This window comes from Acinetobacter sp. WC-323 (genome assembly GCF_000314615.1).
Lineage (GTDB): Bacteria > Pseudomonadota > Gammaproteobacteria > Pseudomonadales > Moraxellaceae > Acinetobacter > Acinetobacter courvalinii.
This window is the reverse complement of sequence record NZ_AMZS01000048.1, coordinates 1-46,556: the sequence shown is the minus strand read 5'-3', so window position 1 is coordinate 46,556 and position 46,556 is coordinate 1. Positions and strand designations below refer to the sequence as shown.

Here is a 46,556-nt window from a genome sequence, read left to right as displayed (position 1 = left end):
AGCAACAATCAAAAGTATGGCTGCCGAATTGGCTAAAGGTCTAAAAACACCAGAAGACTTAAACCAAATGACAGCAGTCTTTAAAAAATTCATGATTGAAACTGCACTCAATACTGAACTTTCAGACCATCTCGGTTATGAAAAGCATCAGCCCAAGAAAGGCTCAAATAGCCGTAATGGGTTTAGTTCTAAAACCATTACAACTCAAGATGGACAACTGGCTTTAGATATTCCCCGTGATCGAGAAGGTTCATTTGAGCCACAAATTATCAAAAAGCACCAAACACGCATCACCAGTATGGATGACCAAATCCTCTCACTGTATGCAAAAGGAATGACTAATAGGGAAATTGTAGCCTTCTTCAAAGAAATGTACGATGCCGATGTGTCAGCATCTCTCATCAGCAAAGTTACCGATGCTGTGATTGAGCAAGTGACTGAGTGGCAAAATAGAGCCTTAGATAGCCTTTATCCTGTTGTCTATCTTGACTGTATTGTTGTCAAAGTCCGTCAGCACTCCAATGTGATTAACAAGTCCGTATACCTTGCTTTAGGCATCAATATGGATGGGCAAAAAGAATTACTGGGTATGTGGATTGCTCAGACAGAAGGTGCCAAATTCTGGCTGTCAGTCATGACAGAGCTAAAAAATCGAGGAGTACAGGACATTCTTGTTGCCTGTGTAGATGGATTAAAAGGCTTTCCTGACGCGATAGCCTCTGTTTACCCTCATACTGATATTCAACTGTGTATTGTGCATGTTGTACGCAATAGCCTGAGATTTGTAAGCTGGAAAGACTACAAGGCTGTTACGTCGGGTCTGAAAGCGATTTATCAGGCAAGTACAGAGGAAAATGCTTTAAAGTCCCTAGACATCTTCTGTGATCAATGGAATCACCAGTATCCCAAAATTGGAGAATCCTGGCGGGCCAATTGGGAAAATATCCGAACGATCTTTAGCTATCCAGCCGAAATACGTCATGCTATTTATACAACAAATGCGATTGAGTCGTTGAATAGCGTAATACGCCATTCAACGAAGAAAAGGAAAATCTTTTCATCTGATGACTCAGTAAAGAAGGTCATTTACTTAGCAACATCAAATGCTGCGAAGAAATGGACGATGCCAATTCAAAATTGGCGTTTAGCAATGAATTGGTTTACGATTCAGTTCGATGATCGATTAAAAGATCATTTATAAAAAATGGAACTTACACAAAATAATTTACAGGCTCGGAAATTGCTGTAGGTATTCAGGATGCTGTTTAAGCAATGATTTACTGTCTAGGCTGATTGAGTCTTGTGATTTCTTCCATGTGACTGAACCACCTGTAAATACCGCTCGCTCTGCTTCTTTCATCATCATTTGTAGTTGATGTTTCAGTTCATCAAAATACTGCTGGTGTTGTTCAACTTTATGTCGCTCCTCTAGTAACTGATTAAACAAATAATTAGCTTGTTCATTTTGGGTCAGGTCTTCTACTGTTAATGGAATCTGTTCAGGATAAAGTTGTTGCAAGGCTTTAGCTGCTGAATCCGAAGCATCTACACTGGGTGGAATACCTGTTTCGACACATTGCCAGAAATGACGTTCCGCATTAATGATGTGCTGAATCACAGTTTCATTACGAGTCACTTTATAGATTTTGGTTTCATGCCCACAGATCAAGGCACAAATATGCGCTGCCTGTTTACCTGTCACTGCCAATTGATGCTGTACCTGACACAGCACATATAAAGGCACGCCATCTCGCCATAGTTTTGCGCCATATTCCCCCACGGTTTTACATTCCAAAATTTGCACTTCTTCATTACCGACTACAGCATAATCCAAGTTCGCCAACATAAACTGTTTGTCTTCATCAGGGTGTTGCAATACTGCATTAACTCGACGGACTTTATGATTGGTGTGCATGCTGTAGTATTCAGCCACCAAAGGTTCTAGCTTTTTTCCCCAGTACAAGGGTGCGTAACCTGCACTTTCATCCTCGATGTTTTGTTGCATCCGCCCTGTCTTGATCATCCACAGTTCCAGCATCGACATATAGGGATTCAGTCCACAGGCCGTTGCTGCATCACTGCTGCCAATACCCTGTTTTCTGACTTCTAACCATTGTTGATAGTTCATCTGTTTGGTGTTGGCAAGTCTTTTTGCTGTAAGGGCTTTGGTCTTTCGTGGTTGCGTATTCGGTCGATCTCGTTTGGTTCGGGTTCCCACCTCAATCTGCTGAATGGATTGATTTAGATTCGGTAAATAGGGTTGTAGTGGTGGGTTATTTAGCGTGTTTTGAATTTGAGTATGACTATTCATTGCAATTATTCCTGTATCGATAAAATCGTAAAAGCTGAATTTTGGGCATAAAAAAGCCGCATGAGGGTGCGGCTAAAGGTGTTGCTGTGCTTGTACGGTGTTACTGTATGCTTAGGCTAATGGAGCTGGCTTAATTGAAACTGAATTTAGGCAATCATTCTCAATGCCTGTTCCAGACCACGCTGTTTAATGGCAGCCCCTGCACCAAACCATGCTGAATCGAGTCGATGATCGGTACTCATCGCTCGACGTTCATGGTCACAGAACTCGGTGATGCTGCACAATAATCCATAAGCGGTATCCTTGGCTGAACTCAGTTCTGCACCACGTCCATGTCCGTTAAACATGGTCATGACTTTCGACATGGCACGTCCATTTGGCTCGGTTTTATTGTCCGCTTTGGTTGGGGTGTTGATGCCTTGGTTTGGCATAGCAGCATTTCGATAGAACTGAATGATGCTTTCATCTTGTTCAGCCATAGTTAGGTTGGTATTGTTAAACACCGCATCAAAGAAGGCTGCTGCTTCCTGCTGAGTTACCTTACGCTGGCTCAGTTGTTTCATTTCATACATGTGTTCATCCCATGCACGGACTGAAATACCCAACTGTTGTTTAACTTTCTCAGCATCGAAACGAGTGCTGTGTGGGACTTTAACCACACCTGCACTGGTATTTTGTCCTTTGAGAGCAATTGCCAAAGTATTGTTACATACCACCCGGATACTGGTGAACTGTGCAGTGGTTGCTAGAGTGCCATCACAAGCCGTCGCTAGTAGAATATAGCCATTACTCACATCCTTACCCTTGAGTGCTGAAGTCTGTCCAGTCTTGGCTAATGCCCAGAATTTCTTGCCACCTTTCAGTACCCCTGCGGTTTCCAGTTCAAAGCCTGATTGCTCCGTCAGGTCTTTGTAGAAGTGTAGGATTTCCATCGGTTGGACTTCTTGAAAGCGTTGGCTGACCACGGATAAAGGTGCATGCGTATCTGAACGGTAAAGCACTCGTTGTTCTTCAAAAGGCATGATGATGCTTTGTCCACGTTCATTCTGTGCCATGTAATTGACATCCGAGGATTCTATCCGCCAGTCCATGCCTGCTTGTTGTGCCCAAACCTCGATGGGTTGGTTTGGTGTGAGTTCATTGCCTAACCCATGCCAAGGGGTTTGTCCAGTGAATGCCATAGTTTCAACTAAATGTGCCATAAGAATAATTCCTGTATCGATTTTGAATGGGTAAAAGGGTTCGATTTAAATTTTGCTAAATACTTAATTGCGTAAATTCGGGCTAAAGCTGCGGTCACAGTTGTTGCAGTAATACTGTTTGCGATAAGTTGGGTGAAGCGGTTGTTGCTGTTCATCTTCAGTGATCAACATCCAGATACCGCCAATCAGTACCCCAACGATTGCACCTGCAATTGGAGGAATATTCAGGCTTTTGGAAACACTCACTCCTAATGTGGCAAGTGCCATCGGTGACATCACACTATTGGAAATGGGGTTATTGGTTGAGGTACTGGGTAAATGTTGGGTTGATTCAAGCAGTACCGTCTCTCGGGACTGGCAATAAGGACATGGCAAACTCATTGTGGTATTTCCTGTAAATGAATAAAAAAACCTGCTGGGGAAGCAGGCAAAATGATTGCAATGTAGCTGAAGCATGTATTGGTGCTATCTCAAATGGAGAAACACTGTTCTCAATTAGATGCTATGTATTTGTATTTTTTTAGAATGCGTTTTTTTTCATCAGTTTTAGGCAATTTTTGAATGATGATTAAACAGATCAATTGACCTGTTTTTTAGCAGCGATTATGATGCAAGGGCTGACCTACATTGTCAGTCGGTTTTGACAGACCGCTCATCTAGCGCATCGGAGTTTATTCATCTGAGTATTCTTTGTATGTGTAAAAACCTTCTCGTCCCCCTTTGCGGTAGAACGGGAGGGGGACGCGTTCGCGCGTGCTGGTTCTAGATGTCCAGTCTGTCAACCCCTTTTCGTTCTGCCACCATAATCAATTGACAGTGATTCGGTAGAACTTCTAATTCATCTAGGAGTCAACCATGACGCAATTTACTGTGCTTTATTATTCCCCTGCACTTTCTCTGCCTCTCAGGCATTTTATTCCAATTCATTTATCACACGCTTTCACTGTGTCCTGATTGACTCAAGGCATCAATTAACTGCTGCATCCATTTTGGTCAGTGGTGTTTTGTGCTGGATAAAAATCATGAAATTCATCGCACAGCTTATTTTGGTTGTCCTTATTGTGCTCAGTAACAGCATCGCTAGAGCCTATGACAGCCAAGCAAAATGTATTTGAAATTACAGGCAATTTCATAATTCATTTTTAAAAACTTAAAAAATATTGGATGGGGAAAATAATAGGATGAAATACATTTCAATTGCGCTGCTCACCAGCCTTGCGTTGGTCGGCTGCTCAAAACCACAACAAGATGATGTAGAGAATAAAGAACTATCTCAAAAGATTGAAAACATGTCATTGAATGATGCTGTCCCTGCACAGGCTGTTTCTTCTCCTTTGATTATCGCTCGCAATAAAATTACACCTCCGCTAACAAAGACTGGAGAAGACTTTCAGGAACTCATCAAAGATGAGGGGTATTTTTCCTTTTATCCACCGTATAAAACCATCTATGGATTGCAGATGTTTGCTGAAAATGACGATGTTGCAGATTATTGTGCAAACTGCGTGTATTTCCAGTCCATTCTCAATGATTTAAGAAATGTGCTGGCTTTAAAAAACAATCAAGTTTTAGTGATCGGACATACTGATCAACAGTTTCCTGCATTCACTTTTGCTTTAGGTGATGACTATTCTTTGCGTGCAGCGCATGATACGGCAATCAATTATATAAGATCGACAATGCAGGTGACTCCACCACAAAAAGATCAATTTGAGAGTACAGAACAATATCAACAACGTATTCAGACACTTCAAAATGAGTTGGATACTAAAAATGCCCATCTAAATTATGACTTGAAGCTTTTAGAACTCAGTTTAAATGCTACGTCTGGTCAAAGTCTGTTTATGCCAAGCAGCTATACACCGAATGATCGACCAAATGGTCCGATTGATAATTTTGTTTATTACGATGCTGATTCGAAACAATTACATTTTGAGAATATGAATTTCGCATCTGATCTTATTGTGAATTTCACAGCCCCATCCACGCCAGAGTTAGCACAAAATATTATTACGGCTGGTGGACAGAAGTATGTCGGTTACATTTTTAACTTCAATAATCATAAATTGGAATTAGAGAGCTTAGTCATTTATCAGGCCAACAACACTCAAGCTGATTCTGCGAATGAACCGATTGCCATCCTTGAACCGAGCACCATGTCCTTTCAACGCAAACATTTCAACGGCATAGAAAATGCTCGATTAAAGCAATTTGATGTGACACTGAAAAAGCCAATTCCTTTTGATTTTAGCTTGGAAAACTACACGCCGATCGAAAAGGTATTTAAAAAGATCGATGAGTAATTCCCACTTTTATAAAAAGTAAAAAATTGATTGACCAAACAATTAAATACACAGAGTTGGGCTTTCACCCAACCCTGTAGATCACAATATTCGATTAAATATAGGCATGTGTAATGAATTTTATTCCATCGATTGTTTTATCCAGTGTGTTGCTACTGACTTTAACTGCGTGTAATTCAGGTAACGATGCACCAAAACCAAAGGATACCCCAACTCAAACAAGTGAGCATAGCACTGCTGATGCGACTGAAACTCCGCCTCAATCTGAAGATGATTTTCCAGCCGTTGATAAATCCTTTCTGGAAGATGAGTCATATAATGCTGAGGAAGGGACTGAACCCACTGTACAAGAACAATTTGAAGTCCGTGTCCGTCGTGAAGAATCACAATACTCCATGACAGGCTATACCGATTTGTTAAACATCATGTCCTTGAACGATGCGCCAACCACCATCACAGGGGTTTTAATCAACCGTGGTAATTGCAGAAGCAAAGGCACTTACGATTACCAAAATATGCGCTATGGCTCAGTGGCAAAAGTCTACTTGGGCTGTTCCGCTGAATATGTCCGTGAAGTGACCATCACCACCAACAGTGGTTTGACCTATACCTATAATTTTTAGAGATTTAATCACAGCGATTTATACAAGCATAAAAAAGGCGTTCTAATCAGAGCGCCTTATATTTGAAAAGTTTACTTAGCAGGGATATTCCCTGTATAGCTTTGCCATAAATAGGAAATATGCTGACTCATATACCGATAAAGTTTGAGGGGGCCATTTAGAAACTCAAGCTGTTTACTCCAGTAGCTACGCATATCACTGTCCGCAAAGTAACAGTGTTTTTCCCAAACCAAATAAGGTGATCCTTGCACAAGCTCATGTCCCTTGTGTAAACAAGCCCCTCTCCATACCCGTAAGATAAAATCAGAATATTTACACTCATCACCAATCACATAAATGATGGCATGGACTGAATAAAATCCATTCAGTGATTTCACAATACGCCATTGCACATCATACAGCTTGCCAGCTAATTCTTCGGATTGATGTAATCTTTCCAGCCATTTACTAGCAAGTTTTGGTAATTTAACTTCGGCATCAAATTGTAAGGGAATAGTAAACATACAAGGTAAATCATAGATCATACAATTGATCTGCTTATGTTTGTCTAGACAACGTTTAAACAATGCCTTTTGGAATTTAATACTTTCATTAATTGGTTCAATAAATTTTGTATATTCCAGTGCAATCCGTCGTTTCAGAAACTTATGTTTAAATTGATCATGAATAAGCTCTGCATTCTCTACAAGGTAATTCATATTACCGTAATGAGAAAAGCCTACTGTATCAAAGATTGCAGCCCAATAAGGATTTAGTTGAAATCCATGTAATACCAAACGGTGATAATGCAGCCAAGGTAGAGAATTTAAAAATATACGATAATTCTTATCCAAACATTTGGGTGATCGTTTATCCATAACCGCTAGTTTCCCATTTTCAATTTGAGCTGCATTTTGAATACTCTGTCCTAAGAACAAATGAGTATTAACATCCAGCATGAATGGGATAATTGGTGTCTGCGGTATATAGTGTGCTTGAGGAGTCGCTGAATAATGAGTCATTTCATGCCTCCTTTTGACCAGTATTTTTAAGAGATTTACCCATTTTTATCGCAACATCCTTAGCAATATTTTTACCAAATACACGTATGAAGTAGGCTTTATCATTTCTAAGGTTTTGCTCATTCTCTTCATCCTGCTTAATCCTTTTATGCACAATGAATTGGTCTCTTTTGGTTATATAACGGATGGCTTTAATCAAATACTCGTATTTTTGTTTATCACTGCGATGTAAGGTGCCAATACCGACATCTTTGTATTTGCCATTGTGAGCATCAATATTGCAATTATAGTAAGTCCCCTCATCACCAATCACTCTTTTCCAGACCTCACCAATCTGTTGTGCTAACTTAATGTCCTGTGAGTGTTTACGACCATCGAGAAAGAAAAAACAGTGGTAGTGATAGCCCGTTTTTTCGGCAAATTCCAATTTCCATAGATAGCCCAATATACGTAAATTTGAAGTACGCTTTAAATAACGAAGGCATGTGATTAAATCTGCTTTGACTTGGGCAAGTTCAGGGTTTTGTGTTTTTCCATAACGAAAATCGACACGAGCAATGACAATTCTCGAATGTTTAGCCAGTATCGTATCTACACATTCTGTAGCGACCTTTTGCTGATATTGGGAACGTTCCCTTCGTTTTTTCTGTTGGTATTTGAATTCCTTTTCTTGAGTTAGCAAATACAAACGTTCAATGAATAGATTAATTAATTCTGCATAACAAATTGAAGTTATTGTTCCATCAGTATTTCTTAGCTGAATAATATCATTGGGGTAATGTAGATAAAAATCAGCATGAAAATAACCCTTTAGAATTTCGTTATACGCTTGCATAACAATCTTATGATGCTCACAATCATAATGCTCTAGAGGATCAAACCCTTGGATGAGTATTTGCTTTAATAATTCAATGAATTTTTTATCAATAGGCTCATACCATCCATGATACAGAGTGCCTTTGATCTTACGATAAGCCTGCACATAGTTGTGTTTTAAGATTTGTTTTACTAATTCAATTTCTGAGAATATTTTCTCAGCTTCAGGATTTGATCGAATTTCATATTGGTTATATTCAGTGTTGAAATCTAATAAGTAATCCAATGCCAATGAGCTTGAATGCTGATCGTCTGCTGCATTGAAGCATTCTTCATACATTGAATTGAGTAAAGACTGTTGCTCTTCCAATGGTGCTGTAATCTGAATGGGCTGATTAGATGAATCAGTATCAGTTATTTCAGTCTGCTGATTTAGAAAGTGTTCAGGTACTTGTGTTAAGTATTCATGTGCTAAAGCAGGTGTTTGATTATTACTCATAAGATAGGATGATTGATTCATAATAATGAACTTCTCTGTACGTAATTACACCTAACAATTTGTTAATTAAGTCAATTTATATAATAATTAATATTATTAGATATACTGATCATATAAGTAACACAAATGGTCAGGCGTAAAAATCACTGTAATCCCATGACCTCGAAATCAAGGAATTACAGTGTTATAAGGGTTAATAGGGTATGTGAGAGTTGTAAAGATATCTTGCTAATCTGGTTAGCTTTTTTTTGAATTGATCCAATCAATTATGTCCTGCTCTAACCAACCAACGGCTGATAGTCCCAATCTAATCGGACGAGGAAAAGACGAATCATATCTCTTGGATTTCGGGTTCATTTTGTCATACAGACTTGATTTACTTAAACAGACTAATTCTGTTACTCCTTTCATTCTAAGAATCTGATTTTTTTTGGTTTCTGAGGTTTGCATTGTTTACTCCGATTTAAACCTGATGTGGATGTCTTCGGATATAAATATGCTCTAGAATCCTCAGAAACATCAGCAAAACAAGATTCACAATTGTTAAGTAGCGTATTTAAATGAGTAATCCCGTCTTCGATCATGAAATTTACAGAATAGCTCACCCTGTAATGCAAAAATTAGTAAAGCAAGCTGTAAAAGCAAGAGAGTTTCAAGCAACTTTCCCAAATCTGTATAACGAGTTAATACGTATTAGGGATGTAATATTGAGGCAACTGGTCAACCTGCTAACTGAAAAATATAAAGAAAGAAAGTCACTACCTATTGAGCAAATCAAGATTGAAGTAGAGATAATTGTCTTTGGCAGACAGTTACTCAACCATGTAATGGGATATTGTCAAACAAGGCAATTAGTGGATGAAGATATATTTTTGTTAAACCATTTACTTCAACCAGATGAACTAACATCAATATTTGAAGAACTTTATTGCATATTTTGGGAAAACATCAAAAGTTATGAAGAATGGACACAATTCCCCAATTTTTCGACAAACCTCAAACGTATTTTGAACGAAAAGTATTTCTTACCTGACTTGTTACCATTCTGGGATATTAAATCTCTATTTTTGGATTATCTTAAAATTTATATTGAATATCATAATTTTAAGAATAGCAAAGATATAAAAGGCACAAATATAACTCAAGTCCCTTCATATCACGAAGTTAGGAATGCAATTAAAGGATTGAAAATTTATGGTACACCACTACAGAAGTCCACAAAATCATTTATTGGATGCTCTCCGTTAGATGCCAATTTGCCACCTTCAAAGTTCATAAATCTTCATCTAAATCTAGAAGAGGATGTTAGCAATCTGCCTGTGCTTTTAAGTAAATTTATACATGAATTTATGGCTACAAGATTAGATAATCAGAGAAATGGGACAGATGCCCAGCCTATTATTGACAATAAGGTTTCTGAAAAAATTCATAGCTTGAGCATCATTTTAGATGATTGTGCAAATTCACTTGAAGTACTCAAAAGAGCTGATGCAATTCTTACTGCGCTAATCAGCCTGATTTACTACGATAAAATTTTTGAAACAAAGATCAACAAGGGTAACATCCAGCAGTTTGAATCAGCGAATTATTCTAAATTTATGCTAAGTGAAATTCACGGCTCTGCAAACCAAACTATAATTGAGAATGCTATCAATCAAGATCGTCGCAACTCAATCAATCATACAGGCATGGATTATTTTTCCGATTTGTTCCAAACGCTTTATGAATTACTTGAAAATGATAAAGATATAAAAACCATAAAGCCTAAAAAAGCAACAATATTTATCACTTGTGGTATGAGGGACATACTTTATGAACATACATTTAGTAAAGCAAGTCTAAGTAAAGGTCTAAATGATATGGTGAAAAATTTATCACCAGAAAATTTATATGAGATCATCAATCTGTAAGGATGCAGACAACTTAACAGTCCGTATGATATACCAGTATCATCAAATTTATGGGTTTAACATCACTTACAAGCATCTAAAGAATATGGGTAGATTTATTTTTTTACAGTCTGCCCATAATTATGAATCGATAAAATCTCATAAACAGAATGTATAAGATCAAGAAAACTCATCCAAGATGAAAGTAAAGATAAGCAACAGTAAAAAACCAAATACAACAGACCATTCAAGCATAAGACCAAAGTGGATATTTGCAAAATTCCCCACCTTAAAATCAGTTTGGAATTCTACTAGAAATTTTCTTTCAACTAATATGATGTCCAAATAAGTAAAAAGATGTCTCTTTAGATATCACCTAATCCAATGTTTGATGAGGGGTAGGTTGAGGGGTAAAATCATAGATAAAAAACAAGCCCTTGTAAAAACAAGGGCTTATTTAAATATTTGGCGGAAGCGGTGAGATTCGAACTCACGGAGGACTCACACCCTCGTCGGTTTTCAAGACCGGTGCATTAAACCGCTCTGCCACGCTTCCATGTGCGTAAGAATACAAAGCTTGCCCTGTTTATACAAGAGAAATTTAACTGCAATGTATTCAAATGCATATTGTTTCATCAATTTCACAGTTTAGCGGCTAATTCAGCACCATCCCGGATCGCTCGCTTTGCATCAAGCTCCGCAGCAAGCTTAGCTCCGCCAATAATATGATAGTTTGCCAAAGTACTTTCACCTTCTTTAGGCATTAAATCCTTGACCGATTCTTGTCCGGCACAGACCACAATGGTATCTACGCGCAACAATTGATCGTGTCCATTATGTTCAACCCATAAGCCTTCATCAGTCACTGCTTTATACTGTATACCACGTAACATACGCACGGCATGTTTTTTCAGTTGCGCACGATGCACCCAACCCGAAGTTTTACCCAGACCGATTCCAAGTGGTGTCGTTTTACGTTGCAATAAATAAATCTGACGCACAGGAACGTCCACTTCTGGACGCTGCATGCCCCCTTCAGAAATATAATCCGGGTTTGGGTCAACCCCCCATTCACGTTGCCACTCTGCCAAAGGTTGCGGCTGAGGCTGATGAGGCGGCTTTAATAGAAACTCTGATACATCAAAGCCAATCCCGCCAGCACCGATTACCGCAACTTTATGTCCGACCTCAGCACCACGCAAAACCTCGGCATAAGACAAGACCTGCGGTGCAGTGCTGCCTTGTATTTTTAACGCACGTGGCACCACGCCCGTTGCTACCACAACCTCATCAAAGCCTTCTCGCTCTAATTGTTCGCGACTGATCCGCGTATTTAAACGCACATCGACACCGGTTTGCTTCAATTGCACTTTAAAATAACGGATGGTTTCATGGAACTCTTCTTTTCCAGGCACTACTTTGGCCAGATTAAACTGCCCACCAACATCATCATTGGCTTCAAATAAGGTCACGGCATGACCACGACTTGCAGCTACTGTTGCGGCAGACATTCCTGCAACACCACCACCGACCACGGCGATACGTTTTGGTTTTTTGGTTTTGATATAGACCAGTTCAGTTTCAAAACAGGCTTGCGGATTGACCAGACAAGTGACCCGTTGATTTTTAAAAGCATGGTCTAAACAGGCTTGGTTACAGGCAATACAGGTATTAATTTCATCAACACGATTGGTGGCTGTTTTATTGACCCAATATGGGTCTGCCAAAAATGGACGTGCCATCTGCACCATATCCGCCTTACCTGAAGCAATGATTTCTTCAGCAACATCCGGCATATTGATACGATTCGATGCAATCACCGGAACCGAGACATGCTGCTTCACGGCTGCGGTATAGTCGACAAATGCTGCACGCGGCACAGAGGTTACAATGGTTGGTACACGGGCTTCATGCCAGCCAATACCAGTATTTAACAGTGTAATCCCTGCTTTTTCCAATGCCTTGGCAACCACAATTACTTCTTGCATGGTATTGCCGTCATGCACCAGATCCAGCAATGATAAGCGGAATGCGATAATGAATTTTTCACCGACTTTGGCACGAATGGCTTTGACGATTTCGACAGGAAAACGCATACGGTTTTCAATATCGCCGCCCCAACGATCGGTACGTTTATTGACATGGCTACTCAGGAACTGATTAATTAAATAACCTTCTGAGCCCATGATTTCTACGCCATCATAGCCTGCTTTTTTGGCCAGACTGGCGCAACGTGCATAATCGTCAATGGTTGCCAAAATCTGTGAATCAGACATCTGACGCGGCTTAAACGGATTAATTGGCGCCTGGATAGGAGAAGAAGAAACAGAAAAAGGATGATAACCATAACGCCCGGAATGCAAAATCTGCATCAGAATCTTGGCCCCATGTTTATGTACCGCATGCGTGACCAGACGATGATGCGGAATATCTGCCAGACTATTCATGGTTCCGCCCGCTGGTAATAACCAGCCTTGACGGTTTGGAGAAATCCCCCCCGTGATAATTAAGCCAACACCACCCTTTGCACGCTCACCGAAATAAGCTGCAAGTTTAGGATAATTAAAAAAACGATCTTCTAAACCTGAATGCATTGAGCCCATTACGACACGGTTTTTAATGGTAGTAAAACCCAAATGTAATGGTTTTAAGATATTTGCATAGCTAGTCATGGTATTCCTTGTTTAATTTTGGCTTTGCAACTTGTTGCATAGTACTTTAATACTTTTTTATTGATTTGGGATGACTGTAAATCGAATTTTAATGGTTGAAAGTGTCAATTTAACGTGATGACTGGAAACTAATCTTCATTATCGACCTATAAAAAAGCAGTCATTTCACTGACTGCTTTTTTACGCCAACATTTAATAATGGTACATCGTTTAAGGCTGTTGATTGCATGAATAAGTCAAACAACTTTTTGTTTTTTTCACTTTGAGTGAACTCATCACAATCCCCAGACAAATAAAGACCGCACCGATTAAGATATTCAGGGTTAAAGGTTCATGCCAGATCAGCGAACCAAAAAATAGACTTAGAATTGGAATACACATGATTGAGATCGAAGCAACAAAAGTATCCACCTGACTCACGATCCAGTTCCATAATGCAAATGCAAATCCGGTTCCAACCACTGCAATATAAAATAAGGCAGATTCATTTAAAGGGTTGAGCCAAACCTGGACATCTACAGGTTCAAAAGCTAAAGCACCAGCAAAGATAATAGCTCCACCTAATAACAGTTGCCAAATGGTCAGCTTGATTTTGTCATACGTCGCAAAATTCTTTTTAATAAACACCGTTGATAAGGCCCAAAAGAAGCCAGAACCAATTAACAAGATTTGCCCGAGCAATGAGGTATTCATATGGATATGCTGCAGTTGTGGCCAAAGAATGGCAATCAGCCCCAATGTACCTAAAACCAGCCCTATACTCTTTTGGCTATTCAATCGTTCATTTAAGAAATAATGTGCCAGCACTCCAATAAAAATTGGCATGGTAAAGACCAGCACTGCCGATAAACCCGAATCCACAAATTGCATCGCAAAGGTTTGCGTTGCATAGAAACCTAGACAAATCAGCAAGCTTAAAATCATCAAGGGCTTCCACTCTGACGGTTTTGGCAGAATCGGTTTCTTCAACATTCGCTGTATGATCATTAAAGTTAGTGCAGCCAGAATCAAACGTGTAGAAATAAACAGGAATGGTGGAAAGACTTGCAAACTGTGTTTAACCAAGCCCCATAAAGAACCCCAGACCAGACATAACAACGCGATTGCGCTTACGACTCGAATATTCACGTGTTGTACTCAACCCTTGGAAAGTCATGTTAGTGTATAAAATAAATGACATCATGAATAATGCTATGTTTTAATAGATCCATCATTTTTTTTGATGCTGATTTAGCAGAATCTCCTTTTGAATTTTATCTTTCGGAATGGATGAGCTGGCACGATTGAGGAATTGCCGTGAATATTGATATTAATGATATCCGTTCTTTTGTCACTGTAGCCGAGCTGAAAAGTATTACGGCGGCGGCACATAAGCTCAATTATTTACAATCCAATATGACTGCAAAAATCAAGAAGATTGAAAATCATTACAAACGCCAGTTATTTATCCGTAGACCCAAAGGCGTTGAACTGACTGAATCAGGTATGAATTTGTATACCCAATACAAGAAGATGATGTTCACCTGGGAGGAAACCGAAAATAAAATCTATCAACAAGAAAGCGTACTGCGTTTCGGGACCAATACCAGTCTCGGTGGCATGCGTTTTTACCCGTCTTTTAGCAAATTATATGAGGCTTATCCTGACCTCTCGATTACCATGAAAACGGGTTCTACGGGCTATATTGAAGATGAAATTCTCGCCGGCAATCTGGATATGGCCTATGCGCTAGGTCATCCAAAACAGAAGACCCTGCAATATATTCAAAAGGCGGATGATCAACTGGTGATTATTGGTAAAAATATGATTAACTATGACAGTCTTGAAGAGTGTCTGAATCATCAAAATATCTTGCTGGCCTCTGAACAATGCTGCTATGCCACAACTCTGGATAGCATCTATAGCGACTATAATCTTAAAAAGGGTGAACTCACCCATATTTATGATCATGAAGCTTTAATTCACTTTACCCAGCTGGGCATGGGCATTTCCATGATTGCCAAGTCATTGATTGAGAAATATAAAATTCAATATTATCGGGAAACGCCTGAACAATATCGGGATATCGGTCTTTATCTGATCGCACGTCAGGACCATGTTTTTACCCCGATTGAAAAGCAGTTTATTGGCCTAAATGATGCGCTTTAATTAAGGCACTTTTTTATAAAAAGCGTTTTTTTAGCCTCTTGATGTATTTTTCACGTGAGACTTTTTAAAGTTCACGATCTATTAATGCCATATTATTCGTGCTTATCGTAAAACTTTATATTTTTCCGATGTTAATCTATTTTTCAAATGAAAAAAAAAGAATTCCTTTCCTAACAGAAAAAAAATCGATTTGAAAAGTGATATAGTACGGAACGTATAAATTCTCTTTGGTCACCGAAGTATTAGGGTGCCTATTTCGAAATAGTTAGGACTAGCAATGACTGATAATGCAACGATCTTGCAGCATGTACCAGTAGGTAAAAAAGTAGGGATTGCCTTCTCTGGTGGTTTAGACACTTCAGCAGCTTTATTATGGATGAAACAGAAAGGCGCAGAGCCTTATGCATACACTGCAAATCTGGGTCAACCTGATGAAGATGACTATGATGCTATTCCAAAGAAAGCTGAACAGTACGGCGCAGTCAAAGCTCGATTAATCGATTGTCGTTTACAACTTGCGCTTGAAGGTATTGCCGCGATTCAATGTGGCGCATTCCATATCAGCACGGGTGGTGTTCCTTATTTCAATACCACACCTTTAGGTCGTGCAGTGACGGGTACCATGCTGGTCACCGCAATGAAAGAAGATGACGTTAATATCTGGGGTGATGGTTCGACTTATAAAGGTAACGATATTGAACGTTTCTATCGTTACGGTTTATTGACCAACCCTGCCCTTAAAATCTATAAACCGTGGTTAGACCAACAGTTTATTGATGAGTTAGGTGGCCGTGCCGAAATGTCGCAATTCTTAATCGACAACGGCTTTGACTATAAAATGTCAAAAGAAAAAGCCTATTCAACTGACTCGAATATGCTGGGCGCAACACATGAAGCCAAAGATTTAGAATACCTGAATGCCGGTATTAAAATCGTCGACCCGATTATGGGTGTTGCATTCTGGAAAGACGACGTTGAAATCCAGCCAGAACAAGTGAGCATTACTTTTGAAGAAGGTATGCCGGTTGCACTGAATGGCCAACGCATCGAAGATCCGGTTGAATTTATTTTAGAAGCAAACCGTATCGGTGGCCGTCATGGTCTAGGGATGTCTGACCAGATCGAAAACCGTATTATCGAAGCAAAATCTCGCGGTATTTATGAAGCACCGGGCATGGCATTGTTACACATTGCTTATGAACGTCTAGTCACTGGTATTCATAACGAAGATACCATTGAACAATACCGTATCAACGGTTTACGTTTAGGTCGTTTACTTTACCAAGGTCGCTGGTTCGATTCACAAGCATTGATGCTTCGTGAAACTGCGCAACGTTGGGTTGCGAAAGCAATTACTGGTACTGTAACACTTGAATTACGTCGTGGTAATGATTACACCATCATGAACACTGAATCTCCAAACCTCACTTATGAAGCTGAGCGTTTAACGATGGAGAAAGGTGATTCGATGTTTACACCGATGGATCGTATCGGTCAGTTAACCATGCGTAACCTTGATATCACAGATACACGTGCAAAACTGGGTATCTACACAGAAACTGGTCTGCTTTCTGTAGGTCAAGGCTCTGCAATTCCACAATTGGAAAACAAATCAAAATAAGCATTTGATACATTGGTATCAAACCTTAAAAGGCTGAATCTTGTATTCGGCCTTTTTTATGCCCTTACAATAAGCAACCCCATCATCTCAATTATAGAACAACACGTCGCAATAAAAGACTATTTATCCCTATTATGAATCGATAATATAAGCATCAAGCAGAACATAATAATTTGGGAGATGAAAGATGAATGCTTATCTACATCGTAGTGAAAATCGTGGTCATGTTAAAGCAGGCTGGTTAGACACCTATCATAGTTTTTCATTTGGTAGCTGGTACAACCCGAAATACATGGGTGTCAGTGCCCTGCGCGTCATTAATGACGATACCGTGGCTGCACACAATGGTTTTGGTACTCACCCACATGACAATATGGAAATCCTGACTTGTGTACTGGATGGCACCATTTCCCATAAAGACAGCATGGGCAATGAAGGCCAGATCAATGCAGGTGAATGGCAATTGATGAGTGCGGGTACAGGCGTCACTCACAGTGAAATGAACAAGCATGATAAAGCGGTGCATCTGTTACAGATATGGATTCAACCGAATGTACAAGATGCGGACCCCACCTATCAGCAAATTCAGCTCAATCCGAAAGATCATCCAAACCAATGGCACTTGATCGCAGGTGATGAATCTGCACCGATGCTGATCCGTCAAAATGCTGAAGTGAAAACTGCGGTCATTGAAAAGGATCAACATCTAGACATTACAGCACAGAAAAAAGTGAACTACGTGCATGTGATTTCAGGTGAAGTAATGATTGCAGATCATTTAGTCAAAGCTGGTGATGCCTTGCTATTTGATGAAACAGCAACCATTACTGCGCTGCAAGACAGTCAGATGATCTGGTTTGACCTACCTTAAGCCCCGTTTTAACTCGTACTCCTCCCTCGGGGGTACGAGCTTTTTAATCGCTACTTCCGCCACCATCACAACTCCCCGAATCCGAGCTAGTACTGTCACTTATGCTACAGTGATCGGTATGTCTGGAAGCATGATGTTGAGATGAGTCATTGATATAAGGCGTTGGCGAATACGAATCACTAGAGTCAGATAAAACTTGTCTAGCGCTGGTTTTCTTTACCCAGAGTATCAATAAAACCAAGCCAATCACAACCAGTACAATAATAAATAACAGCATTAGAAATCTTGTGTGCCCTGCCAATCTTTAGAAACGACTATATCCTGAGTCTAGACTTTAAAAAAGATAGACATTAAAAAAGCCCGATTAACGGGCTTTTCTACAACCTTGAACATTTTTAAAAACAATCTAGATTGTTTCGTTCGTTGTTAGCTGTGTATTCAGGTCATCATATCTTTTTGCATTTAGGCAAGATTTCTCTTAAATCCCAAATAGTATATGACTTCCTTATTGATTAAATTAGCACCAATTGTGAATGGGGTCAAGCACCCTTTTAATGTTAAAAAGCTTAGCCCAATACCTCATGACCGTGCCGAAGTAAACTATCTAAACAATGTGTTGAACTCAAAATAATATCATCATAAAAAACTAAACATTATTGGTTTTTACGTTCTTTATTCACCAGATAATCCACCACCTGCACAACCTTTTCATCACCGCCCTGAACAATATATTTACCATTTACCACGACCGCAGGAACGCCCGTGAGTTGGTATTTACGCGCCAATTGATTGGATTCAGCAATTTTTGCCGTGATTGCAAAAGAATCAAACATGCTATTAAACTTTTGCTCAGGTACGCCGTATTGGGTAAAAAATTTAGCAAAAGTTTCCTTTTGCAAAATTCTTTGATTGCCAGAAAAATTGGCATGGAATAATGGTAAATGTATCCGCTTGCGAACGCCTAATGCTTCACTGACATAATAGGCACGCGCACCCTGCTCCCACATGGGTGTCATTGCTGCCGGCGTACGAAGAAAATACACATCTTTTGGAATCTTCTTCAACCAGCTTTGCATATGCGGTTCTAATTTAAAGCAATAGGTACAGCCATACCAAAAAAATTCACGTACCTCGATTTTATCTGGAACAGACGTTTTTTCTGGATTTTGTACAACCGTATAATCTTTTCCTGCAAAAAAATCTGCTGCTATTGTCTGGGTAGAAAGTACTGCAACCATTGCAGTAAGGCCCGTTAAAATAAATTTTTTCATTAACTTCACTAAGCTCTTAGCGACTTTATCGCGCCCGAGAATTTATAAGTAATACCATTCCAAAACCTTATCGTAAAACACTGTTTATGTCCTTAAACAGTCGACATCAGACTACGATAGGCATAGTTTACTCGAGAAATGCCCTACAAAAAGTAGGTCTTATAAATTATCGATTAAAATCAACAATTAAAAACAAAAATGCAACAGCTTAATAGATCTATTATTAAGATTCATGTCGTTACGTCTTGTTTTATCAGTTAGTCCCATCCGCCTTTTTAAAGCTATAAAAAAAGCCCTGAATCGTTTTGACTCAGGGCTTTGGAGTTCATGTAACTTTATGAAAAGTTATATGACTTTAATATCTTGGTAGGTATATCCAGACTCGAACTGGAGACCTCTACGATGTCAACGTAGCGCTCTAACCAACTGAGCTATACACCTAGAATAAGAAGCATGATATTCATTTTTTTGTCGCTTCACAAGTTTTTTTGCGACTGTTTGATGACAATCGCACAGTCTTTAAGCAACCGCTTAAATTCTTGGATATTGAGCTGGTCGTTTTGCTCTAAAAATACGATTTTTTGATATAACACAGTCACTTGTTCGAATGGCGTCTGCTCCTCAACCAACACAGCGATACGTTGTATCCAGCGATGAAAGCTTTCCGCTGGATATTTATGCAAATGCTGAGGTAACTGTTTCTCAAATTGAATAATCAAGCGTTGATATTGTTCTTGCTTGCCTCGTTGTCCCCACCAGTACCAGCCACCGTAGAGCAACAAAATACTGCCAATACCAACGACTAAAATAATCACATAGCCATAGCTTGAATCCAGACCTAATCGGGATAACCAGTTTTTCTGCTTTTCTGCATCATAACCGACCACTTTGCTTTGCCATTGATAGCTGAGATAGTCACTCCAGATGCGCATATTTTTGAGGAATTTAAACTGCTGTAAACGCCAGGCCTGCGTTTGCCCTTCGCCCCAGACATTTTGGTCTTGCGCCAGATAATCTTGCATACCGGTATCAATTCGTTGTGGTGCAATCATGGCGGTAGGATCAATTCTTTGCCATTTCCCATCCAGATAAACTTCACTCCATGCATGTGCATCCAGCTGGCGGACTTCCCAACTTTGTCCGTCTGGTGCCCATTGTCCACCTTGATAGCCTGTCACTACGCGTGCGGGAATTCCCACATAACGCATCATCATCACAAAGCTCGAGGCATAATGTTCACAAAAACCTTTGCGACTGGAAAACAGGAATTGATCAATCCGGTCTCCACTCAAAGTACCCGGCGTTAATGTATAGCTAAAGCCATTTTCTCTATACCAGGACAGTACCGATTGTAGGTATTTTTCAGGCTGTCTCTGGTTCTGCTCAAATAATTGCTGCGCCAGTTGTTGTGCTTTTCTATCTCGGCCCTGATCAAATCGAGTATTCAGTTCAAGTTGACGCGATGATAAGTAGACTGGCACCGTTGCTGTTTGTCCTAACCAAAGCAGGTGTATCGGTTGATTGCGTTTAACCAGTTTGGAAGGACGAATACTATCGTCTTGATATAACTGTAAATAACGCTCTTGGGGAATCGAATATTCCAGTCCCATGATCCAGTTGGCCTGCTCATCGGCAGGTAAATATTGATAGCTCACACGGCGTGAGGAGACAGGAATGCGCTTGAGCTGCTGATTATCAAAACTACTGCTCCAGGTGCTGCCATCATACTGGTCCAGAACCAGTGCTCGCCAATATAGCTCTGGCCGACCGGGAAAATCAGACATCGGTGCGATGACACGGAAAGCCAAGGCAGAAGACTGAGATAGTTGCGCAATATCCCCCGGTGACATCCGGTCACTGATGCCTGTGGTCGCATGGTTCTGTTGAATGGGAATCGCCCACAGCGGCGGTAACCGCGGAAAGAACATAAACAGCAGTATAAAGAATGGTGTGGCAATCCCGACAAACTTCAGGATTTGCCTTATATCTTGTTTTAACTGATTTCTGGTCTGATTCTTCTGTTTAAATAAATCAGTTTGAAGCCGATAGAGGCCCATGAGGCACATCAGCAATGCCCCAAACACGATCATGGCCATCCAGAAAGCCTGGCTATATAACAGTAAGCTAGCACTGACAAATAGGGCAAAGTTAAAGACAATCAGTAAATCGCGGGTTTTTTTAGACTCCAGACTCTTGGCAAATAAACAGGTGGTTAGAAATGCAACCCCCGCCTCTACGCCGAGTAAGCTTTGGTACTGAATATAAATCAACGCAACCGACACTAAGGTAAATGCCACCAAAAGTAGTTTAGGCATTGGCGTAATTTTTTGTTTGTGATAGCGCCATACCAAAGTTAGCCAGACAATGCCCCACAATCCGCTGAGTGTGACTGGAATAAAGCTCACTTGACCGATCAGGATCAATCCTAAAGCAGCTAAAACACAAAAATAGATGGCTTTGGTCATATTTAAGCCTGCGCAAGTAAAAGTCTGGCTTTGATTAATTGGCTTTGACCTTGTCCACTTTCCAGTCTGGCGTGTGGCAAAATTACAGCATAGTCATTCCCGGATTGTTCACATTGTTCAATCAACCCCATCATCAAGCTTAGTTTCTGTTCATGGTCCAGTGCTGGAATGAGCTGATAATCGATATCTAGGTGTTGATGACTGGTCTGCGCTTCAAACATCTTGATTAAAAAACCCTGCCCACGTGCAACCTGCTTCCATGCTACATTCTGATAAGAATCCCCATGCTGGAAAGTTCTGAGCTCTTTAAATTCATCCAGACTGTCCTGCGCCGAAGTCGGCTGAAGTTTATGTTCTTTTTGCCAGTCAGTGGCCTTGGGGGCGATCCAGACCTCTTGTTGTGGATATAGATAGGTCCATGCACGCACCAATCCTAAAGGATAGGTCGCATAAATTTTCAAGGCATCCAGTTCATATCTACCACGTTGTTCCGGTAAAACGGCGAGTTCCAGACTTTGTTGAGTCTGGTCCAGATACAGGAAATGTTCTTGTTCTTGCCAATTTAGACGCAAATATCGAACTGTTTGGGTGGATTGTTTTAATAAAATTTTCAAGATCAGCGGCTGGTCTACTTGCCCTACCTCTGCAGCGACCACTTCAATCTGCAAGCCATGCAACTGCTTAAAGGTCAGATAAAAGCTGATACAAAGAATGGCACTGATTAAAAAGCAAAAACCGAGAATCAGGTTATTGGCATAGTTAATGCCTGCAATAAATGTAATGACAATCAGCACCAGATATAAAAAACCTTGCTTGTAAATAAACACCAGTACATCTTTCTGCAATAAGATTTTGCTGCCTTCAACCTGAAAGCGCTTTGCAATCCATTGTTGTAGCTGCCGCTTGAGTCTATTTTGCATAGGTCAATCTCAACTATAAGACATCAACTGATTGCAAAATCTGTCCAACTTCAAGCTCACTCAGACTTAAGCGATGTGCGACCACCGCAACAAAAACAGCTTGTACATCGTCTGTCATTACAAAACCACGCCCCTCCACCAAGGCATAGGCTTGTGCCGCAGCCTTCAATGCCAATACCCCACGTGTGGACAGCCCATGACGTAACTTTCGAGTTTCAGCGGCCAGATCCAGAATATAATTCAGCACCGCCTCGCTAAGGAAAACCTGCTTTGCCAGCTCCCGTAAATGTAAAATATCAGCTTGATTAAACACGGTATCCAGTTGATGGATCAATACCTGTCGTGAACGCTGTTGTAATAACAATTTTTCCGCTTGTCGGGAAGGATAGCCCAGTGATAACCGCATCAAGAAACGGTCGAGTTGTGATTCAGGTAATGCATAGGTGCCACTTTGAAATAACGGATTTTGTGTGGCGAGGACCCAGAACGGTTGCGGCAATTCATAATGCACGCCATCGACGGTGACTGCCCCTTCTTCCATTGCTTCCAGTAGTGCACTTTGAGTTTTGGGACTACAGCGGTTAATTTCATCGGCCAACAAGATCTGGGTAAAAACTGGCCCCTGCCTGAATTCAAACAGATGTTCTTTCTGGTTAAAGATATTGATGCCAATCACATCACTGGCCAGCATATCGTTGGTGAATTGAATGCGCTGAAAATGTAGTCCTGCCAGACGCGCCAAAGCACTGGCCAATGTGGTTTTCCCTAGCCCAGGTAAATCTTCAAACAATACATGACCACCCGCCAGCAAGCAGGTCAGCGCCAATCTGGTTTGTTGCGGTTTATCTAAAATCAGTTGGTTTACTTCAAATAAGAATTGCTCAATCTTTTGTGTAAAGCTTTGAATATCCTGTTCTAATGCCTGATTCTGCTTGGTTTTCTCTTGAGCTGATGACTTTTCCATGCCCCACATTATTCTATCCCCCAAAATAAAACAGTGTATGTTCAACATACACTGTTTTGGTTTTTTTTCAAAGAAATCAAATAATTTCTAGCAAGGACACTTTTTCATATTACCCCCCGCCGAAGGATAACGTGCATCGATACAATGACGATAAAACGTCTTGGCATCCATCGGGGTTAAATCTGGATGATGTGCTTTCATATGCGCTAGATAAGTTTCATAATCAGGCACACCGACCATCAACCGGAAACTCTGCTGCAAACGTTGCCATAAAACAGCGATACGCGACCAATTCTTTGGTGATAACAGCAAGTGCTTTTGCGACATGATGGTGAATTTAATAATCTTCACGATCACTGCACTGCCTTGCCGGGCAATTTTAAAATCCATCGTTACTCTCCTTTGATGCTATTCGCAGTCATCGGTGTGTCTGAATAAACGGCTGGTGCCTCATTCACGGTTGGTGTTGGACTTGCTAAAGCACGGCGTACAATGCCAATTGACGCAATCACCATTACAATCGCAACAATCATAAAGAAGCCACAAAGTGCCGCATTGATCTGGTTTGACATCACAATGGTCTGCATTTCAGCAACGGTTTTGGCGGGTGCAAGCACTTCACCACGCGCAATCGCATCCGAGAAACGATTGGCTTGTGCAAGGAAACCTATCTTCGGATTTTCGTGGAAAATCTTTTGCCAGCCCGCAGTCATCGAAGTAATGAACAAGAAAATCGTTGGGACAATCGTCACCCAGACATATTTCTCTTTCTTCATTTTGAATAAAATGACGGTACCTAAAATCAGTGCCATCGAGGCAAGAATCTGGTTACCAATACCAAACAGTGGCCACAACGAGTTAATCCCGCCGAGTGGATCAACCACCCCTTGGTAAACGAAGAATCCCCAACCTGCGACCGCGACAAAGGTTCCGACCATATTGCCAAAGAATGAACTTGATTGCTTAATCGCCGGAACCACAATTCCCACAGTATCCTGCACCATGAAACGACATGCACGCGTTCCTGCATCTACTGCGGTCAGAATGAATAAGGCTTCAAACAGAATCGCAAAGTGATACCAGAACGCCATCATTGAGCGGTTATTGAAAATCTCTGAAATGATATGCGCCATACCAATTGCAAATGTCGGTGCGCCACCGGTACGAGACAAGATTGAACTCTCACCGACCTCCTGCGCCAATAAACTCAACATTTCTGGACTAACCACAAAGCCCAGATTACGCACCGCTTCCGCTGCAGTCTCTACTGAAGTGCCTAAAACTGCTGCTGGCGCATTAATGGCAAAATAAATACCCGGATCAAGTACTGTCGCACAGATCATGGCCATGATGCCGACGAATGATTCCATCAACATACCGCCATAACCGATCATACGAATATTGACTTCATTATCGACCAGTTTAGGCGTTGTCCCTGAAGCAACCAGAGCATGGAAACCTGAAATCGCACCGCAGGCAATGGTGATAAACAGGAAAGGAAATAAACTACCCGCAAATACAGGGCCTGTACCATCGACAAAGTGTGTGACTGCTGGCATTTTCAGGTCCGGCATCGCAAAGATAATCCCGACCGCCAAACCTGCAATTACACCAATTTTCAAGAAAGTTGATAGATAATCACGTGGGGCTAATAATAACCAGACCGGTAATACCGAAGCGATAAAGCCATAAATAATTAGAGCCCATGTCAATTGGGTGCCACTGAGGGTAAATAACTGTCCCCAATAGGGATCTTTCGCCACATCACCACCGTAGACAATCGCCGCCATCATCAGCACAAAACCGATAATCGATACTTCGGCAATTTTCCCTGGGCGTATATACCGCATGTAGATACCCATGAATAATGCAATCGGAATCGTCGCAGCGATACTGAACACCCCCCACGGGCTATGCGCCAGCGCTTTGACTACCACCAGTGCCAGTACGGCCAGGATAATGATCATCACGCCAAGCGTACCCAGCATCACAATCACACCCGCAAAAGTGCCAAGCTCCTGTTTCGCCATTTCTCCCAAAGAACGGCCATCGCGTCGTGTAGAGATAAATAGCACCAGAAAATCCTGGACGGCACCGGCAAGAACAACCCCGACCAATAGCCAGATCGTCCCGGGTAAATAACCCATTTGTGCGGCAAGAATCGGCCCGACCAAAGGTCCGGCTCCTGCAATGGCTGCGAAGTGATGTCCAAATAAAACAAATTTATTGGTCGGAACATAATCCAGACCATCGGCAAGGCGATGCGCTGGGGTTAACCGTCTCGGATTTAATTCAAAAACTTTGTTTGCAATAAATAAACTGTAGAACCGATATGCAATGCTATATACACAGACCGCAGCAAGAACCAACCAGACCGCATTGACATGCTCACCACGACTAACCGCCAATATCCCAAATGAAATTGCCCCGACAATGGCAACCAAACTCCATAGGAGCTTTGAGGAAAGTGTTGACTTTGCTTGTGTTGTCTCCATTCAAAACCTCTCAATTACATAACGCGTGGTTAGGGTCTGTTGACATTTCATAGATGCGTGCGACAAAGGACATTTTTAGAGGACACAAAGCATGTCTTATGCAATTTAGCTATTCTAAATAATGAGCAGCGATTACAGCTGTACAAGATAATGCAATGGCAGTAAAAAATGTCAGCAAACCCTCTTAGCTTTCCCTTTCTATATTTTCTGTAGAAGAAATATCTTTGTAAGTTTACCTTCTGACTACAATTATTTATCTAATACTTTGGCATAAAAAAAGGGATGATTGTTCATCATCCCCTTCGATAATTGTATATCTTGCGTAGCTCAGCTACACAGGCACAATTATGCACGCTCTAGGTAGTCACCAGTACGGGTATCTACACGAACGCTTTCTTCTTGCTGTACGAATAATGGAACACGTACCACAGCACCTGTTTCAAGTTTCGCAGGCTTACCGCCACCGCCAGAAGTATCACCACGTACACCTGGATCAGTTTCAACGATCTTGAGTACAACGAAGTTCGGTGGGCTTACCGTCAAAGGTACGCCATTGAACAGCATAATTGTACATTTTTCATTTGAATCGTCTTTTAACCATTTCGCAGCATCACCCATTGCGGTTTTATCAGCAGCGATTTGCTCGAAAGATACAGGATCCATGAAGTTCCACATTTCACCATCGTTGTAGAGGTAGTCCATTTCAACTTCTACAATATCAGCTGCTTCTAAAGAATCACCTGATTTGAATGTTTTTTCTAATACTTTACCAGAGCGAAGGTTACGTAATTTCACACGGTTAAATGCTTGACCTTTACCTGGTTTTACATATTCATTTTCCATGATTGAACATGGGTTACCATCAAGCATAACTTTAAGGCCTGCTTTAAAATCATTTGTAGAATAATAGGCCATGAAAGGCGCACTCCAAACTTAAAACTCAAATCTATTAATGTTAGACTACACGCACTGGTGTAACACTAACACTATTTTTAACGTATGGCATGATAAACTATTTACATCAAGAGCAAAACTGGCAATCGCAACTCAGTGACCTAATTACTGATCCTTTAGAGCTGTTAAATCTGCTTGAGTTATCTACCGATCAGCTATTATCAGGGGCAATCCTGGCCTCTGAACAGTTTAAATTGCGCGTCCCGCGTGCATTCGTCGGAAAAATGAACATTGGCGATCCTCTAGACCCTCTGTTGCTACAAGTCTTGCCACATCATCTGGAACTGGAAGAACATCCTGAGTTCGTGACCGATCCGCTTGGTGAGGAAGCCGCCAATCAAATGGCCGGGGTTCTGCATAAATATCAATCACGTTTTTTACTCACGCTGACGGGTGCCTGTGCCATCCACTGTCGCTATTGTTTTCGTCGCCATTTTCCTTATCAGGAAAACCTGCCTAAAAATGACGACTGGATCAATATCAAAGCCTATATTGAACAAAATCCACAGATCAATGAAGTGATTTTAAGTGGTGGCGATCCACTGACATTAAGTAACCGAAAAATTGCGTTGTGGCTAGAACGTCTAGCATCTCTCCCTCAGCTCAAGATATTGAGAATTCATTCACGCGTTCCAATTGTAATCCCCAACCGTATTGATGATGAGCTGATTTCTATATTAAAAAACAGTAGGCTACGCATTGTAGTAGTGGTACACTCAAATCACGCAGCTGAGCTTGATGATTTCACCTGCTCGAAGTTATTACAGTTATCACTCCACCATATTACTGTGCTTAATCAGGCGGTTTTACTTAAAGGTGTGAATGATGCTGCAGAAACTTTAAATGCATTGAGTAGCCGTTTATTTGAAGCACGAGTAATGCCCTATTACCTTCATGTTTTGGATAAAGTCAAAGGGGCTCAGCATTTTGATTTAAGATCTTCGGAGATAGATCAAATATATACTGATGTATTAGCAAGTTTGCCAGGCTATCTGGTACCAAAACTTGTCAGGGAAATTGCGGGCGAAAAAAATAAAACACCGCTTTTTGGGGTCCAAACGTTCTGAGATTGATAACACAATGATGAATAATGCTTTTTCGGATATTTTTCAAATTCCAACTGTCTTGAGACGAGACAAACTCAGCTTTTGCGATACCAATTCGAAAAGTCTAAATGAATGGATTTCCAACTTGTCCATCATGCAGTTGGGCGATACCTCTAAAGCATTATTCGCCGCCTTACTTGAACTGAGTGAACTTGAATGCCCTGAAACCTTGCGTTTTGATCTGGTTCAGGTGCTGCACCCAACCATTGAAAATGTGTTAGGAAGTCTGGAAAAGAATTTTTTCAATCAGGGCGTGATTAGCTCGGACCGTAATGAACACATCATTGAACTGGCTATGCTACTGCGTTGTTACTTCGCAGCAATCTATATCAATATTGTACGTCGCAGTAACGATCAGCTCGATCAGCAGAAGTTCTCTATCTTTGCCCTAAACCAAAAGAAAAATCTGCAAACAGCACGAACGCTGGCCACCTTTCAGTCCTTGCAACAACTGACCCAACTGCTCTACCAACAACATATGTTGTATAGCGAACCTGTAGCAGGACAATGGCTCATTGCCCATCAGCTTTATGATGCCGCCGTGACCCATAAATATCAGCATACCAACCTGGATCAGATACAAGGTAAACCCAATGCCTTAAGTAATATCTCGCAAGCTTATGCACAATTGATTTTAATGGATATTTTTAATACCAATCAAATCCGTCAATCCGAGATTCAAGCTTTATTCCAGTGTAGTTTCGACTGGGCAAAAATGGTTCAGATCCTGACCAAAGAAACAGACCTGACCAAATATGTGGTCGATACGACTAAAGATCATCCACCCATTTATAATAAAAAACAAAGCTCTGGCTTTAATCCCAATATTTTTATCAGCACCCATAGTCTTCTGGATCATGTCACCGCGACCTTACACAAAAATGCAGAATATGTGTCCAAGAATGAGAAAATCTATTTAACCCCGGCCTTAAAATTCCATGTGCAAACCATTCTTGGTACCACGGCAGAGCGCCGACATGAGCGTTATGAATATTCAGCGCAATTACATATCTGCTTTGGCTTACTTACGGCCCACTTTTATCTGTCCAAAGCTAAGAATTTTTCAGAAACACTCTTATTAGACCACAGTTACGGTCTACAAAATGAATCAAAGTTTATGTCGGCCTGGGACAAAAAAAGTTCAACCGATAATCAGGAATCGGCAATTCAACGCTTAAGCCGTGAAAGTAAAGCCGTTTACCAAGCCGATATCCTAGATATTAGTGTGAACGGTTATCGTATTAAATGGTCTGGGGAGGCACCAAAGAACTTAAGAACAGGTGAATACATCTTAGTTAAAGAAACATCGCATGGGCATTGGCGTGGCGGTGTGATTCGTTGGCTCAAACAATCGACCGAGAAAAGTCTGGAACTCGGTTTGGAAGTACTGGCACAGGAAATCTTCCCTTGTGCGGTACGGGTTCAGGCAGATCGCCATATCAGCAATTATCATCCGACACTTTTATTAAAAAACCAGAATTTGGATGAAACCAAAACAACTTTAATTTTACCAGGTTCACAAATTTTTCGAGAACACCAGGCTGTTTATTTAAGATTGGGGAAAGAGGAAGTAAAAGTGTATTTATTAAACGCACAATTAATAACCCAGAGTTTTGTTCAATTTGATTTTGAACTGCTGAATGATGAGGAACAACCGATCCTTCAGCGATATATGGCACAAAAGAATATGGACACCATTGATCAAGATTTATGGGAAGCTTTAAAGTGAGAAATTCTTTACTCTCTAAAAAATTAAAACGCACTGAAACACGTTTATTGATTATTGATGACAACCAGCTTCGTTATAATCAGATTTCAGCTTTATTTACGGCTCAAGACCATCAAATTAAAGCCACTTTACTCGATGATCTGAAAACCTTCGAGAAACAGCTGAATTTACCTTGGGATATTGTGATTTTTGGTCGGGCCTACGATTTAAAAATCGAACAGACCCTCTCCCTGATTCAAGCCTCAGCACAACCCAATTTGCCTGTTCTCCTGCTTGAACCTGAGGATTATAAAGCCGATCAATATCAGAGCTACATCCATAAAGGCATTTATGACATCCTGAATCTGAAATCACCAGAAAAATTCTATATCAGTATCATTCGTGCGCTTTCTTATAGTCGTTTGGTGCAAGCAGAACATCGTTTACTGAATGAACTGGAAGCCGCACAAACGCAAGCTCAATCACTGGTTGCAGAAAGCCATAAAGCGGTTGCCATTTTGCAGGAAGGTATTCACATGCATGTGAATGCCGAATACGCCAATCTATTTGGTTTTGCCAATCCAGAAGAATTAATTGGCTTGCCGATTCTGGATGTGTTGCAGCCAGAGGATTTAAGCCAGTTTAAACTGCGCTTTAAAAAGATTTCTCAAGGACAGTTTGAACAAGGCCGCTTTGAACTTCGTACACAAAACGCGACAGTGAAGCAGAATCCCCTTCAACTGGAATTCTTACCTTCAGGCAATGAAGATGAAATCCAGCTTAATATTGAATGTGGCACTTCATCTCAAGCGGCAGCCACACCTTCAACGGCCGCGCCTGCCGAGAAAGCATCCAGTCTAAGCAGCGCTTTACAACATATTAACCGCCAGCTTAGCAATCACCCGGCCAATGCCAATGCGCTGGTTTTATTCAGCTTAAGCAATTGTCCGAGTGAGGTTTTCCAAACCGATTGGCGTGGCACTCGTGCATATTTTGCCAATATTCCTCACTTCATTAAAGAACAGGTGAATGTCCCGGTCTGTCAGGTGGAACATGGTTTATATGTCTCGTTATTTCAGGCCGAATCAAAGAGTGTGCTCAATTCCCTGCTGATGGGTTTGAATGGCTTACAAAAACCGCAATTGGTAGTGACCGATCACTACACCTTCCCGCTGCATTTAAAATTAGGCTATTGCGAAATTAGCCAGCCTATTGCAGATGAAGTTCGTTTTGAACAGGTGTTAACCAAGGCTTTCCTGGTTCCTCTACCGGTGTTCAATAGTCCAAAAATTGATGCAGATATTGGCCTGACCACAGAACATATTCCTGTTGCTGTGCAGTTAACCCTGTTACAAGAGCTGAAAAAGAAACTGGATGCAGGCGATATCCATCTGAAATATCAGCAGCTCTATGACAAACAGGATCAACACACGCATACTTATGAAGTATCTGGCGGGTTTATCTATAATAATCAGTGGCAGGATTTAAGTGATCTTGGCGACCTGAAAGATGATCCTGAGCTATCTATTCAACTGGATCGCTGGATTCTTGTTGAAGCCTGCAAGCAGTTACACAACTTTATTACCCAATATCCAAAGGCGAAATTGATTGTAAACCTCAATCATCAGGTCTTGCTAAATGATAAAAAGCTACCAGAACTGGTGGCGAAACTATTAACCATTATTGGCAGTAAACAGGCTCATCCTTTAATTTTGCAGTTCTCTGAACAAGCACTACAACAAAACCTGTCACAGGCACAGCCACAGATCGCGCTATTGCGTCAGCACGGTGCCGAGATTTCCATCCGTGGTTTTGGTGATTCGCTCTATAGCGATTCGATGTTGCAGCAAATCGATGTTCAATATCTGAGCTTGCACAGCAAACTTACTCAAATGCTGAGTGCTGAAAAAGAAATGGCCGCTCTACAAGAGAAAATCTTGCACTTTATCGGGCAAAAGCCTGTCGAAATTTTCTTAACCGAACTCAACGACATGAACTTGTTTGCCAATGCATGGAATGTCGAAGCACGCTTCTTGCAAGGTAATTATTTCCAGAAAAAACTGGACCGTCTTACTGACGTACAGGATCAATAAAAAATCCTCCCCAACCCTCCTTTTGAAAAGGAGGGTGAATTAAAGGGCATAAAAAAACGGGCATATTGCCCGTTTTTTTCTTTCTTGATATTAACGTTTGATAGAACGTGACATACCAGAGAAACGTTGTTTGAATTTGTCGATACGGCCGCCTGTATCCACATTCTTTTGTTTACCAGTGTAGAATGGGTGGCAAGCTGAACATACGTCAAGGTAAATTGTTTCTTTACCAAGCGCAGATTTAGTTTCGATAACGTTACCACATGAACAAGTAGCAACTAATTTTTCGTATTTAGGGTGAATATCGGCGCGCATGGTCGATGCTCCTATTAAGTAAGAAAGGCTTAAGCTGTTATCGCAATTGATCACTCTCAACATGAGGAAAGCAACGTGTTCGCACACGTGCAGATCAACACCACAACAGACCATTTCTTTTGACTCACCGAGACTCTAAAGGTCAGAGCAAAGCCAACAAGTGGCGAGCATTATACGCCAATAAATTAAATTTTGCGAACTATTCTTGATTCGATTTTGACCAGTGATTCGCAATAATGCCACAGACCATGAGCTGGATTTGATGAAAAATCATAATCGGCAGCACAATCATCCCCAAAGGCTGTCCGATAAACAGGATCTGGGCCATCGGTACGCCACTCGCCAGCGTTTTCTTGGAGCCACAAAAGAAAATCGTCACCTGATCTGCTCGACTAAAGCCCAGCCATTTTGGCACGTATAACGCCAGTAACATCACGATGGTTAACAGCACCGAACATGCCAGGATTAAATAAAACAGTGTCAGGCCATTCACCTGTTGCCATAAACCGGCAATTACCGCACTACTAAACGCGCCATACACCACCATCAGAATCGATCCCTGATCGAAAGCCTTGACCAGACTTGGCATTTTAACCATATAAGGAAAAACATAAGGACGTAGCAACTGACCCAACACAAACGGGACCAGTAATAACAACGTAATCTGCAGAATCGATTCGGTTGGATCAAAGTCATGCTGACTTTGGCCTAAAATAAAATAGCTGACTAAAATCGGGGTAATCATCATGCCGACAATATTAGAGAAAGACGCGCTGCACACCGCCCCAGCCACATTGCCTTTGGCCATCGAGGTAAATGCAATGGAGGATTGTACGGTGGATGGCAAGAAACACATGAACAGGAAACCCCAATACAGTTGCTGACCGAGTAAGGGCTCTAACACCGGCTTTGCTAATAAGCCGATCGCTGGAAAGACCAAGAAAGTAAAAGCAAACACTAAAGCATGCATTTTCCAGTGCAGCATGCCTTCAACCACAGCTTCACGCGAAAGTTTTGCCCCATGCAGGAAAAAAAGTACGGCAATTGCAACAGTCGTCAGAATATTAAAATAATGTGCAACCTGACCTGAAACTGGAAAAAACGTTGCCAGTATCACCATCACAACCAATAAAATTGTAAAGCGGTCCAATGCCAATAATTTCAACATAACTATCCCTATCCACACTAATAATGAAAAAGCCCAATATGGCGAATAATTCAACCATTCGATCAAATTACTCATCATACTGGGCTATTTCAATAAAGCTAGCGTTTTAGCTCAAAAATCTTCGACCGATCAGGCAAGAATCAGTTGTTATAGGCATCCTGATCTTGCTGAATCAATTCAACTTTATAGCCATCTGGATCTTCAACAAAGGCAATAACCGTCACACCACCTTTCATCGGACCCGCTTCACGTATAACTTTACCGCCACGCGCCTTGATTTCTTCGCAGGCTTTATAAGCATCGTCCACACCAATGGCAATGTGACCATAAGCATTGCCCAAGTCATAGCTAGAAGTATCCCAGTTATGGGTGAGCTCAAGTACGGTATTGTCTTTTTCATCACCGTAACCCACAAATGCTAACGTAAAACGTCCTTCTTCATAGTCACGTTGGCGTAGCAATTTCATACCAAGCACCTCAGTGTAGAACTTTAAAGACTGTTCTAAATTACCTACTCGTAGCATCGTATGTAACATGCGCATAGTTATTCACCTTTCTGCTGTGTTGTCTGGTTTTCATGATCACGTAACAGTTTCGCAACCCAAACCACAAGAACTAAAATTGGGATACCAATTAAAGTCGTCATTAAAAAGAAATTCGGATAGCCGATATTGCTGACAATTGTTCCCGAATAACCACCCAACAATTTAGGCGTGAGCGTCATGAGAGAACTGAAAATCGCATATTGAACGGCTGTAAATGATACGCTGGTTAAGCTGGATAAGAAGGCGATAAATGCCGCACCGGCCAATCCAGAGGCTAAATTATCGATAATAATCGCCAAATACAACCATAAAGAACTATAGCTCTTAATGACCTTGCCAGAGAGTTCAACAGTGCTAGCCTGGGCTGGATCAATCACCGCCACAGGCTGAATATCAATATCTAGCGCATTTGTAGGTGCAGTGGTATCAATACGATATTGTCGGGTTGCCAGTAATTCATGGCCAGTGTTATTTTTCAAATTGGCCAAAGCGGTAATGGTTTTGCTGCTAGATGCTTGCAACAGCTTGCCATCCACTGCACCCGTAAATAAACCATTGGAATCAACTTTCGCGACAAATTCCTGACCATCCAGTTTTAAAACAACAGGACGTTCTACATTTAAATCTTCAGCCTTAATCCCTGCCAACTGCCCTTTAACTACCAGACTTTGTTTTAATTCTTTTGGCGTTAACTGATCATCGTTGCTAATCGGCAACAACTGGATTTGTGGCTGTTGTGAAGTAATTAAATAAGGCACTACAAGTTGAATGTTTGAATCAGCTTGATTCTGATACTGGGTACTCACCTGAACTGAATTCGCTTTCGCCAAGACCTCATTCGGTACTTGCAACTTCCAGTAGCCCACCTCATCAGTGTGTACCTGATAGTGTTGCTCACCCACCTGAACTTGTACCTGATCCAGTGGTTTGCCAGACTTCACCAAACCAATGAAAATCAAATTGGTTGAACTTGCAAGCACCGCACCCACAAACATCAGTTTCATAATGTTCATACGTTGTGCCAGCAAACCGCCAAGGAAACCACCAATCAGGCTAAATAAAACGCCATAGATCTTCACGGCTTCCGCAATCTGTTCTTTACTAAAGTTCAGATCCTGATAGAACACATTGGAAATGACCCCTGCAATGATGTCCGAGATACGGAAAAAACCGATGAGCAATAACAGCACCAATGCAAGCTTGACACCATAACGTTTAAAGAAGTCCAGAATAGGCGCAACCCAGGTTTCTTTCGCCATTTGCTGGTTCACAACACCGATTTTGACCAGTCCAAAACCAATCAATAGCGCTGCTGCTGTAGCTGTTAAAAAGCGTAGTGCTTCCAGACCAAATAATGCGGCTGTATCTTTAATGTCTGCTGATTTAGAAATTGCCTCTGTTACATTGCCCGAATAGATATAACTCACCACGAATGTAGCGACTGCAACAAAAAACACAAAGACTAGGCGATAATAATCAGTGGTTTTGTAGTGCTTATGAATACGATTGACCTGTGGCTCACGCACACAAAGCGTGGTAATAATACCGATCACCATGACTGCGGCCATAGTTAAATAAGTATATTTCCAAGCCTCATAAATATAATTCCCTTTCGCTGTACCTAGATAGGCAGCTAAGAACAAAGCCCCTGCACCCGCAACAATCATCCCGATACGATAACCAGCATTGTAGGTGGATGCTAACACGGTCTGCATTTCAGTTTCAGCGAGCTCAATACGATAAGCATCAATCACAATATCTTGCGTTGCCGCCGAGAAGCCCAGTAACACAGCGCCCACCGCCATCTGGATCAAATAGCTCTGTCCAAGTGCTGGATCAGAAAATGCCATGATACAGATCGCACAGATAATCAAACTTTGAGCAATCAGCAACCAGGCGCGACGTCGACCTAAACGTTTGGTTAAAAATGGTACGGGCAATTCATCAATCAGCGGTGCCCAGACAAACTTAAAAGAATATCCCAATGCAGCCCAACTGAAAAAGGTGACTGCACTCTTCTCAATGCCCGCCTCACCTAGCCATAAAGACAAGCTAGAAAAAATCAGTAAAATTGGTATCCCCGCAGAGAAACCAAGAAATAACATAATCAGGGCACGGCGATCTAAAAATGCTTTAAATGCCGAAGCCCACCCGGTGGCTTGCGTTGTCATTGGTTATTATTTTCCAATAATCTATAAATGTGCTTATTCAATCGTTTCTTGCTCCTGCTTGCAAGTTGCTTTATGCAATCATTCTTTTGTTTTGTCGATAAAAAACACAAGTTCGCTTGATCTTTAGGTCTAAAACTGTATACCTTTAATTACTCAACTTACGTTTATTTGTTGGATAGCAACAGTGACCCAAAAACTTGATCAAATGACTGCAACAACTTTATCTTTAACACCAACAAACACGATTACAGCGAAGATCAATTCATTTCCAAGCGCTTTTGAACAGACGGACATACAACCTACACTGCTTAAAACAGCACTACGTGCAGACCAACTTACCCATATTCCAGATTTAGCGGAAATACCAAGTTCAACCAAACGAATCAAGCCGCTCAATAACTTCTTAGGACAAGACCGCGCACGTGCTTCCGTTGAGGCGGGTATCGCGCTGCCTTATTCGGGCTACAATATTTTTGCTGTGGGGACAGCAGGCCTGGGTAAACGCACCATGATCAAGCGTTTACTGCAACAACACGCCAAAACCATGCCGACTCCGGATGACTGGGTCTATCTCAATAATTTTAAAAATCCGCGTCAACCGATTGCTTTACGCTTCCCGGCAGGACAAGGGGTTAAATTCCAGAATGCCTTACAGCAAACATGGCAGATTATTCTTAAACAGTTAGAACGCCGTTTTAGTGCTGAAAGCTATCACAACCGCATTGAGCGCATTCGTCAGGATACCGGTGATGTGCAACAGCAGGCACTGGTAGAACTGACCAAAGAAGGTGAAGAACTTGATTTAAAACTGATTTCACGTAATGACAAACACGTCTTTGTTCCCATGCAACTCAAGGACAATGAATATCATGAGTTGACGCAAACTGACCTGAATACTCTGAATAGCAAAGAGCGTGCAGAAATTACCTCCAATATTCGCTATATGGAGAAGAAACTCGAACGCCTCGGATTACATCTCGGTGATCTGGAAGATGATGCCCGTGATCAGGTTTCAAGTCTAAATCGTGATATCGCAACACAGGTGGTTACCCCGCGGGTAGAATCGATTTTAAATAAAAATAAAGATGTCAAAGGTCTGGATCTATATTTAAAACATTATGCGGAAGACATTATTGATAATGTTGAGCTAATTCTTGAACAAGAAGAGGATGACTTTACTCCTGCCTTATTCAACCGTGTTCCATCACGCTACCAAGCCAATGTCATTGTATCGAACAAACCGAACAGCGGTGCACCCGTCATTTTTGAAGACTTTCCGACGCACTACAACCTGTTGGGCCATGTTGAGCAACTGACCCATAACGGTACCATTACCACTGATTTTACCTTGATTCGTCCAGGTTCATTACATCAGGCCAATGGCGGATTTTTAATGCTGGAAGCAGAGCAACTGCTAGAGCAACCTTATGCATGGCAGGGATTGAAACGTGCCTTAAAATCGGGTCAGCTCAAGCTGTCTTCGCTAGAGCACATGTTGACGTTAACAGGTAGCATTTCCATAGAGCCGGCTTCCGTTCCGCTTGAAATAAAAGTAGTTTTATTGGCAGAACCTGAAATTTATTATGAAATTTTAGAGGTTGAGCCTGAACTTGGCAGTGTCTTTAAAATCCGTGCTGACTTTACAGATACATTACAACGTAATGACAGTAACGAGCAGGCCTATATGCAGCTGATCGCGGATTATGTACAAGCTGACAAGCTATTGCCTTTTGATCGCTCTGCACTTGCAGCCTTGCTGACGGATTCAAGTCGTCAGGCTGAAGATCAAAGCTCATTATCGCTCCATGCATCTACCTTAGGCGATTTAATTCGTGAAGCGCATCACCATGCCTTTAAGGCAGGCGACAAGATCGTGACCGACGAGCATGTCAATCAGGCCCTGCATCATCGTCAATATCGCTTAGGCTATTTACGTGAACTGTACTGGCAGGATCTGTCACGTGGCACCCAATTGATTGAAACCTCAGGTCACCGACTAGGTCAAATCAATGCCCTCTCCGTGATTCATTATGCTGACGTCGAGTTTGGCCTACCTTCTCGCCTGACGGCATCTGTATATCAAGGTGGCGGGGATATTCTGGATATTGAGCGCAGTGTCGAACTGGGCGGCTCTCTGCATGCCAAAGGTGTGTTGTTGATGTCGAGCTTCCTAAAAGCACACTTTGGTCGTGAACAGATTCTGCACTTCTCTGCCGCACTGGCTTTTGAACAAAGCTATGGTCAGGTCGATGGTGATAGTGCAACGGTTGCGGAACTGTCTGCCTTGATCTCTGCAATCTGCCAGATCCCGATTGACCAATCATGGGCAATTACCGGTTCGATGAACCAGTTGGGTCAGGTGCAGCCGATTGGTGGTGTCAATGCCAAAATTGAAGGCTTCTATGATGCCTGCAAATTGCAAGGCTTGACTGGCAAACAAGGGGTGATTATCCCGCGTCAAAACATGCAACATCTGATGTTACGTCAGGACGTGAGTGAAGCGGTCAAAGCGGGACTCTTCCATGTGCACGCGATTGACACCATCGACCAGGCCTTGGAAATTCTAATGGCACGCCCAGTGGGTACACTGGATAAAAAAGGTCGCTATAGCAAAAACTCGATTTATGCTGCAGTCATGGAACAACTTGAATACTGGCAAGCCATCGAAGACGGCGAAGCAGTGGAAGAGGACGAGCCAAAGAAAAAGAAAAAGCGTAAAAAAACCAAGAAAGATGAGGTAGAAGCAAAAGCCAAAGCAAGTGAAGAAAACACAGCTGAGGCAAAAACGCTGAAATCGATGCGCAAAAAGAAAAGCAAATAAACAAAAAGGCCATGTTCCTCGGAACATGGCCTTTTGACTTAGGCAACACCCTGTAACGAGCGTCCACCGGGTAACTGGGCAAAATATTGCTTCAAGGCATCAATACAGCGATGTACCTTCATTGGATATTGTTCGCGTTTAGAGGTTAAGGCATGCAAGGTATAAGATGGTAGTTGCCAATCTGGCAGAACCTCAACCAACGATCCATTGATCAGTTCTTTCTGAATATCCATATACAGGATACGTGCTATGCCATGCCCTTGTTGACATAACGCCTTGGCTACAAAAACATTATTGGTGCCTAAACGTGTTTTCATATCCACATTCACCACATCGCCACTGATGCCGTGACGGAAGGTAAAATGTTGATAATTTTGCATGAGGGTTATCGGCAGTAATTCATGGTTACGCAAGTCTTCAGGACGGGTGATTGGTTGCGCCTGATTCAGATAACTTGGCGATGCAACCAGAACCTGATCTACCCGCGCTAAAGGCACAGCAGATAACTGCTGATCTTCCATCTTCAAGCTCATGCGTATCGCAATATCAATACGTTCTTCGATCAGGTCAATATAACGATGGTCTGCTTCAAAATGAATCGCTAGCCCTTTATGCGCCGACATCCAGTGCGACAATGCAGGAATAACGTGCAAGGCACCGAGTTCAGGTGTGGTAGCAATACGCAAATCGCCTACCAGATCATCACGTAATTCATTAATGCGGATTTTGCCTCGCTCAGCTGCGGCCAACATTTCCTGACAACTGAGGAAAAATGCCTGTCCAGCTTCAGTGAGACTGAGTTTTCGGGTAGAACGATGAAGTAAGGTGACATCCATTTCTTGTTCTAAAGAACGGATTTGTTGACTGACCGCACTGGTGGTAATTCCAAGTTCTCTTGCTGCACCACTGAAAGAACTTTTTTCGACGACACAAGCAAAGACCCCCATTGCACGCAATTGATCTAGCATAGACTTCCCTCTCAACTTAATTTATTAATATGCTTATTGTTCTAATGAAAGCAATCAAATTAAGTATACAAGGAAGTCTATTTATAGACTAGGGGAATTATTAATAAATTATTGAAAGTTTATTAATAATCTTTAGTTAATTTGGTAAAACTGTGCTCGGGTTCACAGGTTTGCCATCTAAACGAACCTGGAATTCCAGCATGACTTGCGATGCGCCAGAAGAACCCATTTCTGCAATTTTCTGTCCTGCTGTCACATTATCACCGCTTTTCACCAGCATCTTGCTGTTATGGGCATAGGCTGTGATGTAGCCATCAATATGTTTAACCAACACCAGGTTGCCATATTCTTTCAAGCCATCCGCCGCATAAACCACCTGCCCGTTTGCAGCTGCAAAAATCGGATCGCCCACATTTCCACCATAGCGTGTGCCTTTGACATTACTCGCCAGATTAAAGGTTTGAATGACGGCGCCATTTGATGGTTTCACCCAACGCAGGCTTGAGGCCACAGTTGAAGATGACGGATTAACCGGTACGGTCGGCACTACCGGACGTGGTACCACCGGTTGTGGTTTTGGTGCGACGGGTTGTTGGCTTGGTAAATTAATACTTTGGCGCTGGATTGGTGCGGTTTGTGCCATGGCTTGCGTCGATGTTGTACGCTGAGCAGCCGAGCCTTTTAAACGCAATGACTGATTGACATAAATACGATAAGGCGGTGCGATATCATTCAGTGCAGCCACATTCAGATAGTTCAAACCATAACGATTTGAAATCCCGCTTAGGGTATCGCCTGAACGCACCGTGTAATAGTTTGGTGCTGGCAGCGTATGACGTGCTCCACCATTGACTTGCGGTTTTGATGCACACCCTGTCATAACTGCCACTGTCGCAACCGCCATAGACAAAACGATTGTTTTAATCATTTTCTGTGATAGAAAAACCGAGACATGGTTTAAGTGCATCTTCGCCCTCATCGAAAAAACCTCAATTTATTTGCGCTAAGAGTATCAAAAAAGTGAGAAAAAACGAGTTCTCACTTTCTTTATTCACAAAGTTATAACATTCATACCCTTAACCATTTACATGCGCATGTAAATTTTCCAATACGGTATAGTTGGTCGCATCCATCTGGATCGGGGTAATACTGACATAACCATTTGAGACTGCAAAAAAATCTGACTGGACATAATCCGAGACAGGTTGCGGATCAGTAACGGCTTCACCCGCTAATCCAATCCAGTACACTTGACGTCCACGAGGGTCAACATGACTGCTGATTGGTTTGGATTGTGCCCGACGGCCTTGGTAGGTCACTTGAGCCCCTTGAATTTGCTCAACATCCGGAATATTAATATTAAAGATATGTCGCGGCGGTAAAACCGGCAAGCCTTTGGCAATGAAGTCATGGACCCATTGCGCTGCTTTGGCATAATGTTCAGGATGCTCATAGGCTCGTACATTGGCGCCCGCCAGTGAAACGGCAATCGCAGGGTGCTTCATTAAACGCCCTTCAAAAGCCGCACCAACCGTACCAGAATATAAAACATCATCGCCCAGATTCGCGCCGCTATTGATTCCGCTGACCACCAGATCAAATTCAAAATCAAATAAGCCATTCATGGACAAATAGACACAATCTGCTGGCGTACCATTGACTGCCCAGACATCTTCAGCAATCTGTACAGGACGTAAAGGACGGTCCAGCGTTAATGCACTTGAATAACCACTACGTTCACTTTCAGGCGCAACCACAACCACACGACCTAAAGGTTTTAATGCTTGAGCCAAAGCTTGTAGACCGGGTGCGAACACACCATCATCGTTTGCAATCAAAATATTCACTAAAATCAATTCTCTTCAATGTTACTAAGCAGTTTTTTCAATTGAATTATTCCTTGAATTATATATATTTACGGCTTCTTAGTATTAAAAATTTACGTAGCCATGAGACATTTATCTAATTTTATTAAGGTTTTTGGGGTGAGTTTCACGCTTTTTACAGCGCCTGTTGTCTTTGCAGATGAAACGGTTTCAGTGAAAGAAGCAGATGCCCTCATTAAAGATGACATTGCCAATGCGCAAGTACTGATTGAGATGTGCCCAACTCTGATTGGGAAAAATGCCAAATTTGATCAGAACATCAAAAAAATGGTCGGCACCTATTTAAGCAATTATTCTGACAAATCAGCTTCACTTGAAAGTCTGCAAAAAGATGCTGAATTTAAAAGCCTGTTAAAAGATGCCCATGAAGCAGCGGCAGAAGTCGACAAGGTAGAGCAAAAAGCGGTATGTGAAGAAGTTTTGAATTTCGAAGGCTAATCACGCTTTAAAATATCGGTGTGGTTTTAAATTAAGATGGATAAAACCACACCATTTCTATTCAACTCAACACACCCGCCTTTCGGCCTGACAAAAAGTCCAACCACCAGACCTTTGAAATTCAAAAACCACTTAAAAGTATTGAAGAATTTTAAATTCTGAAAATTTAAACCCACAGTTTCTCCACGTTTCCTACAGCAAACATACATTTTTTTACCGGCTTCTATGCTATAAGTTATTCAAATTCTTTAAGTCTTGTTCTGAGTTTGATTTATTATGAAGAAAAATGTTTTTAAAACACTAGGTTTATCATTTCTCATCGCTTCTAGCGCTCTAGCTCCTACAGCATTTGCGGCAGATAAAAAATCTACAGAAGCAGAAAAGATTGAAGTGACTCCAACTTCAGATAGCGTTACCAAGCAAGAGCTTGCCGCGATCTATGTGCTTTCTGAAATTTGTCCAAGCCTGATTGGCAAAGATCTAAAATTTAATAAAGCTTATGACAATCTGGTCAAAGCCTATTTGAATAACGATGCCAACGCGGTTGAAAGCTTGAATAAACGCGTAAAAGGTAAAGATTTTAAAGAAGCTTTAAAAGAAGCACGTAATGATGCAAAAGCAGCTTCTGACAGTGATAACCGTCAAATTTGCGATGACGTTCGTAATTATTATTCCAAATAAGATGAACAATTAAGGTTCAGGTTACAATACTGTATGAAAAAGCCGATTTCCCCCGTAGAAGTCGGCTTTGCTTTATCCTAAAATGCTAGGCTCGTCTGCTTCATACAAGATATTGGAACCACCTAGAATGACTCACAAAAGCGCTCTTGCTGCATTATTACTTTTGCCAAGCTTTTCATATGCAGCAACTGTCCTATCCGCTCCACCAGAATTAAATAATAAATCCTATGTATTAATGGATTACGAGACCGGACAGATTCTCGCTGCCAAAAACGAAAATGAAAAACTGGCACCTGCTTCAATGACAAAAATGATGACAAGCTACATCATTGAGCAGAAACTTTTAAAGGGTGAATTGACTGAAAACGAACAGGTACGCATGAATGAATCTGCGTGGTGTCGTGGTAGCAGCTCTGAATCATGTATGTATGTTCCACTGAATGGTACTGCAACAGTTTTAGAAATGTTGCGTGGTATTATTATCCAGTCAGGTAACGATGCTTCTAAAGCCATGGCTGAACATATCGCGGGCAATGAAGGGACCTTTGCCCATATGATGAATCAGGAAGCAAAACGTGTTGGTATGGTGAACACTCACTTTATCAACTCAACCGGTATGCCAGCTGAAGGTCATTATTCAACTGCCAAAGATATGGCCATCCTTGCCCAACACATCATTAAAGACAGTTCTAAATACTATCCGATTTATTCAGAAAAAGAATTTGCTTTTAATGGCATCAAACAAGGCAACCGTAATGCCCTGCTTTATACCGATCCAAGTGTAGATGGTTTAAAAACAGGTCATACCAATGAAGCAGGTTTCTGCTTAACCACGTCAAGTAAGCGCGGTCCAATGCGTTTAATTTCAGTGATTTTCGGAACACCAAGCATGAATGAACGTGCCGATCAGACACGTACACTTTTAGCCTGGGGCTTTTCAAACTTTGAAACTGCCAATGTTCAACCAGCCAACCAGGTTCTTGCCAAGGCAAAAGTTTGGTTCGGTAAACAAGATGATGTTCAAATTGGCTTAGCAGAAAACTTCAATGTGACCATGCCTAAAGGCCAGGCAGACAAAATCAAAACTCAGCTTGTGGTTCAGCCTAAACTCAATGCACCTTTAGCCAAAGGTCAAGTGGTAGGTAAACTGGTTGCAAGTCTGGATGGTAAAGTGATTGCAGAAAAACCGTTGGTCGCATTGAAACCAGTTGAAGAAGCTGGTTTCTTTGCACGTATGATTGACCATATCAAAATGTTCTTCAGCAACTTGTTCTAAATTTTAGAATCGTTAAATTAAGCATTCATGCTCTTGGGTATGAATGCTTTTTTATTTTATAATTCCCCTAAATTTTCAAGCGAACGCTGCTATGCAAAAGAATATTCGTCCCTATCTCGACCAGAAACCAGATGTTGATTCAAGTTGTTATATCGATGACATGTCGGTTGTTGTAGGTGATGTTAAACTCGCTGAAAATGTGTCGGTATGGCCTTTTGCCGTGATTCGTGGTGATGTAAATTCAATTCAGATTGGCAAAAACAGTAATGTACAGGATCATTGTATGTTGCATGTCAGCCATAAGAATCAATCTAAACCGAATGGTTCTCCACTGGTCATTGGAGAAGATGTAACGGTTGGGCATCATGTAACTTTACATGGCTGCACCATTGGTAATCGCGTCTTGATCGGGATTAATACCGTCGTGTTAGATGACGTCATCATTGAAGATGATGTAATGATCGGTGCCGGTAGTCTGGTGCCGCCACGTAAAGTATTAAAAAGCGGTTATCTCTATGTCGGCAGTCCCGCCCAACAAGTGCGTGCACTGACTGAAAAAGAAATGGAGTTTCTACCTTATTCAGCACGTCACTATGTGAAAGTGAAGGATAGTTATAAGAATAGCGAAGCCTAGCTTCGTTATTCCCTCGGATTGTTTAAGGAATAAATAATAATGAAAACCCTAAATGAATTATTGGATATAGAAGAAACAGGTTGGAATCGAATAAAAGAAGAGCTAAAAAATGCTAGCAACCATTATGAAATATTAACTAAAGACTCAACCCGTGCTAACAACGAGTTACTTAACTCACAAATAACGACACACTCAAGAATTGGAGCGATTATATATGAAACAGGTGGTATATTAATTGATCATGGTTGGTTACGAATTCTAGGGTCTGGTAATGAAAAACTTAATCGTGGACTAATCGAATGGAATCAAGGAAAAACGATTCTTCACTTAGATGAACCACCATCATATCTCCTTATAGCAGATGATGTCATAGGAGGTTTTTTTGCAATAAATAATGGTGGATTAGGGGTAAATATTGGCGATATCTATTATTTTTCTCCAGATACATTAGAGTGGGAAAATTTAGAAGTTGATTATTCACAGTTCTTAGCGTGGGGATTCCATGGAGATATTAATCAATTTTATGATTCTTTGAGATGGAAAACTTGGGTTGTTGATCTCCAACAACTGATGTGTGCTGAGAAAACAGGAGGTTTTAACTTGGTAAACTATAGACACTCATCAGGAGTTTACCATGAGCAAGAAACAGAAGACTTACACCGCAGAATTTAAAGTTGAAGCAATAAAATTGATTGAAGCCAATCAAGGCAATGTATCGGAAACAGCCAGACAACTTGGCATTTCAATGCAAACTCTTTCAAATTGGAATAATAAAGCAAAGACTGGCACCTTAGCAGGCACTAAACAATATTCACCTGATCTAAATGCCTTCCTCGAAGAAAATAAAAAGCTCAAACAACAGCTCAAAACAGCTGAAATGGAACGTGAATTTCTAAAAAAGGCAGCAGCGTACTTTGCGAAAGAAAGTCAGTAAGGTACGCCTATATGAAACAGCAAAGATATTTATTCCCGATTAGCTTTATGGCTAGATTACTTCACGTTTCAGTGTCACGATTTTATGATTGGCTAAAACGAGGCATGAATAAAAGATTGGTTCAGCGAAATCAACAGACAATTTTGGTCAAAATAGCTCATGAGGAAACTAAACAAAGCTATGGCTATATTCGATTAACTAAGCATTTACAAGCGCAAGGTATCAAAATCAGTACGTATGCTGTACGTCAAATAAAAAAGCTCAACCAGCTGTATTGTAAGCGTCATAAGCGTTTCAAAAGAACTACGAAGAGTGATCATAATCGAGCGATCTACGCAAATTTACTAGAGCAACAGTTTTCAATGACTAAGCCCAATCTTGCATGGTCAAGCGATATTACATACATTTGGACTGCTGAAGGTTGGTTATACTTGGCAGCAGTAAAAGACCTGTACACGAAACAAGTGGTTGGCTATAGCTTAAATGAGCGTATGACCGCACAACTTGTTTGCAATGCACTGACTATGGCGATTCGTAATCAAAAACCAACGAAAGGCTTAATTATTCATTCGGACAGAGGCAGCCAATATTGCAGCCATGAATATCGAAAGATACTGGAAAAATGTGATTTTCAAGGTTCAATGAGCAAACGTGGGGACTGTTACGATAATGCACCGATTGAAAGTTTCTGGGGCATACTCAAGAATGAATTAGTGCATCATTGCAACTATAAAACCAGAGATGAAGCTAAAGCAGATATTACAGAATACATTGTGTTATTTTATAA

The 46,556-nt window shown here is 41.3% G+C and carries 40 protein-coding genes and 2 tRNA genes; 17 read left to right on the top strand and 25 right to left on the bottom strand.

Features of this window, described 5'->3' with window-relative positions:
- Nucleotides 1-7: 7 nt before the first annotated feature.
- A complete protein-coding gene (locus ACINWC323_RS06700; protein ID WP_221408631.1) occupies nt 8-1,201 on the top strand; it encodes an IS256-like element ISAba26 family transposase in 1,194 nt (397 codons plus the stop codon).
- Nucleotides 1,202-1,225: 24 nt separating this feature from the next.
- Here the strand turns inward: ACINWC323_RS06700 and ACINWC323_RS06705 are convergent, their stop codons facing one another.
- From ACINWC323_RS06705 to ACINWC323_RS06715, 3 genes are all read right to left on the bottom strand, one after another.
- Nucleotides 1,226-2,311 carry a YqaJ viral recombinase family nuclease gene (locus ACINWC323_RS06705; protein WP_009513396.1) on the bottom strand — a complete coding sequence of 362 codons (1,086 nt, stop codon included), beginning with the start codon at nt 2,309-2,311 and terminating at the stop codon, nt 1,226-1,228.
- Between the two features lie 146 nt (nt 2,312-2,457).
- A complete protein-coding gene (locus ACINWC323_RS06710; protein WP_004801549.1) occupies nt 2,458-3,513 on the bottom strand; it encodes a DUF932 domain-containing protein in 1,056 nt (351 codons plus the stop codon).
- A gap of 63 nt (nt 3,514-3,576) precedes the next feature.
- The gene (locus ACINWC323_RS06715; protein ID WP_004801552.1) at nt 3,577-3,894 is read right to left on the bottom strand and encodes a hypothetical protein; all 318 of its coding nucleotides are present in this window, start codon (nt 3,892-3,894) and stop codon (nt 3,577-3,579) included.
- Nucleotides 3,895-4,694: 800 nt separating this feature from the next.
- Here ACINWC323_RS06715 and ACINWC323_RS06720 point away from each other — a divergent pair.
- Both ACINWC323_RS06720 and ACINWC323_RS06725 read left to right on the top strand, forming a co-directional pair.
- Nucleotides 4,695-5,816 (top strand): putative periplasmic lipoprotein, encoded by a 1,122-nt coding sequence (locus tag ACINWC323_RS06720; RefSeq protein WP_005003187.1) that lies wholly within the window; start codon nt 4,695-4,697, stop codon nt 5,814-5,816.
- A 113-nt stretch (nt 5,817-5,929) separates the two neighbouring features.
- Complete coding sequence (locus ACINWC323_RS06725) at nt 5,930-6,439, top strand: hypothetical protein (protein WP_004699703.1); 510 nt, start codon at nt 5,930-5,932, stop codon at nt 6,437-6,439.
- Between the two features lie 71 nt (nt 6,440-6,510).
- Here ACINWC323_RS06725 and ACINWC323_RS06730 read toward each other — a convergent pair whose 3' ends face one another.
- From ACINWC323_RS06730 to ACINWC323_RS0119210, 3 genes are all read right to left on the bottom strand, one after another.
- Nucleotides 6,511-7,440: a hypothetical protein gene (locus ACINWC323_RS06730; protein ID WP_004699700.1), complete on the bottom strand. Its 930-nt coding sequence runs from the start codon at nt 7,438-7,440 to the stop codon at nt 6,511-6,513.
- Between the two features lies 1 nt (nt 7,441).
- Nucleotides 7,442-8,776, bottom strand: coding sequence for a YagK/YfjJ domain-containing protein (locus tag ACINWC323_RS06735; protein WP_004699698.1), 1,335 nt, complete (start codon nt 8,774-8,776; stop codon nt 7,442-7,444).
- 216 nt (nt 8,777-8,992) lie between these two features.
- Nucleotides 8,993-9,166, bottom strand: coding sequence for a helix-turn-helix transcriptional regulator (locus tag ACINWC323_RS0119210; RefSeq protein ID WP_228127864.1), 174 nt, complete (start codon nt 9,164-9,166; stop codon nt 8,993-8,995).
- A 149-nt stretch (nt 9,167-9,315) separates the two neighbouring features.
- Here ACINWC323_RS0119210 and ACINWC323_RS06740 point away from each other — a divergent pair, with 149 nt between their 5' ends.
- The gene (locus tag ACINWC323_RS06740) at nt 9,316-10,665 is read left to right on the top strand and encodes a hypothetical protein (RefSeq protein ID WP_004801557.1); all 1,350 of its coding nucleotides are present in this window, start codon (nt 9,316-9,318) and stop codon (nt 10,663-10,665) included.
- Nucleotides 10,666-11,110: 445 nt separating this feature from the next.
- Here the strand turns inward: ACINWC323_RS06740 and ACINWC323_RS06745 are convergent.
- From ACINWC323_RS06745 to ACINWC323_RS06755, 3 genes are all read right to left on the bottom strand, one after another.
- A tRNA-Ser gene (locus tag ACINWC323_RS06745) sits at nt 11,111-11,200 on the bottom strand.
- Between the two features lie 85 nt (nt 11,201-11,285).
- Nucleotides 11,286-13,316 carry an NADPH-dependent 2,4-dienoyl-CoA reductase gene (locus ACINWC323_RS06750; RefSeq protein ID WP_009513370.1) on the bottom strand — a complete coding sequence of 677 codons (2,031 nt, stop codon included), beginning with the start codon at nt 13,314-13,316 and terminating at the stop codon, nt 11,286-11,288.
- 210 nt (nt 13,317-13,526) lie between these two features.
- Nucleotides 13,527-14,444, bottom strand: coding sequence for a DMT family transporter (locus ACINWC323_RS06755; RefSeq protein WP_009513399.1), 918 nt, complete (start codon nt 14,442-14,444; stop codon nt 13,527-13,529).
- Between the two features lie 168 nt (nt 14,445-14,612).
- On the opposite strand from ACINWC323_RS06755, the gene ACINWC323_RS06760 reads away from it, so the two are divergent.
- The 3 genes from ACINWC323_RS06760 to ACINWC323_RS06770 all read left to right on the top strand — a co-directional run bounded on the left by ACINWC323_RS06760 (nt 14,613) and on the right by ACINWC323_RS06770 (nt 17,956).
- On the top strand, nt 14,613-15,464 hold the full coding sequence (locus ACINWC323_RS06760) for a LysR family transcriptional regulator (RefSeq protein ID WP_009513366.1): 852 nt from the start codon (nt 14,613-14,615) through the stop codon (nt 15,462-15,464).
- Nucleotides 15,465-15,741: 277 nt separating this feature from the next.
- Nucleotides 15,742-17,085 carry an argininosuccinate synthase gene (gene argG, locus ACINWC323_RS06765; protein WP_009513367.1) on the top strand — a complete coding sequence of 448 codons (1,344 nt, stop codon included), beginning with the start codon at nt 15,742-15,744 and terminating at the stop codon, nt 17,083-17,085.
- Nucleotides 17,086-17,272: 187 nt separating this feature from the next.
- Nucleotides 17,273-17,956 (top strand): pirin family protein, encoded by a 684-nt coding sequence (locus ACINWC323_RS06770; RefSeq protein ID WP_009513373.1) that lies wholly within the window; start codon nt 17,273-17,275, stop codon nt 17,954-17,956.
- Between the two features lie 43 nt (nt 17,957-17,999).
- Here ACINWC323_RS06770 and ACINWC323_RS19815 read toward each other — a convergent pair whose 3' ends face one another.
- The 9 genes from ACINWC323_RS19815 to efp all read right to left on the bottom strand — a co-directional run bounded on the left by ACINWC323_RS19815 (nt 18,000) and on the right by efp (nt 26,986).
- Nucleotides 18,000-18,233, bottom strand: coding sequence for a hypothetical protein (locus ACINWC323_RS19815; RefSeq protein WP_009513346.1), 234 nt, complete (start codon nt 18,231-18,233; stop codon nt 18,000-18,002).
- Nucleotides 18,234-18,609: 376 nt separating this feature from the next.
- A complete protein-coding gene (locus ACINWC323_RS06775; protein ID WP_009513348.1) occupies nt 18,610-19,227 on the bottom strand; it encodes a thiol:disulfide interchange protein DsbA/DsbL in 618 nt (205 codons plus the stop codon).
- A 364-nt stretch (nt 19,228-19,591) separates the two neighbouring features.
- Nucleotides 19,592-19,668 (bottom strand) — tRNA-Val (locus tag ACINWC323_RS06780).
- A 35-nt stretch (nt 19,669-19,703) separates the two neighbouring features.
- Entirely contained in the window at nt 19,704-21,692 is a 1,989-nt protein-coding gene (locus ACINWC323_RS06785) for a transglutaminase TgpA family protein (protein ID WP_009513392.1), read from the bottom strand.
- A gap of 2 nt (nt 21,693-21,694) precedes the next feature.
- Nucleotides 21,695-22,612: a DUF58 domain-containing protein gene (locus tag ACINWC323_RS06790; protein ID WP_009513362.1), complete on the bottom strand. Its 918-nt coding sequence runs from the start codon at nt 22,610-22,612 to the stop codon at nt 21,695-21,697.
- A 13-nt stretch (nt 22,613-22,625) separates the two neighbouring features.
- Entirely contained in the window at nt 22,626-23,585 is a 960-nt protein-coding gene (locus tag ACINWC323_RS06795) for an AAA family ATPase (protein WP_009513350.1), read from the bottom strand.
- Between the two features lie 78 nt (nt 23,586-23,663).
- A complete protein-coding gene (locus tag ACINWC323_RS06800; protein ID WP_005231371.1) occupies nt 23,664-23,966 on the bottom strand; it encodes a YbdD/YjiX family protein in 303 nt (100 codons plus the stop codon).
- 2 nt (nt 23,967-23,968) lie between these two features.
- Nucleotides 23,969-26,071, bottom strand: a complete 2,103-nt coding sequence (locus tag ACINWC323_RS06805) for a carbon starvation CstA family protein (RefSeq protein WP_009513360.1) — start codon at nt 26,069-26,071, stop codon at nt 23,969-23,971.
- A 345-nt stretch (nt 26,072-26,416) separates the two neighbouring features.
- Entirely contained in the window at nt 26,417-26,986 is a 570-nt protein-coding gene (gene efp / locus ACINWC323_RS06810) for an elongation factor P (protein WP_004652839.1), read from the bottom strand.
- Nucleotides 26,987-27,075: 89 nt separating this feature from the next.
- Here efp and epmB point away from each other — a divergent pair, with 89 nt between their 5' ends.
- From epmB to ACINWC323_RS06825, 3 genes are read left to right on the top strand one after another with little or no spacing between them, the layout of a single operon-like run.
- On the top strand, nt 27,076-28,092 hold the full coding sequence (gene epmB / locus ACINWC323_RS06815; RefSeq protein WP_005287251.1) for an EF-P beta-lysylation protein EpmB: 1,017 nt from the start codon (nt 27,076-27,078) through the stop codon (nt 28,090-28,092).
- Between the two features lie 13 nt (nt 28,093-28,105).
- A complete protein-coding gene (locus tag ACINWC323_RS06820; protein WP_005231375.1) occupies nt 28,106-29,860 on the top strand; it encodes a cyclic-di-GMP receptor FimW-related protein in 1,755 nt (584 codons plus the stop codon).
- Nucleotides 29,842-31,932 (top strand): EAL domain-containing protein, encoded by a 2,091-nt coding sequence (locus ACINWC323_RS06825; RefSeq protein ID WP_032881594.1) that lies wholly within the window; start codon nt 29,842-29,844, stop codon nt 31,930-31,932. The genes ACINWC323_RS06820 and ACINWC323_RS06825 overlap by 19 nt, the downstream gene beginning before the upstream one ends.
- Nucleotides 31,933-32,022: 90 nt before the next feature.
- Here the strand turns inward: ACINWC323_RS06825 and rpmE are convergent, their stop codons facing one another.
- The 4 genes from rpmE to ACINWC323_RS06845 all read right to left on the bottom strand — a co-directional run bounded on the left by rpmE (nt 32,023) and on the right by ACINWC323_RS06845 (nt 36,131).
- Nucleotides 32,023-32,247, bottom strand: a complete 225-nt coding sequence (gene rpmE / locus ACINWC323_RS06830) for a 50S ribosomal protein L31 (RefSeq protein ID WP_005231378.1) — start codon at nt 32,245-32,247, stop codon at nt 32,023-32,025.
- A 199-nt stretch (nt 32,248-32,446) separates the two neighbouring features.
- Nucleotides 32,447-33,421 carry a bile acid:sodium symporter family protein gene (locus ACINWC323_RS06835; protein WP_171062206.1) on the bottom strand — a complete coding sequence of 325 codons (975 nt, stop codon included), beginning with the start codon at nt 33,419-33,421 and terminating at the stop codon, nt 32,447-32,449.
- Nucleotides 33,422-33,555: 134 nt separating this feature from the next.
- On the bottom strand, nt 33,556-33,957 hold the full coding sequence (gene gloA / locus ACINWC323_RS06840) for a lactoylglutathione lyase (RefSeq protein ID WP_032881593.1): 402 nt from the start codon (nt 33,955-33,957) through the stop codon (nt 33,556-33,558).
- Between the two features lie 2 nt (nt 33,958-33,959).
- Nucleotides 33,960-36,131 carry an AmpG family muropeptide MFS transporter gene (locus ACINWC323_RS06845; protein ID WP_009513394.1) on the bottom strand — a complete coding sequence of 724 codons (2,172 nt, stop codon included), beginning with the start codon at nt 36,129-36,131 and terminating at the stop codon, nt 33,960-33,962.
- 184 nt (nt 36,132-36,315) lie between these two features.
- Here ACINWC323_RS06845 and ACINWC323_RS06850 point away from each other — a divergent pair, with 184 nt between their 5' ends.
- Entirely contained in the window at nt 36,316-38,952 is a 2,637-nt protein-coding gene (locus ACINWC323_RS06850; protein WP_009513388.1) for a Lon protease family protein, read from the top strand.
- A gap of 38 nt (nt 38,953-38,990) precedes the next feature.
- Here ACINWC323_RS06850 and ACINWC323_RS06855 read toward each other — a convergent pair whose 3' ends face one another.
- The 3 genes from ACINWC323_RS06855 to surE all read right to left on the bottom strand — a co-directional run bounded on the left by ACINWC323_RS06855 (nt 38,991) and on the right by surE (nt 41,767).
- Nucleotides 38,991-39,920 (bottom strand): LysR family transcriptional regulator, encoded by a 930-nt coding sequence (locus tag ACINWC323_RS06855; protein WP_005287268.1) that lies wholly within the window; start codon nt 39,918-39,920, stop codon nt 38,991-38,993.
- A 136-nt stretch (nt 39,921-40,056) separates the two neighbouring features.
- A complete protein-coding gene (locus tag ACINWC323_RS06860) occupies nt 40,057-40,887 on the bottom strand; it encodes a peptidoglycan DD-metalloendopeptidase family protein (protein WP_005231389.1) in 831 nt (276 codons plus the stop codon).
- Nucleotides 40,888-40,996: 109 nt separating this feature from the next.
- Nucleotides 40,997-41,767, bottom strand: coding sequence for a 5'/3'-nucleotidase SurE (surE, locus tag ACINWC323_RS06865; RefSeq protein WP_005231390.1), 771 nt, complete (start codon nt 41,765-41,767; stop codon nt 40,997-40,999).
- Nucleotides 41,768-41,869: 102 nt separating this feature from the next.
- On the opposite strand from surE, the gene ACINWC323_RS06870 reads away from it, so the two are divergent.
- From ACINWC323_RS06870 to ACINWC323_RS06900, 6 genes are all read left to right on the top strand, one after another.
- The gene (locus ACINWC323_RS06870; protein ID WP_032881592.1) at nt 41,870-42,244 is read left to right on the top strand and encodes an MCR_0457 family protein; all 375 of its coding nucleotides are present in this window, start codon (nt 41,870-41,872) and stop codon (nt 42,242-42,244) included.
- Between the two features lie 276 nt (nt 42,245-42,520).
- A complete protein-coding gene (locus ACINWC323_RS06875) occupies nt 42,521-42,925 on the top strand; it encodes an MCR_0457 family protein (protein WP_005231397.1) in 405 nt (134 codons plus the stop codon).
- Nucleotides 42,926-43,052: 127 nt separating this feature from the next.
- Nucleotides 43,053-44,201, top strand: a complete 1,149-nt coding sequence (gene dacC / locus ACINWC323_RS06880) for a D-alanyl-D-alanine carboxypeptidase PBP5/6 (RefSeq protein WP_005231398.1) — start codon at nt 43,053-43,055, stop codon at nt 44,199-44,201.
- 91 nt (nt 44,202-44,292) lie between these two features.
- Nucleotides 44,293-44,835: a gamma carbonic anhydrase family protein gene (locus ACINWC323_RS06885; RefSeq protein ID WP_009513384.1), complete on the top strand. Its 543-nt coding sequence runs from the start codon at nt 44,293-44,295 to the stop codon at nt 44,833-44,835.
- 39 nt (nt 44,836-44,874) lie between these two features.
- Nucleotides 44,875-45,507: a DUF2625 family protein gene (locus tag ACINWC323_RS06890; protein WP_009513352.1), complete on the top strand. Its 633-nt coding sequence runs from the start codon at nt 44,875-44,877 to the stop codon at nt 45,505-45,507.
- Nucleotides 45,470-46,556, top strand: a protein-coding gene (locus ACINWC323_RS06900; RefSeq protein WP_155758137.1) for an IS3-like element ISAba21 family transposase whose coding sequence is annotated in 2 segments (ribosomal slippage) — nt 45,470-45,728 and nt 45,728-46,556 — 1,088 coding nt annotated over the 2 segments. Because the reading frame shifts where the segments join, the coding sequence is not laid out codon by codon here. This gene is flagged as partial in the annotation. The genes ACINWC323_RS06890 and ACINWC323_RS06900, both read left to right, overlap by 38 nt.

Bases quoted from the DNA above. Each gene is read 5' to 3' on its own strand.
- ACINWC323_RS06705 (WP_009513396.1), bottom strand. From the start codon at position 2,311: ATGAATAGTCATACTCAAATTCAAAACACGCTAAATAACCCACCACTA.
- ACINWC323_RS06710 (WP_004801549.1), bottom strand. From the start codon at position 3,513: ATGGCACATTTAGTTGAAACTATGGCATTCACTGGACAAACCCCTTGG.
- ACINWC323_RS06715 (WP_004801552.1), bottom strand. From the start codon at position 3,894: ATGAGTTTGCCATGTCCTTATTGCCAGTCCCGAGAGACGGTACTGCTT.
- ACINWC323_RS06720 (WP_005003187.1), top strand. From the start codon at position 4,695: ATGAAATACATTTCAATTGCGCTGCTCACCAGCCTTGCGTTGGTCGGC.
- ACINWC323_RS06725 (WP_004699703.1), top strand. From the start codon at position 5,930: ATGAATTTTATTCCATCGATTGTTTTATCCAGTGTGTTGCTACTGACT.
- ACINWC323_RS06730 (WP_004699700.1), bottom strand. From the start codon at position 7,440: ATGACTCATTATTCAGCGACTCCTCAAGCACACTATATACCGCAGACA.
- ACINWC323_RS06735 (WP_004699698.1), bottom strand. From the start codon at position 8,776: ATGAATCAATCATCCTATCTTATGAGTAATAATCAAACACCTGCTTTA.
- ACINWC323_RS0119210 (WP_228127864.1), bottom strand. From the start codon at position 9,166: ATGAAAGGAGTAACAGAATTAGTCTGTTTAAGTAAATCAAGTCTGTAT.
- ACINWC323_RS06740 (WP_004801557.1), top strand. From the start codon at position 9,316: ATGAGTAATCCCGTCTTCGATCATGAAATTTACAGAATAGCTCACCCT.
- ACINWC323_RS06750 (WP_009513370.1), bottom strand. From the start codon at position 13,316: ATGACTAGCTATGCAAATATCTTAAAACCATTACATTTGGGTTTTACT.
- argG (WP_009513367.1), top strand. From the start codon at position 15,742: ATGACTGATAATGCAACGATCTTGCAGCATGTACCAGTAGGTAAAAAA.
- ACINWC323_RS06770 (WP_009513373.1), top strand. From the start codon at position 17,273: ATGAATGCTTATCTACATCGTAGTGAAAATCGTGGTCATGTTAAAGCA.
- ACINWC323_RS19815 (WP_009513346.1), bottom strand. From the start codon at position 18,233: ATGCTGTTATTTATTATTGTACTGGTTGTGATTGGCTTGGTTTTATTG.
- ACINWC323_RS06775 (WP_009513348.1), bottom strand. From the start codon at position 19,227: ATGAAAAAATTTATTTTAACGGGCCTTACTGCAATGGTTGCAGTACTT.
- ACINWC323_RS06785 (WP_009513392.1), bottom strand. From the start codon at position 21,692: ATGACCAAAGCCATCTATTTTTGTGTTTTAGCTGCTTTAGGATTGATC.
- ACINWC323_RS06790 (WP_009513362.1), bottom strand. From the start codon at position 22,612: ATGCAAAATAGACTCAAGCGGCAGCTACAACAATGGATTGCAAAGCGC.
- ACINWC323_RS06795 (WP_009513350.1), bottom strand. From the start codon at position 23,585: ATGTGGGGCATGGAAAAGTCATCAGCTCAAGAGAAAACCAAGCAGAAT.
- ACINWC323_RS06800 (WP_005231371.1), bottom strand. From the start codon at position 23,966: ATGGATTTTAAAATTGCCCGGCAAGGCAGTGCAGTGATCGTGAAGATT.
- ACINWC323_RS06805 (WP_009513360.1), bottom strand. From the start codon at position 26,071: ATGGAGACAACACAAGCAAAGTCAACACTTTCCTCAAAGCTCCTATGG.
- efp (WP_004652839.1), bottom strand. From the start codon at position 26,986: ATGGCCTATTATTCTACAAATGATTTTAAAGCAGGCCTTAAAGTTATG.
- epmB (WP_005287251.1), top strand. From the start codon at position 27,076: ATGATAAACTATTTACATCAAGAGCAAAACTGGCAATCGCAACTCAGT.
- ACINWC323_RS06820 (WP_005231375.1), top strand. From the start codon at position 28,106: ATGATGAATAATGCTTTTTCGGATATTTTTCAAATTCCAACTGTCTTG.
- ACINWC323_RS06825 (WP_032881594.1), top strand. From the start codon at position 29,842: ATGGGAAGCTTTAAAGTGAGAAATTCTTTACTCTCTAAAAAATTAAAA.
- rpmE (WP_005231378.1), bottom strand. From the start codon at position 32,247: ATGCGCGCCGATATTCACCCTAAATACGAAAAATTAGTTGCTACTTGT.
- gloA (WP_032881593.1), bottom strand. From the start codon at position 33,957: ATGCGCATGTTACATACGATGCTACGAGTAGGTAATTTAGAACAGTCT.
- ACINWC323_RS06845 (WP_009513394.1), bottom strand. From the start codon at position 36,131: ATGACAACGCAAGCCACCGGGTGGGCTTCGGCATTTAAAGCATTTTTA.
- ACINWC323_RS06855 (WP_005287268.1), bottom strand. From the start codon at position 39,920: ATGCTAGATCAATTGCGTGCAATGGGGGTCTTTGCTTGTGTCGTCGAA.
- ACINWC323_RS06860 (WP_005231389.1), bottom strand. From the start codon at position 40,887: ATGCACTTAAACCATGTCTCGGTTTTTCTATCACAGAAAATGATTAAA.
- ACINWC323_RS06870 (WP_032881592.1), top strand. From the start codon at position 41,870: ATGAGACATTTATCTAATTTTATTAAGGTTTTTGGGGTGAGTTTCACG.
- ACINWC323_RS06875 (WP_005231397.1), top strand. From the start codon at position 42,521: ATGAAGAAAAATGTTTTTAAAACACTAGGTTTATCATTTCTCATCGCT.
- dacC (WP_005231398.1), top strand. From the start codon at position 43,053: ATGACTCACAAAAGCGCTCTTGCTGCATTATTACTTTTGCCAAGCTTT.
- ACINWC323_RS06885 (WP_009513384.1), top strand. From the start codon at position 44,293: ATGCAAAAGAATATTCGTCCCTATCTCGACCAGAAACCAGATGTTGAT.
- ACINWC323_RS06890 (WP_009513352.1), top strand. From the start codon at position 44,875: ATGAAAACCCTAAATGAATTATTGGATATAGAAGAAACAGGTTGGAAT.